At 71.5% G+C, this 56,244-nt stretch carries 52 protein-coding genes and 1 pseudogene (2 of these 53 running past the window's edge); 27 read left to right on the top strand and 26 right to left on the bottom strand.

Going from position 1 to position 56,244, the window contains the following annotated elements; genetic code table 11:
• On the bottom strand, positions 1-165 hold the beginning of the coding sequence (locus ABH941_RS10450) for a response regulator (protein ID WP_370128693.1). It extends 537 nt beyond the left edge of the window; 165 of the gene's 702 nt are visible here — the first part of the coding sequence; it begins with the start codon at positions 163-165; its stop codon lies beyond the left edge, outside the window.
• A 160-nt stretch (positions 166-325) separates the two neighbouring features.
• On the opposite strand from ABH941_RS10450, the gene ABH941_RS10445 reads away from it, so the two are divergent.
• Positions 326-1,066: a Clp protease N-terminal domain-containing protein gene (locus ABH941_RS10445; RefSeq protein ID WP_370128460.1), complete on the top strand. Its 741-nt coding sequence runs from the start codon at positions 326-328 to the stop codon at positions 1,064-1,066.
• Positions 1,067-1,074: 8 nt separating this feature from the next.
• Here ABH941_RS10445 and ABH941_RS10440 read toward each other — a convergent pair whose 3' ends face one another.
• From ABH941_RS10440 to ABH941_RS10420, 5 genes are all read right to left on the bottom strand, one after another.
• Complete coding sequence (locus ABH941_RS10440) at positions 1,075-1,860, bottom strand: GntR family transcriptional regulator (protein WP_370128458.1); 786 nt, start codon at positions 1,858-1,860, stop codon at positions 1,075-1,077.
• Positions 1,857-3,449, bottom strand: a complete 1,593-nt coding sequence (locus ABH941_RS10435) for a beta-N-acetylhexosaminidase (RefSeq protein ID WP_370128456.1) — start codon at positions 3,447-3,449, stop codon at positions 1,857-1,859. Before ABH941_RS10435 ends, ABH941_RS10440 begins: the two co-directional genes overlap by 4 nt.
• Positions 3,450-3,510: 61 nt before the next feature.
• Entirely contained in the window at positions 3,511-4,350 is an 840-nt protein-coding gene (locus ABH941_RS10430) for a carbohydrate ABC transporter permease (protein ID WP_370128454.1), read from the bottom strand.
• Positions 4,347-5,309, bottom strand: a complete 963-nt coding sequence (locus ABH941_RS10425; RefSeq protein ID WP_370128452.1) for a carbohydrate ABC transporter permease — start codon at positions 5,307-5,309, stop codon at positions 4,347-4,349. Before ABH941_RS10425 ends, ABH941_RS10430 begins: the two co-directional genes overlap by 4 nt.
• An 11-nt stretch (positions 5,310-5,320) precedes the next feature.
• The gene (locus tag ABH941_RS10420) at positions 5,321-6,658 is read right to left on the bottom strand and encodes an extracellular solute-binding protein (RefSeq protein WP_370128450.1); all 1,338 of its coding nucleotides are present in this window, start codon (positions 6,656-6,658) and stop codon (positions 5,321-5,323) included.
• A 355-nt stretch (positions 6,659-7,013) separates the two neighbouring features.
• Here ABH941_RS10420 and ABH941_RS10415 point away from each other — a divergent pair, with 355 nt between their 5' ends.
• From ABH941_RS10415 to ABH941_RS10405, 3 genes are all read left to right on the top strand, one after another.
• Positions 7,014-8,495, top strand: a complete 1,482-nt coding sequence (locus ABH941_RS10415) for a cellulose binding domain-containing protein (RefSeq protein WP_370128447.1) — start codon at positions 7,014-7,016, stop codon at positions 8,493-8,495.
• A 296-nt stretch (positions 8,496-8,791) separates the two neighbouring features.
• Positions 8,792-11,521 (top strand): alpha/beta fold hydrolase, encoded by a 2,730-nt coding sequence (locus tag ABH941_RS10410; protein WP_370128445.1) that lies wholly within the window; start codon positions 8,792-8,794, stop codon positions 11,519-11,521.
• Positions 11,518-12,384 carry an ABC transporter permease gene (locus ABH941_RS10405; RefSeq protein ID WP_370128443.1) on the top strand — a complete coding sequence of 289 codons (867 nt, stop codon included), beginning with the start codon at positions 11,518-11,520 and terminating at the stop codon, positions 12,382-12,384. Before ABH941_RS10410 ends, ABH941_RS10405 begins: the two co-directional genes overlap by 4 nt.
• Before the next feature lie 144 nt (positions 12,385-12,528).
• Here the strand turns inward: ABH941_RS10405 and ABH941_RS10400 are convergent, their stop codons facing one another.
• A complete protein-coding gene (locus ABH941_RS10400; RefSeq protein ID WP_370128441.1) occupies positions 12,529-13,023 on the bottom strand; it encodes a MarR family winged helix-turn-helix transcriptional regulator in 495 nt (164 codons plus the stop codon).
• A 98-nt stretch (positions 13,024-13,121) separates the two neighbouring features.
• On the opposite strand from ABH941_RS10400, the gene ABH941_RS10395 reads away from it, so the two are divergent.
• Positions 13,122-13,673: a YceI family protein gene (locus ABH941_RS10395; RefSeq protein ID WP_370128439.1), complete on the top strand. Its 552-nt coding sequence runs from the start codon at positions 13,122-13,124 to the stop codon at positions 13,671-13,673.
• 78 nt (positions 13,674-13,751) lie between these two features.
• Here the strand turns inward: ABH941_RS10395 and glnII are convergent, their stop codons facing one another.
• Entirely contained in the window at positions 13,752-14,774 is a 1,023-nt protein-coding gene (gene glnII, locus ABH941_RS10390; RefSeq protein ID WP_370128437.1) for a glutamine synthetase, read from the bottom strand.
• Between the two features lie 256 nt (positions 14,775-15,030).
• Complete coding sequence (locus ABH941_RS10385) at positions 15,031-16,266, bottom strand: serine hydrolase domain-containing protein (RefSeq protein WP_370128435.1); 1,236 nt, start codon at positions 16,264-16,266, stop codon at positions 15,031-15,033.
• Between the two features lie 145 nt (positions 16,267-16,411).
• On the opposite strand from ABH941_RS10385, the gene ABH941_RS10380 reads away from it, so the two are divergent.
• Positions 16,412-17,713 carry a sensor histidine kinase gene (locus ABH941_RS10380; RefSeq protein ID WP_370128433.1) on the top strand — a complete coding sequence of 434 codons (1,302 nt, stop codon included), beginning with the start codon at positions 16,412-16,414 and terminating at the stop codon, positions 17,711-17,713.
• Positions 17,710-18,369: a response regulator gene (locus ABH941_RS10375; protein ID WP_370128431.1), complete on the top strand. Its 660-nt coding sequence runs from the start codon at positions 17,710-17,712 to the stop codon at positions 18,367-18,369. Before ABH941_RS10380 ends, ABH941_RS10375 begins: the two co-directional genes overlap by 4 nt.
• Positions 18,370-18,375: 6 nt before the next feature.
• Here the strand turns inward: ABH941_RS10375 and ABH941_RS10370 are convergent, their stop codons facing one another.
• Positions 18,376-19,050, bottom strand: a complete 675-nt coding sequence (locus ABH941_RS10370; protein WP_370128429.1) for a YigZ family protein — start codon at positions 19,048-19,050, stop codon at positions 18,376-18,378.
• 135 nt (positions 19,051-19,185) lie between these two features.
• On the opposite strand from ABH941_RS10370, the pseudogene ABH941_RS10365 reads away from it, so the two are divergent.
• Positions 19,186-19,506: pseudogene (locus ABH941_RS10365) on the top strand (DUF5685 family protein); the annotation flags it as partial.
• 704 nt (positions 19,507-20,210) lie between these two features.
• Here ABH941_RS10365 and ABH941_RS10360 read toward each other — a convergent pair.
• Positions 20,211-21,509, bottom strand: a complete 1,299-nt coding sequence (locus ABH941_RS10360) for an MFS transporter (protein WP_370128427.1) — start codon at positions 21,507-21,509, stop codon at positions 20,211-20,213.
• Between the two features lie 58 nt (positions 21,510-21,567).
• Between ABH941_RS10360 and ABH941_RS10355 the strand changes: the two genes are divergently transcribed.
• On the top strand, positions 21,568-22,593 hold the full coding sequence (locus ABH941_RS10355) for an ArsR family transcriptional regulator (protein ID WP_370128425.1): 1,026 nt from the start codon (positions 21,568-21,570) through the stop codon (positions 22,591-22,593).
• 706 nt (positions 22,594-23,299) lie between these two features.
• Here ABH941_RS10355 and ABH941_RS10350 read toward each other — a convergent pair.
• Both ABH941_RS10350 and ABH941_RS10345 read right to left on the bottom strand, forming a co-directional pair.
• The gene (locus ABH941_RS10350; protein ID WP_370128423.1) at positions 23,300-24,610 is read right to left on the bottom strand and encodes an aldolase; all 1,311 of its coding nucleotides are present in this window, start codon (positions 24,608-24,610) and stop codon (positions 23,300-23,302) included.
• Positions 24,611-24,698: 88 nt separating this feature from the next.
• On the bottom strand, positions 24,699-25,445 hold the full coding sequence (locus tag ABH941_RS10345; RefSeq protein ID WP_370128421.1) for an NAD-dependent deacetylase: 747 nt from the start codon (positions 25,443-25,445) through the stop codon (positions 24,699-24,701).
• Between the two features lie 139 nt (positions 25,446-25,584).
• Between ABH941_RS10345 and ABH941_RS10340 the strand changes: the two genes are divergently transcribed.
• The 8 genes from ABH941_RS10340 (at position 25,585) to ABH941_RS10305 (ending at position 32,968) form a co-directional block, all read left to right on the top strand.
• Positions 25,585-26,667: a cation diffusion facilitator family transporter gene (locus tag ABH941_RS10340; RefSeq protein ID WP_370128419.1), complete on the top strand. Its 1,083-nt coding sequence runs from the start codon at positions 25,585-25,587 to the stop codon at positions 26,665-26,667.
• A 198-nt stretch (positions 26,668-26,865) separates the two neighbouring features.
• The gene (locus ABH941_RS10335) at positions 26,866-27,600 is read left to right on the top strand and encodes a hypothetical protein (protein ID WP_370128417.1); all 735 of its coding nucleotides are present in this window, start codon (positions 26,866-26,868) and stop codon (positions 27,598-27,600) included.
• Positions 27,601-27,691: 91 nt separating this feature from the next.
• Positions 27,692-28,312, top strand: a complete 621-nt coding sequence (locus ABH941_RS10330) for a copper chaperone PCu(A)C (protein WP_370128415.1) — start codon at positions 27,692-27,694, stop codon at positions 28,310-28,312.
• Positions 28,313-28,324: 12 nt separating this feature from the next.
• Positions 28,325-28,963: a LysE family translocator gene (locus tag ABH941_RS10325; RefSeq protein ID WP_370128413.1), complete on the top strand. Its 639-nt coding sequence runs from the start codon at positions 28,325-28,327 to the stop codon at positions 28,961-28,963.
• Between the two features lie 172 nt (positions 28,964-29,135).
• Positions 29,136-30,092, top strand: a complete 957-nt coding sequence (locus ABH941_RS10320; RefSeq protein WP_370128411.1) for a serine hydrolase — start codon at positions 29,136-29,138, stop codon at positions 30,090-30,092.
• Positions 30,093-30,241: 149 nt separating this feature from the next.
• Positions 30,242-31,177 (top strand): SIS domain-containing protein, encoded by a 936-nt coding sequence (locus ABH941_RS10315; protein WP_370128409.1) that lies wholly within the window; start codon positions 30,242-30,244, stop codon positions 31,175-31,177.
• The gene (locus ABH941_RS10310) at positions 31,177-32,073 is read left to right on the top strand and encodes a 1-phosphofructokinase family hexose kinase (protein WP_370128407.1); all 897 of its coding nucleotides are present in this window, start codon (positions 31,177-31,179) and stop codon (positions 32,071-32,073) included. Before ABH941_RS10315 ends, ABH941_RS10310 begins: the two co-directional genes overlap by 1 nt.
• Before the next feature lie 61 nt (positions 32,074-32,134).
• Positions 32,135-32,968: a ketose-bisphosphate aldolase gene (locus tag ABH941_RS10305; protein ID WP_370128405.1), complete on the top strand. Its 834-nt coding sequence runs from the start codon at positions 32,135-32,137 to the stop codon at positions 32,966-32,968.
• A gap of 19 nt (positions 32,969-32,987) precedes the next feature.
• Here ABH941_RS10305 and ABH941_RS10300 read toward each other — a convergent pair whose 3' ends face one another.
• Entirely contained in the window at positions 32,988-33,770 is a 783-nt protein-coding gene (locus ABH941_RS10300) for a GNAT family N-acetyltransferase (protein WP_370128691.1), read from the bottom strand.
• Between the two features lie 275 nt (positions 33,771-34,045).
• On the opposite strand from ABH941_RS10300, the gene ABH941_RS10295 reads away from it, so the two are divergent.
• From ABH941_RS10295 to ABH941_RS10270, 6 genes are all read left to right on the top strand, one after another.
• Positions 34,046-35,125, top strand: coding sequence for a nitric oxide synthase oxygenase (locus ABH941_RS10295; RefSeq protein WP_370128689.1), 1,080 nt, complete (start codon positions 34,046-34,048; stop codon positions 35,123-35,125).
• 382 nt (positions 35,126-35,507) lie between these two features.
• A complete protein-coding gene (locus ABH941_RS10290) occupies positions 35,508-36,851 on the top strand; it encodes an extracellular solute-binding protein (protein WP_370128403.1) in 1,344 nt (447 codons plus the stop codon).
• Entirely contained in the window at positions 36,848-37,852 is a 1,005-nt protein-coding gene (locus ABH941_RS10285) for a carbohydrate ABC transporter permease (RefSeq protein ID WP_133996263.1), read from the top strand. The genes ABH941_RS10290 and ABH941_RS10285 overlap by 4 nt, the downstream gene beginning before the upstream one ends.
• Positions 37,849-38,784, top strand: a complete 936-nt coding sequence (locus tag ABH941_RS10280) for a carbohydrate ABC transporter permease (protein WP_370128401.1) — start codon at positions 37,849-37,851, stop codon at positions 38,782-38,784. The genes ABH941_RS10285 and ABH941_RS10280 overlap by 4 nt, the downstream gene beginning before the upstream one ends.
• Positions 38,781-39,683: a DeoR/GlpR family DNA-binding transcription regulator gene (locus ABH941_RS10275; protein WP_370128400.1), complete on the top strand. Its 903-nt coding sequence runs from the start codon at positions 38,781-38,783 to the stop codon at positions 39,681-39,683. The genes ABH941_RS10280 and ABH941_RS10275 overlap by 4 nt, the downstream gene beginning before the upstream one ends.
• 61 nt (positions 39,684-39,744) lie before the next feature.
• Positions 39,745-40,677, top strand: a complete 933-nt coding sequence (locus tag ABH941_RS10270; protein WP_370128399.1) for an SDR family oxidoreductase — start codon at positions 39,745-39,747, stop codon at positions 40,675-40,677.
• Between the two features lie 959 nt (positions 40,678-41,636).
• On the opposite strand, the gene ABH941_RS10265 is transcribed toward ABH941_RS10270, so the two are convergent.
• Together ABH941_RS10265 and ABH941_RS10260 are read right to left on the bottom strand one after the other, a co-directional pair.
• Positions 41,637-42,290 carry a class I SAM-dependent methyltransferase gene (locus ABH941_RS10265; protein WP_370128398.1) on the bottom strand — a complete coding sequence of 218 codons (654 nt, stop codon included), beginning with the start codon at positions 42,288-42,290 and terminating at the stop codon, positions 41,637-41,639.
• Positions 42,291-42,387: 97 nt separating this feature from the next.
• A complete protein-coding gene (locus ABH941_RS10260; protein ID WP_370128397.1) occupies positions 42,388-43,038 on the bottom strand; it encodes a TetR/AcrR family transcriptional regulator in 651 nt (216 codons plus the stop codon).
• Between the two features lie 182 nt (positions 43,039-43,220).
• Between ABH941_RS10260 and ABH941_RS10255 the strand changes: the two genes are divergently transcribed.
• The 3 genes from ABH941_RS10255 to fabG all read left to right on the top strand — a co-directional run bounded on the left by ABH941_RS10255 (position 43,221) and on the right by fabG (position 46,480).
• Positions 43,221-44,414: an acyl-CoA dehydrogenase family protein gene (locus tag ABH941_RS10255; protein ID WP_370128396.1), complete on the top strand. Its 1,194-nt coding sequence runs from the start codon at positions 43,221-43,223 to the stop codon at positions 44,412-44,414.
• A gap of 29 nt (positions 44,415-44,443) precedes the next feature.
• Positions 44,444-45,631, top strand: a complete 1,188-nt coding sequence (locus tag ABH941_RS10250; protein ID WP_370128394.1) for an acetyl-CoA C-acyltransferase — start codon at positions 44,444-44,446, stop codon at positions 45,629-45,631.
• A 90-nt stretch (positions 45,632-45,721) separates the two neighbouring features.
• Complete coding sequence (fabG, locus tag ABH941_RS10245) at positions 45,722-46,480, top strand: 3-oxoacyl-ACP reductase FabG (protein WP_370128393.1); 759 nt, start codon at positions 45,722-45,724, stop codon at positions 46,478-46,480.
• A 9-nt stretch (positions 46,481-46,489) separates the two neighbouring features.
• Here the strand turns inward: fabG and ABH941_RS10240 are convergent, their stop codons facing one another.
• Together ABH941_RS10240 and ABH941_RS10235 are read right to left on the bottom strand one after the other, a co-directional pair.
• Positions 46,490-47,512, bottom strand: a complete 1,023-nt coding sequence (locus ABH941_RS10240) for an NAD-dependent epimerase/dehydratase family protein (RefSeq protein ID WP_370128392.1) — start codon at positions 47,510-47,512, stop codon at positions 46,490-46,492.
• Between the two features lie 102 nt (positions 47,513-47,614).
• Complete coding sequence (locus ABH941_RS10235) at positions 47,615-47,878, bottom strand: hypothetical protein (protein WP_370128391.1); 264 nt, start codon at positions 47,876-47,878, stop codon at positions 47,615-47,617.
• 144 nt (positions 47,879-48,022) lie between these two features.
• Between ABH941_RS10235 and ABH941_RS10230 the strand changes: the two genes are divergently transcribed.
• Complete coding sequence (locus ABH941_RS10230; protein WP_370128390.1) at positions 48,023-49,528, top strand: SDR family NAD(P)-dependent oxidoreductase; 1,506 nt, start codon at positions 48,023-48,025, stop codon at positions 49,526-49,528.
• A gap of 17 nt (positions 49,529-49,545) precedes the next feature.
• On the opposite strand, the gene ABH941_RS10225 is transcribed toward ABH941_RS10230, so the two are convergent.
• The 8 genes from ABH941_RS10225 to ABH941_RS10190 form a co-directional block, all read right to left on the bottom strand.
• On the bottom strand, positions 49,546-50,853 hold the full coding sequence (locus ABH941_RS10225) for a hypothetical protein (RefSeq protein WP_370128388.1): 1,308 nt from the start codon (positions 50,851-50,853) through the stop codon (positions 49,546-49,548).
• A gap of 75 nt (positions 50,854-50,928) precedes the next feature.
• Complete coding sequence (locus tag ABH941_RS10220; protein ID WP_370128387.1) at positions 50,929-53,736, bottom strand: LysM peptidoglycan-binding domain-containing protein; 2,808 nt, start codon at positions 53,734-53,736, stop codon at positions 50,929-50,931.
• A gap of 29 nt (positions 53,737-53,765) precedes the next feature.
• Positions 53,766-54,218 (bottom strand): TadE/TadG family type IV pilus assembly protein, encoded by a 453-nt coding sequence (locus tag ABH941_RS10215; RefSeq protein WP_370128386.1) that lies wholly within the window; start codon positions 54,216-54,218, stop codon positions 53,766-53,768.
• Positions 54,215-54,640, bottom strand: a complete 426-nt coding sequence (locus ABH941_RS10210) for a TadE/TadG family type IV pilus assembly protein (protein WP_370128385.1) — start codon at positions 54,638-54,640, stop codon at positions 54,215-54,217. The genes ABH941_RS10215 and ABH941_RS10210 overlap by 4 nt, the downstream gene beginning before the upstream one ends.
• A 17-nt stretch (positions 54,641-54,657) precedes the next feature.
• The gene (locus ABH941_RS10205) at positions 54,658-55,017 is read right to left on the bottom strand and encodes a TadE family protein (protein WP_370128384.1); all 360 of its coding nucleotides are present in this window, start codon (positions 55,015-55,017) and stop codon (positions 54,658-54,660) included.
• Positions 55,018-55,073: 56 nt separating this feature from the next.
• On the bottom strand, positions 55,074-55,328 hold the full coding sequence (locus ABH941_RS10200; RefSeq protein WP_370128383.1) for a hypothetical protein: 255 nt from the start codon (positions 55,326-55,328) through the stop codon (positions 55,074-55,076).
• Between the two features lie 2 nt (positions 55,329-55,330).
• Positions 55,331-56,209: a hypothetical protein gene (locus tag ABH941_RS10195; RefSeq protein WP_370128381.1), complete on the bottom strand. Its 879-nt coding sequence runs from the start codon at positions 56,207-56,209 to the stop codon at positions 55,331-55,333.
• Positions 56,209-56,244 carry the 3' portion of a type II secretion system F family protein gene (locus tag ABH941_RS10190; protein WP_370128379.1) on the bottom strand. The gene runs 897 nt beyond the window's last position, so only the last 36 of its 933 coding nucleotides appear in the window; the start codon falls outside the window, past its right edge — the gene reads right to left on this strand; its stop codon occupies positions 56,209-56,211. Before ABH941_RS10190 ends, ABH941_RS10195 begins: the two co-directional genes overlap by 1 nt.

Here is a 56,244-nt window from a genome sequence, read left to right as displayed (position 1 = left end):
GACGTCGAGCAGCAGCAGGTCGGGGCGCAGTTCGCGGACAGCGTCCAGGGCGGCGGCCACGGTCGCGGCCTGGCCGACCACCTCGAAGCCGGGCACCCTGCGGACGTAGGCCGCATGGATGCCGCTGACCCGGAAGTCGTCGTCCACCACCAGCGTGCGGATGATCGGTGTGCCGGTCATCGCAGCACCTCTCTTCTTCACCGCCGCGGCCGCGGGGCCGGCTCCGTCGCCTGCCCACGTCCCGGAGATTGTGCCTGAATTACAGCCCGATCGGAGTGACAACCACGGGTTGACACCTATCCTACTGTCAACCTACGGTTGTCACATGACGGAACCCGTAGCAATGACGAACCACGTCCGGCTCGACGACCTGATCGAGGCGATCAGGAAGGTCCACCCGGACGTCCTCGACCAGCTCTCCGACGCGGTCATCGCCGCCGACCACCTCGGCGAGATCGCCGACCACCTGATCGGCCACTTCGTGGACCAGGCCCGGCGCTCCGGCGCGTCCTGGACGGACATCGGCCGCAGCATGGGCGTCACCCGGCAGGCGGCCCAGAAGCGCTTCGTCCCCAAGGCCTCCGGCGAAGCCCTGGACCTGGACCTGAGCCAGGGCTTCAGCCGGTTCACGCCGCGGGCCAGGAACGTCGTGATGGCCTCCCAGAACGAGGCCCGCGCGGCCGGCAACGCCACCATCGGCACCGGCCATCTGGTGCTGGGGCTCCTGTGCGAGCCGGAGGGGCTGGCGGCCAAGGCGGTGCTCGCCCAGGGCGTGACGCTGGAAGCAATTCGCGAGACCGCCGCCGCGTCGCTGCCGGCCGCCGCCGGCCCGGTGCCCGAGCTCATCCCCTACGACGCCCAAGGCAAGAAGGCCCTGGAGCTGACCTTCCGCCAGGCCCTGCGCCTTGGCCACAACTACATCGGCACCGAGCACATCCTGCTGGCCCTGCTCGAACTGGAGGACGGCACCGGCGTACTCACCGGCCTCGGCATCGACAAGACCGCCACCGAGGCCTCCATCGCCGAGGCCCTGGCCGCCTACACCGCCGCCCCCGGCCAGGGCTGAGGCCCGCGTCAGCCCGAGGAGGCGTCGAAGCGGAGTTTGGAGGTGATTCGGTAGCGGTCGCCGCGGTAGACGGCGTGGACGAACTCGACGATTCGGCCGGTGGTGTCCCGGGTGGTGCGCTCGACCTGGAGGATCGGGGCGTAGACCGGGACGTCGAGGAGTTCGGCCTGTTCGGGGTTGGTGACGGCGGGTTCCAGGGTCTGCACCGCGTCGGAGACCACGACGTCGAAGCGTTCGCGGAGCAGCTGGTAGAAGTTGCCGCTCTCCATGTCCTCGGGTGCGAGTCCGGGGACGACGGCGGCCGGCAGTTCCAGCTGTTCGATCGACATCGGCTCGTTGTCGACGTCGCGGACCCGGGTGATCCGCAGCACCGGCTCCTCGGGGCCGATGCCCAGCCGGGCCGCGCGCGGCGGTCCGGCCGGGCCGACGGTGAAGCGGATCACCCTGCTGGTCCAGTCGCCCTCGGCGGGCGGCACGGCCAGGGCGTTGGTGGTGGTGCCGGACATCTCCTGGGTGACCTTGTGCGGGCTGGTGAAGGTGCCCTTCCCCTGCTGACGGACCAGCAGCCCGCTGCGGGTCAGCTCCTCGACGGCGGCCCTGACCGTGGGCCTGGACACTCCGAGCTGGGTCGCCAGGTCGCGCTCGGCGGCGAGACTGGTGCCGGGGCCCGAGCGCTCGATGACGTCGAGCAGATGCCGGCGGACCCGGTCGCGCTTGGCCGTGGGGAGCCTGCGGGCCGGATGGGCCGCGGGGTCGGCGGCGGCGCTGTCGGTGCTGCTGTCGGTACTGGTCACCCCTCCATCGTCCCAATCATCCGGGGAGTGTGCGTACCGCCCGCCGAGAGCAGTGCGGCGATCCTGCGCCGGTGCGTCGCGGCCCGCTCCAGCAGCGAGTCGCGGTCGTGCGGTCCGGGCCGCCAGGCGATCTCGGCGACGGCGCACAGCCGGGGGTAGAGCAGGTAGCGCGCGTGGGCGGGGGTGGCCACGTACTCCGTCCACAGCGAGCCCTGCACACCCAGTACGCCCGGGCGTTCGTCCTGCGCCGGGTCGGCGACCGGCAGTCCGCCCGGCTGAAGGTCTGCGGCCAGCGGGTCGAAGCGGAGGACGTCGTCGAAGCTGACGATCCCCCCGGGCTGGCCGGGCGGCTCGTGCGGGTGGTCCCGCTGCGGGTAGTCGAGGTAGGTGGAGCGGTGCGGTCCCATCACCACCTGGTGGCCGCGGCCGACTGCCAGCACCCCGTGGACCGGTTCGCGCCAGGCGCCGAGCACCATCCCTGCGGGGGGTTCGCCGGAGGCGTGGCCGGTCTCGTCCCAGCAGACGGTGCGGCGGCCGTGTCCGGCGAGGTGGTCTGCCATCCGGCCCAGGAACCAGCCGCGGAGCTGGGCGGGGTGCTCCAGACCCAGCTCCTGGGCGCGCTCCCGGGCCGCCTCGCTCTGCTCCCACTGGACGGTCGGGCACTCCTCGCCGCCGATGTGGACGTGCCGGGACGGAAAGACCTGCACCACGGTGTCGAGGATCTGTCGGCAGAAGTCCAGGGTCTTGTCGTCCACCGAGAGAATGGACTCGCTGATGCCCCGCTGGGTCCACACCGGCAGCGGGTGCTCCGGGTGGTTGCCGTACTCCGGGTAGGCGGCCAGCGCGGCGCGGACGTGTCCGGGCATCTCGATCTCGGGGACGACGGTGATCCCGCGCCGGGCCGCGAAGGCCACCAGCTCGCGCAGCTCGGCGCGGGTGTAGTAGCCGCCGTGCGGGGTGCCGTCGGCCAGGCCCGATCCTGGCGGGCCGACCTGGGTCTCGGCCCGCCAGGCGCCGACCTCGGTGAGCCGGGGCAGGCCGTCCACCTCGAAGCGCCAGCCCTGGTCGTCGGTGAGGTGCAGCTGCAGCACGTTGAACTTCAGCAGGGCCAGTTCGTCGACCAGTTCGAGCAGGTAGGACAGCGGGAAGAAGTGGCGGACCACGTCGAGCATGAAGCCGCGCCAGGGCAGTCGCGGGCTGTCCCGGATCTCCAGGCAGGGCCAGTAACTGCCGTCGACCGCGGGGCCGGCCGGGTCCAGCACCTCGGGGGGCAGCAGCTGACGCAGCGTCTGGATCCCGGAGAGCAGGCCGGCCTCGGCGGGTGCGCTGAGGGTCGCGCCCTCGGGGCGGATGTCCAGGAGGTAGCCCTGCGGACCGAGGGCGGAGTGCTCCGGGGCGGCGGGGTCCTCCGGGGTGAGCTCCAGCCGGAGCCGCAGTCCCTCCCAGGCGGGAGTGTCGGGGAGGCCGAGGTACTCGGCCAGCAGCCCGGCGGCCTGCTCGGCGCCCGGGCCTGCGGAGAGCCGGAGTTCGGGGCCGACGGGGAGGGTGCCCGGACGGGGGGTGAGCTCGCGGGGGCTGGGGATGATCACGGTGGCCCTTCATGATGCCGGACGTGCGGATGCGCGGGGTGGGGAGAGGGATGCGGCGGGGTCAGTCCTTGACGGCTCCGGCGGTCATGCCGGCCACCAGCCGGCGCTGGATGAGCATGAAGAACACCACCACCGGCAGCGCGAACAGGGTCGAGGCGGCGATCAGACCGCCGTAGTCGGTGCCGGCGCTGGTGCTGAAGGAGACCAGCCACACCGGCAGGGTGTAGTGGCTCTGGTCCTTCATCAGCACATAGGCGAACAGGTAGTCGTTCCAGGCGGTGATGAACGCGAAGACACTGGCGGCGATCACCCCGGGCAGCACCAGCGGCAGCAGGACGGTGCGGATGATCCGCATCCGGCCGGCGCCGTCGACCATCGCGGCCTCCTCCAGCTCGACCGGGATGCCCTGCAGAAAGCCGCGCAGCACCCAGATGGTAAAGGGCAGCACCAGCGCCAGATAGGTGAGGGTCAGCCCGAAGAGGCTGTTGAGCATGTGGGCGCTCTTGAGGCTGAGGAAGATCGGGATCAGCAGCGCCGGCTGCGGCACCATCTGCACGATCAACACCCCGACCAGGAAGCTGCGGCGGCCGAAGAAGCGGAACCGGGTCAGCGCGGTGGCCGCCAGGAACGCCACCACGATGGCCAGCAGCACCACCGAGCAGGTCACCACGGCGCTGTTGGCGAGGTCGGTGAGGAAGCCCGACTTGTGCACCGCGTCGCCGAAGTTGGCCAGGCTGAAGGGGAAGGGCCAGAAGCCCGGGGTGGGCTTGAGGATGTCGCCGTAGGGCTTGAAGGCGGTGTTGACCATCCAGTAGACCGGAAAGATCCACACCGCGCAGAACAGCACGGCTGCCGTGTTCAGCCCGATCCGGCGGGCCCGCACCGCGGCGGGGAGGCTCACAGGTCTTCTCCTGACCGCACCAGTCGGCGCACGTAGAGGGCGGTGGCGCCGAGCAGCAGCAGCACCGACAGGACCGCGATGGCGGCGCCCTGCCCGAAGGAGTTGCTGCTGAACGCCTTGGCGAAGGACCAGATCGGCAGCGTGGTGGTGCTCACGCCGGGGCCGCCCCTGGTGAGGATCCACAGCTGGTTGAAGACGTTGAAGTCCCAGATCACCGAGAGGATGGTGACCAGTCCGAGGATGGGCCGCAGGAACGGCAGGGTGATCACCCGGAACACCGTCACCGGCCCGGCGCCGTCCAGGGCTGCGGCCTCGTAGTAGGTGCGCGGGATCTGCGAGAGGCCGGCGTACAGGGTCAGCGCCACAAAGGGCACCGACTGCCACACCACCAGCAGCCAGACCAGCAGGAAGGCGCTGAGGGTGGAGCCGGACCAGTCGCGCTGGGTGAGGTCACCGAACAGCTGGGTCTGCGTCAGCAGCCAGTTGACGACCCCGTAGACGGGCTGGAACAGCCACTGCCAGACCAGGCTGGAGGCGACGTTGGGCATGGCCCAGGCGGCGATCAGGCAGAGCGTCACCGCGGTGCGCATCCGCCGTCCCAGCCGCTCCATCATCAGCGCGACGGCGAGCCCGATCAGCAGCGTTCCGGCCACCAGCGCGGCGCAGAACCCGACGGTGCGCAGCAGCACCGGGACGAGCTGGGGGTCGTCGAGGACGGTGGAGTAGTTGGCCCAGCCGGCCCAGGTGATCCGTCCGGTGAACAGCGCGCGCAGTCCGTAGTCCTGGAAGGAGATGACCACGACGCGGACCAGCGGATAGCCCAGGACCAGGCCGAGCACGGCGGCGGCGGGTATCAGCAGCAGGTAGGGCAGGGCGCGGCCGCGACGGCGCGGCCGGCGCCGGGGCGGGACCGCCGCCCCCTGGGGGGCGGCGGCGCGCTTCCTGGGTGCCTTGATCAAGGTCGTCATCGTCACTGGGAGGCGTTGAGGGCCTGGTCGAGGTGGGTGTCGAAGTCCTTGGCCGCCTGGGCGACGGTCTTGCGCCCGGTGGCGATGTCAGCGAAGAAGGTATTGATCGACTTGTCGCTCTCGATGGTGGCCCAGCCCGGGGTGGCCGGGGTGCCGACGCTGGTCTTGGCGGCCTCGAAGAAGGCCGCGGAGGTGTCCGGCAACGAGCTCTTGGTGGAGTCGATGAGCTGGGTGGACACCGGGGTCCAGGCGTCGATGCCGACGATGGCGCTGGTCTGCACAGCCGGGCTGGTGGCGGCCTTGAGGTAGGCCAGGGCCAGGTCCTGGTTGGGGCTCTTGGTCGCGATGGCCAGGTCGGAGCCGCCCAGGAAGACCGGCTGGGTCTTGCCGGCGGTGGCGCTGGGGAACGGGAAGGTGCCGATCTGCCCCTTGAGCGAGGGGTTGTCCTTGAGTTCGGTGTTGAGGCTGGTGTCCAGGATGGTGGCGGTCTTGCCACCGGCGAACAGCGCCCGCTCGTCCGGTGCGGTGGTGTCGACATTGCGCGAGGCCGCTGGGGAGTAGGTGTTCTGGAAGGCCTTCCAGGCCTGCAGCCCCTGCTGGGCGGCCGGCGACTCCAGGGCGCCGGTCCACTTGCCGCCACTCTGCGTGGCCAACTGGCCGCCGGCGTCCCAGACGAACTGCAGCGCGGCGTACCAGTACTCGCCGGGGAAGTAGATGGGGGAGAAGTCCGCGGCGTGGTTGGCCGCCTTGATCTTGTCCAGGTCCGCGGTGAACTGGGCCATGGTGGTGGGCGGCGCGGTCACGCCGGCCCTGGACCAGATGGTCTTGTTGTAGACCACGGCGCGGTTGCCGGCGAACAGCGGCGCGGCGTAGAGCTTTCCGTCCACGGTGGCGGGGTCGACCAGACCCGACAGCCAGGTCTGACCCGCCGACAGGTCCGCGCGGTGGGCGGTGATGTCGCTCAGCGCGCCGTTGGCCGCGAACAGCGGCACATCGGTGTTGCCGATCTCCAGCACGTCGGGCGGGTTGTCCTGTGCCAGCGCGGTGCTGATCTTGGTGTTGATGTTGTCCCACTCCTGGATCTGCACGTTCACCTTGGCGCCGGTGGCCTTCTCGAAGACGGCGTTGATGGCGTCGCTGTCCTTGGTGCTCAGATCGCCGTCCATCAGCCATACGGTGATCGACTTCCCGGCCGCCGAGGCAGCTCCCGAGGAGCTCGCGGAACCGGTGGCCCCGCCCCCGGCATTGCCGCCGCCGCTGCCGCAGGCGGTCACGGTCAGGGCCATCACAGCGCCGCAGGCAAACGCGGACAGGGCTCTCTTGTGCGCTCTCGTGTGCACGGAATCCTCCTCGGAAGGCATCGCCGCACCCCGGCCCGTCCGGGGACGGGCTCGGCTCGTCGGCTGGTGAGCGCAGACGCTCCCAGGTGACCATTGGTCATGTCAATACCCCCCAGAGAAATGCCCACCCCGACCTGCGAAGACCAGTATTTCCAAGGCCAGCAAGGTACCTGAGGCCTTGACAGTCGCAGAACAAGGCCCCACCTTGTACGTCAACCGGCAAGCAGTTAATGACCAGTGGTCAGTCCGACGGGGCTGCCCGGCTGCACCGGGCCGTACGGGATCCGCGCTTCCTGGCGCGCGGACTCCGTACGGCGTGCCGCGTTCGCACCTCCCCATCTCCCGAGGAGCACCGATGGAGCACGTCCACCCCCACCGCACGCCGCTCGACAGCACGCCGCTCGACCGCACACCGCTCAACCCGGGCCGCCGGACCCGCAGGGCGCTGCTGGCCGGCGCCGCCGCGCTGGTCTGCGCGGCCACCGCGCTGTACCCGACCGTGCGCCCGGCTCACGCCGACTCGCCCGCGCTGACGGTGCTGTACAAGACCACGACCGGGGCCAGCGCCGACGAGGCCGAGCCCTGGTTCCAGGTCGTCAACAACTCGACCAGCGCCGTTCCGCTCAGTCAGGTGACGCTGCGTTACTACTTCACCGCCGACGGCGCCCCCTCCTACACCTTCGCCTGCGCCTGGGCCGTGGTCAGCTGCGCCAACGTCACCGGCACGGTGGCCGCGCTCTCCACACCGAGCGCCACCGCCGACCACTACCTGCAGATCAGCTTCGGCAGCGGGGCCGGCTCGCTGGCGCCCGGCGCCAGCACCGGCGACCTGCAGCTGCGGCTCTACCGCAGCGACTGGCAGACCGTGAACCAGGCCGACGACTACTCCTTCAACGGAGCCGACACCTCCTACACCGCGTCCAGCACGGTGACCGCGTACCGCAGCGGCGCACTGGTCTGGGGCACCGAGCCGGCCGGCGGCGGCGGGCCGACCTCCAGCCCGACGCCCACCCCCACGCCGACCCCGACACCCACCGGCGGCTCCACCACCCCGCCGTCCGGCGCCGCGCTGTTCGACGACTTCCACTACAGCGGCTCCGGCGACCCCGCCCTGGCCGCGCACGACTGGACCGTGCGCACCGGCTCCGGCGGACCCGGCGTGCAGAACACCTGGTCCGCCAACGCCATCAGCTTCCCCAGCGATCCCACCGCCATCGGCGGCCGGGTCATGCAGCTGCAGGCCAGCACTGACGGCACCGCGGCCGGCACCACCCAGGCCGAGATCGACACCACCCAGCGCAAGTTCTTCGAGGGCACCTACGCGGCCCGGGTCTACTTCAACGACGCCCCGACCAGCGGGGCGAACGGCGACCACGTCAACGAGACCTTCTACACCATCACCCCGGACGACTCGCTCTACAGCGAGAACGACTTCGAGTACCTGCCCAACGGGGGCTGGGGCGGCCCGGCGAACTCGATGTACACCACCTCCTGGTACAGCTCGGACGCCTTCGACCGGGTCACCAACGACACCATCGGCAGCCTCCAGGGCTGGCACACCCTGGTCGCCACGGTCGCGGGCGGCACGGTCACCTACTACATCGACGGCAAGCAGGTCTTCTCGAGCACCGGCAAGTACTACCCGCGCGAGAAGATGACCATCGACTTCAACGAGTGGTTCATCGACCTGCCCTTCACCGGCGCCCGGACCTGGAACGAGAAGGTCAACTGGGTCTACTACAACGCCTCCGGCGCCCAGTCCCCCGCCGCCGTCCAGAGCGCCGTCAACGCCTACGAGGCCACCGGCACGCACTTCACCGACACCGTGCCGAACTGACCCCGAAGGGCAGAGGCGGTCTTGACACTGTTCGTGGTGCCACGCCACCTTGGACTCAGCCTGCCCAGGTGATCTGACCAGTGGTCATCAGGACGGCCTCACGGCCGGGGCGACCACCCCGTGCAGCCCCGCGCTTCCTGGCGCGCGTGGGCTGCACGGCGGTCCCGTCCGAATTCACCTCGTGGTTCTTCACTCCCGAGGGCACCAGCGCGTACCTGGGATCGTTCACCCAGCAGTGATCCACCGAGCACACGGATCCGCTGAGCTTCTGACGTCCCTTCGAAAGGCACCCCCGCATGGGTTCTCCTCCCCGACTGCTCCGCCCGCGGCGAGCACTTTTCGCGGGCGCCGCCGCCGCAGCCCTGCTGGTGGGAGCCGGCACCTGGACCGCCGTCGCCGCGCACGGACCCGCGTCCGTGCAACGGACCGACCAGGTGCTGGCTCTGCCCGCGTCGCCGGGCAGCAGCGGGACGGTGAGGATCGACACCTCCTACTTCACCTCCGGCAGCCCCGGCGTCCGCCGCCCCGCCGTCCTGCTGGCCCACGGCTTCGGCGGCAACAAGGACGACCTGACCGGCGAGGCGCAGACGATGGCCCGTCAGGGCTACGCCGTGATGACCTGGTCGGCCCGCGGCTTCGGCGCGTCCGGCGGCGCCATCGGGCTGAACGATCCACAGCGCGAGGTCGCCGACGTCAGCGGCCTGATCGACTGGCTGGCCAAGCAGCCCGACGTCCAGCTGGACGCCCCCGGCGACCCCCGGGTGGGCATCGCCGGGGCCTCCTACGGCGGGGCGGTGGCACTGCTGGCGGCCGGGTACGACAAGCGGGTGGACGCCATCGCCCCGGAGATCACCTACTGGAACCTCTCCGACGCGCTGTTCCCCGACGGCGTGTTCAAGAAGCTGTGGTCGGGGATCTTCTTCACCACCGGATCGACCGACCAGTCGACGCCGACCACGACCGGCCGGACAGGGTCGCGGATCACCGCGACCAACGACTCCACCTGCGGCCGCTTCTCGGCCGACCTGTGCGCGATGTACCAGCGGGTCGCCGTCTCCGGAAAGCCGGACGCCGCCGCCGAACAGCTGCTGGCGCAGCGCAGCCCCTCGGCGGTGGCGAAACAGATCAAGGTGCCGACGCTGCTGGTCCAGGGCCAGACCGACTCGCTGTTCCCGCTGGACCAGGCCGACCAGGCCGCCGCCGCGATCAGCGCCAACGGCGCCCCGGTCTCGGTGGACTGGATCGCGGGCGGACACGACGGCGGAAACATGGAGTCGGCGCGGATCGAACAGCGCACCTCGGCCTGGTTCGACCGCTACCTCAAGCGCGACACCGCCGTCGACACCGGCCCGGCCTTCCGGGTCAGCCGCAGCGGCGGCGTCGACAGCACCAGCGGCACCATCACCCTGCAGGGCGCGACTTCGACCTCGTACCCCGGTCTGGAGGACTCCCCGGTGGCGGTCGCGCTGTCCGGTCCGCCGCAGACCTTCGCCAACCCGCCGGGCGGCGCGCCGCCGGCCATCTCCGCCCTGCCCGGGATCGGCGCGCTCAGCCAGCTCTCCGGCCTGGGCGTGGGCCTGTCGCTGGACTTCCCCGGGCAGTCGGCGGAGTTCTTCTCACAACCGCTCACCAGATCCCTGCGGATCACCGGCTCCCCCACGGTGCGGATCCACGTCCGCGCCGACAGCGAGGACGCGGTGCTGTTCGCCAAGCTCTACGACGTCGCCCCGGGCACCGGCGGAACCAAGGTGCTGCCCTCGCAGCTGGTCACGCCGCTGCGGGTGACCGGCGCGAAGGCCGGAGCGGACGTACTCGTGCACCTGCCCGCCGTGGACCACCAGGTCCCGGCCGGGCACCGGCTGGAGCTGGTGCTGTCCGCCACCGACCTCGGCTACGCCTCCCCCGCCGCACCCGCCTCCTACACCGTGTCGCTGCTGGGCAACGACCTGAGCGTGCCCACCGACCCGGCGCTGAGCACCGCCGCCGCCCCGCTGCCCTGGTGGGTCTGGGGCCTGCCGGTGCTGGCGCTGGCCGTCGCGGCGGCGCTGCTGCTCACCGGCCGCCGCCGGCGGCGGGCGGGTCATCCCGCCGCCGAACCGGAACTGACCCTGGTGCCGCTGCGGATCGAGGGTCTGACGAAACGTTACGCGGGCTCGGCCGACCGCTACGCCGTCCGTGACCTGTCCTTCCAGGTGGAGCCGGGCCAGGTGCTGGGCCTGCTCGGGCCCAACGGCGCGGGCAAGACCACCACCCTGCGCATGCTGATGGGGCTGATCAGCCCGGACAGCGGCGAGATCCGGGTCTTCGGGCAGCTGATCCGCCCCGGCGCGCCGGTGCTCTCCCGGGTCGGCGCGTTCGTGGAGGGCCCCGGCTTCCTGCCGCACCTGTCGGGGCGGGCCAACCTGGAGCTCTACTGGCGGGCCACCGGACGCCCGGCCGAGGACGCCCACCTGGACGAGGCGCTGGCCATCGCCGGCCTCGGCAACGCCGTCGAACGCGCGGTACGGACCTACTCCCAGGGCATGCGGCAGCGGCTCGCCATCGCCCAGGCCATGCTGGGCCTGCCCGACCTGCTGATCCTGGACGAACCGCTGAACGGCCTGGACCCGCCGCAGATCCGGGAGATGCGCGACGTGATCGTCGGCTACGCCGCGGCCGGACGCACCGTCATCGTCTCCAGCCATCTGCTGGCCGAGGTCGAGCAGACCTGCACCCACCTGGTGGTGATGGACCACGGGCAGCTGGCCCAGGCCGGACCCGTCGCCGAGATCGTCGGCTCCGGCGACAGCCTGCTGGTCGGCACGGCGCAGCCGCTCGACGCCGACCTGGTCGGCAAGGTCGCGTCGCTGCCGGGAGTGGGCTCGGCCGAGCTGGTCGCCGAGGGACTGCTGGTCCGGCTGGACGGGGCCACCGCAGCCGAGCTGACGGTCGACCTGGTCCGGCTGGAGATCCCGGTGCAGAGCCTCGGCCCGCACCGCCGCCTGGAGGACGCGTTCCTCACCCTGATCGGAGGAGCAGCCCGATGAGCACCATCACCGACGCCCCGTCCGCCACCGCGCACGGCTTCAGCGCGCGCGGCACTCTGCCGCTGCGGGTCGAGGCCGTCCGCCAGCTCCGCCGGCGGCGCACCGCCGCGATGGCCGCGCTGGTGGTGCTGCTGCCGCTGATCATCCTGATCGCCTTCCAGGTCGGCGGCAGTCCCGGCGGCGACCGCAACCAGAACGGGCTGCTCACCGTGGCCACGGCCTCGGGAGCGAACTTCGCGGCGACCTGCCTGTTCCTCTCCTCAGGCTTCTTCCTGGTGGTTCCGGTCGCGCTGTTCTTCGGCGACACGGTGGCCTCGGAGGCCGGCTGGTCCTCGCTGCGCTATCTGCTGGCCGCGCCAGTGCCGCGGAGCCGGCTGCTGGTCAGCAAGCTGACCGTGGCACTGGCCTTCAGCACCGTCGCCACCCTGCTGGTCCCACTGGTCGCCCTGGCCGCCGGGACCGCCGCCTACGGCTGGAAGCCCCTGCAACTGCCGACCGGCGGCGAGCTGTCCACCGGCACGGCCGCGGTCCGGCTGCTGGTCGCGATCGGGTTCATCCTGCTCAGCCAGCTGGTCACGGCGGCGCTGGCGTTCTGGCTCTCCACGGTCACCGACGCACCGCTGGGCGCGGTCGGCGGCGCCCTCGGCCTCACCATCCTGGGCAACATCCTGGGCGCGATCACCGCCCTGGGCAGCGTCCGCGACTTCCTGCCGACCTACTGGGCCTACTCCTGGGTCGACCTGCTGCAGACCGATCCGCAGTGGAACGGGATGATCAAGGGCGTCTCGGTGTCGGTGAGCTACGCCCTGGTGCTGTTCGCCCTGGCCTTCCGGCACTTCCGCGCCAAGGACGTGGTGTCCTGAGCCGTGCTGCCTGAGAGCCGTGCTGTCTGAGAGCCGTGCTGTCCTGAAGCGATGAGTTTCCCCCGGCCCAGTCGTCCACCCTTTCGAGCACCAGCACAGGTCGCGGGCGGACGGGGCACGGGGGACTCCGTCCGCCTCGCGGCGTCAGTCGTCGCAGCCCGGCTCGGGGGTGTCGAGCTGCTTGAGGATCCGGTCGGAGACCGCTCCCAGCGCCGCGACCTGCTCGGGCGTGAGCGCGTCGAACACCAGCCTGCGCACCGTCTCCACATGGCGGGGGGCCGCCGCCTCGATCGCGGCCTGCCCCTCCGGGGTGATCGCGATGAAGGCCCCGCGCCCGTCGGCGGGGCACTCCTCTCGGGCTATCAGTCCGCGCTTGGCCATCCGGGCCAGATGGTGCGACATCCGGCTCTTCTCCCAGTCCAGCTCCCTGGCCAGCTCCAGGATCCGGAGCCGCCCGCCCTCCAGATCTGTCAGATGCACCAGCACGTCGTAGTCTGCGATGGAGAGGTCGGAGTCGGCCTGCAGTTCCCGGCTCAGCCGGGTGGTGAGCTGGGCCTGCATCCTCAGGAAACTGCGCCAGGCGTGCTGCTCCGTGTCGCTCAGCCAGCGCGGCTGAGCAGGGGCGTCGATGTCGTTCATGGAACCACCCTACCTCTCTTGGTTGACACATCATCCATACTGCGCCACTATCAAGGTGACACATCAACCACTGACGAACCACGATCGAGGAGCGCAACATGGCCGCCATCACCCCCGAGCTGTCCGGCACCTACACCATCGACCCGGCGCACACCCGCATCGGCTTCGTCGCCCGGCATGCGATGGTCACCAAGGTCCGCGGTTCCTTCAACGAGTTCACCGGCACCGTCGTGATCGACGCCGAGAAGCCCGAGCAGTCCACCGCCGAGCTCGCCATCAAGGTCGACAGCATCGACACCCGCAACGCCGACCGCGACGGCCACCTCCGCACCAACGACTTCCTGGACCTGGACAACTACCCGGAGATCACCTTCCGCTCCACCGGCGCCGAGCTGGTCGACGAGAACAACGCCAAGCTGTCCGGCGATCTGACCATCAAGGGCGTCAGCCACCCGATCACCATCGACTTCGAGTTCGAGGGCGCGGCGACCGACCCGTTCGGCAACAAGCGCCTGGGCTTCGAGGGCCAGCACACCATCAGCCGCAAGGACTTCGGCATCACCTGGAACGCCCCGCTGGAGACCGGCGGCGTCCTGGTCAGCGACAAGGTCGTGCTCGAGTTCGAGGTCTCCCTCGTCAAGAACGCCTGATCCACCGCGCACAGCAAGCAGCGCCCGCCGGGAATCCCTCCCGGCGGGCGCTGCTCTGTGTCGCGAAGTGCGTGCGGATCAGACCTGGTCGGCCTTCTCCAGCGCGGTGCAGCAGGTGTTGACCAGCAGGCGGGTCACCACGTACGGGTCGACGTTCGCGTTGGGGCGACGGTCCTCGATGTAGCCCTTCTGCTCGACCTCGACCTGCCACGGGATGCGGACCGAGGCGCCGCGGTCGGAGACGCCGTAGCTGTAGACGTCCCACGGGGCGGTCTCGTGCTTGCCGGTGAGACGGTCCTCGATGCCGTGGCCGTACTGCTTGACGTGCTCCAGGACCTTCTCCTGGTCGGCGCCCAGCGACTCACAGGCGGTGATGATGGCGGCGTAGCCCTCACGCATGGCCTTGGTGGAGAAGTTGGTGTGCGCGCCGGCGCCGTTCCAGTCGCCCTTCACCGGCTTGGCGTCGATCGTCACCGCGACGTCGAACTCCTCGGCGGTGCGGTAGAGCAGCCAGCGGGCGACCCACAGGTGGTCCGAGACGGTCAGCGCGTCGACCGGGCCGATCTGGAACTCCCACTGACCGGGCATGACCTCGGCGTTGATGCCGCAGATGGCCAGGCCGGCCTCCATGCAGCGGTCCAGGTGCAGCTCGACGATCTCGCGGCCGAAGACCTCGTCGGCGCCGACGCCGCAGTAGTAACCGCCCTGGGCGGCCGGGTAGCCGTTGACCGGGAAGCCGAAGGGACGGCCGTCCTTGAAGAAGTTGTACTCCTGCTCGATGCCGAAGATGACCTCCTGCGCCGTGAACTGCTCGGCGATGGGGCGCAGCAGAGCGCGGGTGTTGGTCTCGTGGGCGCTGCCGTCGATGTTGAAGACCTCGCACAGCACCAGCACGTTGTCGCCACCGCGGATCGGGTCCGGGCAGGAGAACACCGGCTTGAGCACTCGGTCGGACGCGTGGCCCTCGGCCTGGTTGGTGCTGGAGCCGTCGAAGCCCCAGGTGGGCAGCTCGGCGCCGTCAGCCAGGACCCGCGTCTTCGAACGAAGCTTGGCGGTCGGCTCGGTGCCGTCGATCCAGATGTACTCAGCCTTGAAGCTCACGGGCGGCATTCCTCGCGGTGGGGTGGGAACGATGCGGTGGCGCGTTGCGGTGCTCCGCGACGCTGAGGAGGTCCGCTGTTTTGCTGCGCACGAGACTCACAGGCCGCAATTTCCCAACTGTTGCCCATATGTGAACAGCAGGTTAACCGGGCTGGTTAGTGCCACACCTCACATGAACAGACCGTACGAACCCGGCAGAAACAGGCGGATCGTGCACGTCGTAGCAGCTCAGCGGTGCCGGCCGGGAGCGGTTGGGCTACGCCTGGGTGATGAGTTTCCGGGCCAGTGAGTCTATCGGCGCCGTCGTCCCCGCGTCGTAGTTGCTGAGGGTCACCGCCACCCAGTCGGAGTCCGGGTACCACTCCAGATCGGTGGAGATGCCGGGCGCGCCGCCGTTGTGCCCGACCGCCCACGCGTCGCCGACCAGGAACGCCGACGGCCCGTACGCCTCGAACGGGATCAGCCCGGGCAGGTCGGCCACCGGCGGCAACGGCGGTCGCGGCACCTTGGGTCCGACTGTGAGCTGGGTGTGCGGGCCGTCGAGCAGCTTGCCGCCCAGCAGTGCCTGGGTGAAGCGGACCAGGTCCTCGGTGTCCGAGAAGGAGTTGCCCGCGGGCGAACCGATGAAGATCTGCTGGTCGATGGCGTCGACCCTTGGTCCGGACGGCTGGGTGCGGTACGGGACGGCGATCCGCCGGTCCTCCCGCCACTGTGTCGTGGTGTAGAAGTCCGAGCTGGTCATTCCGGCCGGGCCGAAGATGTGCCGGCGGACGTAGTCGTAGTAGGACTGGCCGGAGACCTCCGCGACGATCGTGCCCAGGGTGTGGTACCCGGAGTTGCTGTAGAGGTGACCGGTGCCGGGGGCGAACGCCAGCGGTGCCTTGCGGACAAACTCCAGGGTGCCGTCCATGACCTGCTCGGCGCTGGTCCATCCGGCCGCCGCGGCCCAGAATCCGGCGCTCTGCATGTAGTCGCCCATGCCGGAGGTGTGGGTGAGGAGTTGGTGGAGCGTCACGGTATCGGCGACGTCGGCCGGGAATCCGTCGAGGTGGTTCCCCAGGGTCTCCTGGTACGCCAGCCTTCCCTGCTGGACGAGTTGGGCCACCGCGACGGCGGTGAGGAGCTTGGTGACCGAACCGAGCGCGAAGACGGTGTCGGGACCGTTGGGGATGCCCCGCTGCCGGTCGGCGGCTCCGTAGGACCGGGCCAGCACCCGGCGCCCCCGGTGCAGCAGCAGGACGGTGCCGGAGAACTTGTCCTCGGCGGCCAGCTGCGCGATCAGGCGGTCGAGCTCGCCGCCGGGCCGCAGCGTGGCCGGGATCCCCTCGGACCCTGACGAGTCGTCGGCAGCAGCGGCGTCCGCCGTCCCCGACGAGGCCAGGACGCCGCTCGCGGCCACGGCGCCCAGCAGCCCGAGCACGGAACGCCGGCCCGGCGCCCAGCCGGAGTGGTTCGGGTCGGGACTCAGGTCGGGACTCAGGTCGTGATTCATGCGACGATCCTGCGACCGCCTGCTCCCGTCCCGCGTCTGCCGCCGGGCACACTTCCGCATCCGTCGCGGGATGCAGTCGGGCCCAGGTGGCATCTGTCGCGCGACGGATGTGGCCGCCCCCGGCGCGAACGTAGACTCACGCCCCATGGCGGACCGGATGGCGGCCGCACTCCTCCGCTGGGTGCGCCGGCCCACGGTGCAGGACGCGGCACTGGCGTGCGGGCTGCTCCTGACGTGCGTCCTGCTGAACGACCCCGGTGCGATGGTGGATGCGGCCGGCGGCCGCACCGCCGCGTGGTCCTGGTGGGCCGCAACCGCGTTCCTCGCGGCCGGGGTCACCCTGCGCCGGAGGTGGCCGCTGCCGATGCTCGCGCTCTGCACGGTGTCCGCAGCGGTCCATCTGGCCCAGGGCGAGCCGCCCATGGTGATCGACGCCTGCGTCCTGGTCCTGCTCTGCACCGTGGCCGCGCGCCGCCGCCGGATCGCCTCCCGGAGCGCCCTGGCCGCCCTGCTGCTGCTCGTCACAGGGTGGAGCGTGTTCGACGCGCTGCAAGGTCGGCCGGCCCTGGGGTTGCCGTCGCTGGTCTTCCAGATCAGCCACCGCCTCGGCCCTTCCACCGGCGGCAGCCAAGCCACCGTCGCCGATCGCAGCGGCGGATCGAACCCCTGGAGCGGCCTGGTCGTGCTGGGGTCGATGCTGGTGGCCTCCTGGGCGGTGGGCAACGGCGTCCGCGACCGCCGCGCCTACCTCGGCCAACTCCACGCGCGCGCCCGGGACCTGGAACGCGAGCGGGACCAGCAGGCGGCCCTCGCGGTGGCCGCCGAGCGCGGGCGGATCAGCCGCGAGTTGCATGACGTGGTGGCGCACGGCCTGTCCGTCATCGTGATCCAGGCGCAGGGCGCCGACGCCGCCCTGGACAACCGACCGGCCGACACCCGGACCGCGCTGCAGGCGATCGTGCGGACCGGACGCGACTCCCTGGCCGACATGCGCAGGATGATCACCGCGCTCGGTGAGGTCGACGACGCCTGGCACCCGCAGCCGGGACTCGCCCAACTGCCCACCCTGCTCTCGCAGGTACGGCGGGCGGGCACCCCGGTGCGACTGCGCGTCGAGGGCGAACCGGCCGCGCTGGCGCAGCCGGTGGACCTGTCGGCCTACCGGATCGTCCAGGAGGCGCTCACCAACGCCATGAAGCATGCCGCCGGCGCGACGGCGCAGGTGCTGCTCTCGTACGGTGACGCGGAGGTCGGCATCGAGATCAGCGACGACGGGCGGGGCATGACCGGGATCGACGGCACCAGCGGCGACGGCACCGGCGGGAACGGGCTGCGGGGGATGCGGGAGCGGGTGGCCCTGCTCGGCGGCCGGCTCAGCGCGGGGCCTGGCTCGGACGGCGGGTTCGTGGTCCGGGCGACCCTCCCCTTCGAAGGGCGCGGCGCGTGATCCGGGTGCTGCTCGCCGACGACCAGGCCCTGGTCCGCACCGGTTTCCGGCTGATCCTGGAGAACGCCCCGGACATGCAGGTCACCGGTGAGGCGGCCGACGGGGCGGAGGCCGCCGAGCTGGCGCTCCGGCTGCAGCCGGACGTCGTGCTGATGGACGTCCGCATGCCCGGCGTCGACGGGGTCGAGGCGACCCGCCGGATCGTCGCCGGCGGCGTTCCCACCCGGATCCTCATGCTGACCACCTTCGACCTGGACGAGTACGTCTACGCCGCCTTCCGCGCCGGCGCCGGCGGCTTCCTGCTCAAGGACACCCTCGCCGCCGACCTGCTCTCCGCCGTCCGCGTCGTGGCCCGCGGCGACGCGGTGGTGGCGCCCAGCGTGACCCGTCGCCTGCTCGAACGCCATGTGGGCACCGGGCCGGAACCACCCGCCCCGGCCGCCGGCCTGGACCTCCTGACCGAGCGCGAGCGGGAAGTACTGGCGCTCATCGCCCGCGGACTGTCCAACACCGAGATCGCCGCCCGGCTCTACCTGACCGAAGGGACCGTCAAGACCCACGTCAGCCACGTCCTGTCCAAGCTCGGGCTGCGCGGGCGGGTGCAAGCCGTGGTCTTCGCCTACGAGTCCGGCCTGGTACGCGCCGGGTCCGGCTGACCGTCCTCACCGGGACCGGTGCACCCCGGCCCAGGGGACGTCGACACGCTCGGTGCCGATCGGCTCCAGGTCGGCCGCGCCCGCGCTCGCCGCAGCCAGCCAGGCGGCGAAGGACTGCTCCTCGCCGGCCGGTACGCCGACCTCGAAGCGGACGCCCGATCCGGTGTAGACGGCCTCGCGGACCAGGTGTCCGGCGGCGCGCAGATCGTTCTCCAGCCGTCCGGCGCTCTGGTGGTCGGCGCCCACGGCGAGCAGGGCGACCAGCCGCCGCTCCACGACCACGGCCCGGTCGAGTGCCGCCGAGACCGCGCCGCCGTAGGCGCGTACCAGGCCGCCCGCGCCCAGCAGCACCCCGCCGAAGTAGCGGGTCACCACCGCCACCGTGTCGGTCAGCCCGCGCCGCCGCAGCACCTCCAGCATCGGCGCCCCCGCCGTCCCGGCCGGTTCGGCGTCGTCGTTGGAGCGCTCACGGCGCGGCCGGTCGCCGATGACGAAGGCGGTGCAGTTGTGCCGCGCGTCCCAGTACTGCTTGCGCACGGAGGCGATGAACGCCTGCGCCTCGGCCTCGTCCTCCACCCGCAGCAGTGAGCAGAGGAAGCGCGACTTCTTGACCTCGGTCTCGTGCACGACCGGGCCGTCCGGCGTCGAGACGGTCAGGTAGGGGATCTGCTGCGCCGTCATCGGGCCAGCGTAACCGCCGGGTGAGGGTGCGGCAGATCAGCCGTCCCTCCCCCTCTCGAACATCGCTCGCACTAGGCTCCCCTGGTACGCCGTCAGGCGAAGTCCCGTACCTCTCGGAAAGGCCTCCACGCGCGGATGTTCGGAATCATCAGGCCCTGCCGCCACCGGCTCACCGAGGCGCTGCACCAGTCCTGGACCGCCCACCTCTGCGGGCTCTGCCTGGCCCTGCGCGACGACCACGGTCAGCTGGCCCGGACCGCCACCAACTACGACGGGCTGATCGTCTCGGTCCTGGTCGAGGCCCAGAGCCAGGATCCGGCCGGTGGGCGCCGCACCGCCGGTCCCTGTCCGCTGCGCGGGATGCGCACCGCCTCGGTCGCCCGCGGTGAGGGGGCCAGGCTGGCCGCCGCGGTGTCGCTGGCGCTGGCCTCGGCCAAGGTCCGCGACCATGTCGAGGACGGCGACGGCGCCTACGCCCGGCGCCCGGTGGCACTCGCGGCCGGCGGGGTCGCCGAGCGCTGGGGACGGCAGAGCCGCAGCGGCGGCAGCAGCCTCGGGTTCGACACCGGCCTGCTGTTCGACACCCTCGCGCGGCAGGGGACGCTGGAGCGGGCGGCGCTGCCCGGCAGCTCGGTGCTGCTGGTGACGGCGCCGACCGAGCACGCGACCTCACTGGCCCTGGAGCACACGGCCGTGCTCGCGGGCCGCCCCGGCAACCGCGCTCCGCTCGCCGAGATCGGCCGGCTCTTCGGTCGGCTGGCCCATCTGCTGGACGCCGTCGAGGACCTGGCGGAGGACCGGGCCACCGGCGCCTGGAACCCGCTGCTCGCCACCGGCACCGGCACGGACGAGGCCAGGCGGCTGTGCGACGACGCCGTCCACGGCATCCGGCTGGCGCTGCGGGACGTGGAGTTCACCGACGGCACGCTGGCCCACCGGCTGCTGGCGCACGAGACCGCAGCCGCGGTGCGCCGTACCTTCGCCCACGCGGGCGCGGGCGCCGCGAACTCCTTCGGCCCGCCCGCGCCCTACGGCCCGGCCGGCCCGCGCGGCCCCTTCGACGTCCCCCCGCCGCCCCCGCCGCGCCGCCGCAATCCCGTCGCCGGGTGCGCGATGTGGGCCCTGCTCTGCTGCACCTGCCAGGCCTGCTGCCGCGAGGACTACGAGGACCCCTGCAACGGCCGCCGCCGCCAGGGTCCGTGCAGTGATATGGACTGCTGCGACGGGGACTGCTGCGAGGCGCTGGAGTGCTGCGAATGCTGTGAGTGCTGCGACTGCGGCGGCTGCTGACCCCCCGTCCCGCCGCTGCCCCGCAGCCCCGGTGCCAGCCGCAGGGTGACGGCGATGGAGACCACCGCCATCAGCGCCATCGCCGTCGCGGGCGAGGTCCGGGCGGCGACGGCACCGGCCAGGGCCGCGCCCACGCCCTGCATGGCCAGCATTCCCGAGGAGTGCAGCCCCAGGGCGTGGCCGCTCAGCTCCTGCGGCACCAGCGACATCAGCCGCTCCTGCAGCAGCAGGCTCGCCGCATAGCCCACCGAGGCCAGCATGACCGCCGGCAACGCGAGCGGCAGGTCGGGATGGAGGGCGAACATCAGGTAGGGGGCCGCGAGCAGCATCCGCAGCGGCGCCCCCAGCCGTTCCCGCCACCGCGCCGGGACGAAGCGGCCGGTCAGCGTGTCCCCCGCCAGCATGCCGAGCGCGGCGAAGGCGAAGAGCAGGCCGGAGCGGCCCGGAGCATACGGCACGAAGAGCGATTCGGCGCCGACGATCAGGCCGTTCGGCACCCACAGGGCCAGGTACACGTAGCGGCGAGGTTTCGCGGACCATAGCCGGGCGTTGGTCCGCCAGGTCTCGGCGACCGAGGGCCGCCCGCCGGAGCGCGCCGGCCTCGCGCCGAGACCGAATCGCGCCAGCAGCGCCGCACCGGTGTGGAGGGCGGCGCCGACCAGCAGCGTCCCGCGTGGAGACAGCCCGGCGAGCAGCAGCCCGCCGGCGGCGTAGCCGCAGATCTGCATGGTGCCGGCGGCCATGTTGAGCAGCGAGCGGCCGAGCAGATAGCCCTCCTTGGCGACGATCTCGTTCAGCAGCCCGTAGCGGACCCCGCCGCCGAGGGAGGCCAGCAGCCCCTGCCCCGCCAGCAGGGCGAAGGCCGCCCACACCGGGAGGCCGGGGATCGCCTGCGCGGCGGTGCCCAGGGCGAACAGCAGCGCCAGCCCGCTCATCGCAGCCCGGGGCGGCAGCCGGTCGGCGGCCGACAGCAGGGTGGCCGCGCCCACGAGTTGGGCCAGCGAGGGTCCGAACATGGCGAGCGAGGAGAGCAGCGGCGAACCGGTGGAGCCGAAGACCAGCGTGCCCAGAGCCAGCCCGCTGACGGTCGAGGCGGCGACCTGTGCGGAGGAGGCCAGAAACAAGAGGGTGAACTCGGGCGTACGGAAAAGCTGCTGGCAGGTGCGCATGCCGCAGTCTCCGGTCGGGCCGCGCAGGGGCGTTAGAGTTTCGCCCGGAGGCGAAACCATGGGTTGGTGGCAGGTCAACGCGGACACCCTGGCGGGCAGCAGGTTCGTGCTCTCCCCGCTGGCCGAGGCCACCGCGGCGCTGAAGGCCCTGGAGCTGGGGACCGCCGCGCACTCCGGCGAGCGCGCCTGGCTGGACGCGCACCTGGCCGACTACCGGCGGCGGCAGGCCGCCGACCCGGTCACCGCGCTGCTGGTCCGGGCCGCCCTCGGCCGTACCTCGATCGCGGACTTCCTCACCCCCACGCCCGGAGCCGAGCGCGAACCCGCCTTCGAGCAGGAGCTGGTACGGGTGCGCGAGGCCTCCCCCGAGGTCGCACGGACCAATCTGACCGTCTCGCTGGGCGGCCCGCTCCCCCGCGAACTGGACCGCTCCGATCTTCCGCAGCGCACCGCCGAGCTGCTGGCCTGGGTGTGGACGGAGGCCGTCCTGCCGTACTGGCCGCAGCGCCGACGAGTGTTGGAGGCGGACATCGTCGCCCGCACCGCCGAACTCAGCCAGGGCGGCTGGGCCGGGGCCTTCGACGCCATGCGGCCGGGCATGCGCTGGCTCGGCGAGGGGCGACTGCAGATCAACGCCCATGACTATCCGCCGAGGGAGATCTCCGGGGCCCAGCTGCTGTTCGTCCCGGTGACGCCCCGTCAGGGGTGGGTCTCCTGGGACCCCAAGCCGGCCGCCGGCGTGGAGGGCGTCCCGCCGCTCCCGCTCCCGCACCACCGCTATGCGGTGGTGTACCCCTGCTCGGGCGTCCTGGCCGGGGCCGGCGGCCCGTCCGCGGCGCCGCGGGCGCTGGCCGCCCTGCTCGGCCCCGGACGGGCCGCCGTCCTGGTGCTGCTGGCGACGCCCAAGAGCACCACCCAGCTGGTCGCCCTGACCGGCCAGGGCCTCGGTTCCGTCGGCCGGCACCTCAGGGTGCTGCACGACGCGGGCCTGGTACGGCGCAGGCGGTCCGGTCGCTCGGTCCTCTACTACCGGTCTGCGGCCGGGGAGTCGCTGGTGTCGGCCTCGGCGGGCGGTGGGACCTGACGCCCTGGGCGAACTGGCTCCGCTTGGCTACTTAGGTTAGCCCGGCGCCATCGCCTCCCCGGCCTGATGCCCGACCCCGAGCACCGCCCCGGTCACGACGTCGCGCAACTCCCCCTTGGCGGCCCGGCCCAGCACTGCCCGCCCGGAAACACCTAGGGCGGCCCGCCGTTGCCGGGCGGCGGGGTGGTTGGTGGCGGGGGCGTGCAGAAACGGTCCTTCCCGTTGGCTTGGCCCGTTTGGGGTCACTGCCCATACGTTCGGGTCACTCGTCCGACGCATCCTGCCCGCTATGTCCGGTTTCAGCGTCGAGGGAGTGACCCGAATGTAGGGGCAGTGACCCGAAAAGCCCGCCCCACGGCAAACCGGGGTCACTTTTGGGACAAGGTGTCATTCGATCATGCCGCTTTGTCCGCTCCATACCGGTTCTGCCGTACCAAAAGTGCCCCAGCCTACCAAAAGTGACCCCGGTTCAGCCGAACACCACCCGCGGAACCGTTTCTCCTCTCCCCCACCCTCCGGACCCGGGCCCGGGAACGGCGCCTGGCCCCGACCCGGCTCCCCCGCTGCAGTTGGCCCGCGAGCGCAGCGAGCAACAGCAACAAGCACGGACGGCGGAGGGCGGCAACGGTGGCGCCATGTAAGCCACCTACAGCTTCCACCGGCCACGGTGACGGCCGGCCTCCCCCACGTGCCTCAGCGGCGCGCCTCACCGCCCCGCGAGCGCGTTCAGCTGCTGCCGGTCCAGGCCCGTGGCCTTCTCCACCTCGGTGGTGTCGACCGCGCCGCAGTCGAGGCCGCGGAGCAGGTAGCTGCTGAGGGCCTTGGCCGTGGCCGGCTCGTCCATCACGTCGCCGCCGGTGCGGGAGACGTAGGCGCTCAGGCGGGCGGCGGACTGGTCGAGGCCCTCGCGGTAGAAGGAGTAGACCGCGGCGTAACGCGTCGGCAGGTGACCGGGGTGCATGTCCCAGCCCTGGTAGTAGGCGCGCTCCAGCGAGCGGCGGACCAGGCGGTGGTGGAGCCGCCAGGCATCGCGGACCTGGGCCGCGTCGCCGGTGGGGATGACATTGGTGGAGCCGTCGGAGAGCCGGACGCCCGTTCCGGCGGCGGCCACCTGCATGACGGCCTTGGCGTGGTCCGCGACCGGGTGCTCCATGCTCTGGTAGGCCGCGCCCACCCCGCAGGAGGCGCTGTAGTCGAAGGTCCCGTAGTGGAGTCCGGTGGCCCGGCCCTCCGCCGCGTCGATCATGCGGGCCACCGTCGCCCGGCCGTCGGCGCCGAGGATCGACTGGGTGGTCTCGATCTGGATCTCGAAGCCGATGCGACCCTCCGGCAGCGCCGCCGCCCGCTCGAAGTCCTCGACCAACCGGACCATCGCGCTGACCTGCTGGGTGTAGGTCACCTTGGGCAGGGTGAGCAGCAACCCCTCCGGCAACCGGCCGCCGCCGCCCGCGGCGAGCAGCTCGGTCAGGAACAGGTCGAGGGTACGGATGCCCCGGTGCCGAACGGCCGCTTCCATGCACTTCATTCGGATGCCCACATAGGGCGGCGCCGACCCCTCGGCAACGGCTGCAGCCACCAGCCGGGCCGCGCGTACCGCGGCCGCGTCCTCCTCGGCGTCGGGGCGGGGTCCGTAGCCGTCCTCGAAGTCGATGCGCAGGTCCTCCACGGGTTCGCGTTCGAGCTTGGCGCGGACCCGGTCGTAGACCTCGTCGGCAAGGTGGTCCGCAGGGCGCCCGACGATGCCGGCCAGCGTGGCCGCGTCCGGAGCGTGCCGGTCGAGCAGCGCAAGGGCCTGTCGGCCCCAGTCCGCCACCAGTTCGCCCACCCCCGTCCCGGCGAGGGCGTCGGCCGGAACGTACACGGTGTGGACGGGCTGACGGGTGCTCGGCTCACCCGGGTAGCGGCGCGAGAGCTCAGCATCGGCCTCGGCAAGGGCGCCGTCGACCTGGTCCCGCACCGCACCGGAGAGAGTCGTCCCGTACCCCGCGCCGTCCGCCGAGTCGTCATGACGCGCCATCGCGTATTCCTCCACTCGTTCAACAGTTTGTTGATGCGAAGGTATCCGTGGCTCCCGGGGGCGTCAATGGGTCACCCCCGGCCTGGAGTCACCTCCCCGCCTCCCCGATCAGCCGTCGGACCAGGGCCGGGACGGCCGTGCCGATGGGGTCGCGGACGACCTCGGTGGCGCGGTCGTCGTAGGGGGTGGGCTCGGCGTTGACGACGGTGACCCTGGCGCCGGCCACGAGGGCGAGGTCGACGAGACCCGCCGCCGGGTGGACCCGCAGCGAGCTGCCGACTGCGAACAGCTGGTCGCAAGCTGCGGCGACGGCGCGGGCCTGGCCGAGCACCTCGGGGTCGAGGTGCTCGCCGAACATCACCGTGGCGGGCTTGAGCACCCCGCCGCCGCAGGCGCGGCAGTCGGGATCCGGTTCGCCCGCACGTACCCTGGCCAGGGCGTCGGACATGTCGCCGTAGGCGCGACAGCGCAGGCACTGGGTCCTGCGGGCGGTGCCGTGCAGCTCCAGGACCTTGCGTTCGCTCACGCCGCCCAGCTGGTGCAGGCCGTCGACGTTCTGGGTGAGCACCCGCAGCGGGATCCCGGCGTGCTCGAGTTCGGCGAGGGCGCGATGGGCGGCGCTGGGGCGGGCCGCGAGCATGCCGACCTCGATGCGCAGCAGCCAGGCCTTGCGGCGAACCTCCGGGTCGTCGCGGTAGTCACCGATGGTGACCAGCTTCTCCGCCTCCGGGTCGCGACGCCACAGACCCTTGGGGCCCCGGTAGTCCGGAATGCCGGAGTCGGTGGAGAAGCCGGCGCCGCTGAGAACCGCGACGAGCGGGCGAGTGGTGGCCATGGCCGAAACGTTAGGTCGGGCGCCCACCGGTCGCGAGCGGTTTTGGCTGCGACAACACTCCACCACACCGGCGCAACACATGAAGGAGCTTTCATATGTTCCGGTATCGTGGTGATCGAAGACAACGGAGGAGGAACCGGTGAGCCCCACCCGCGAGCAGGCGCACCAGGAGTCGGGCCACGGTCATGCCAGGGACGACGCTCACGAGCACGACACTCACGAGCACGACGAAAGCAACGCGCACGCCGGTCACAGTCACGGCGTCTCCGCGGACGCGGACCGGCGCTATCTGAAGGCCGCGCTCGCGCTGATCGCCGCCTTCATGCTCGGCGAGGTGGTCGTCGGCGTGCTGGCGAAGTCGCTGGCGCTGATCTCCGACGCCGGGCACATGCTCACCGACGCCGCCTCACTGGTGCTCGCCCTGGTGGCGATGAGCCTGGCCGCGCGGCCCGCCAAGGGGGCGCTCACCTTCGGTTTCAAGCGCGCGGAGATCCTCTCGGCGCAGGCCAACGGGATCACCCTGCTCGGCCTGGGCGCCGTCTTCAGCTACGAGGCCGTCCGGCGGCTGATCAGCCCGCCGTCCGTCGAGGGCGGGATCGTCCTGGTCACCGCCCTGGTCGGGATCGTCGTCAACGTCCTGGCCGCCTGGCTGATCTCCCGGGCCAACCGCAGCAGCCTCAATGTGGAAGGCGCATACCAGCACATCCTCAATGACGCCTGGGCCTTCATCGCCACCGCCCTGGCCGGCCTGGTCGTCCTGCTGACCGGTTTCAACCGGGCGGACTCGATCGCGACACTCGTGGTCGCCGGACTGATGTTCCACGCCGGATTCGGGCTGGTGCGCGAGTCCGGGCGGATCTTCCTGGAGGCCGCACCGGCCGGTCTCGACCCGGACGCGATCGGCGCGGAGCTGGCGGCGGTGCCGGGCGTGGTCGAGGTGCACGATCTGCACGTCTGGACGATCACCTCGGGCTACCCGGCCCTCTCCGCGCACGTCCTGGTCAGCAGCGACCGGGACTGCCACGCGGTGCGGCTGCGGCTGGAGCGGACCCTGCGCGAGCACCACCGGATCGAGCACAGCACCCTGCAGGTCGACCACGCCACCCCGGAACTGCTCCAACTCGGCGGCGGCCCCGGCGCACCTGGCACGCCCGGCGCCGACGGCCCTTCCACTAGCCACTGCGCCGACCCGCACGGGAGTTCACACCGTCCTGTCACCTGACCCGTCACCTGAGGCGACAGCGCGCCGCTGTTACCAAGCTGTAATTTTCTTATATGGGACATATCTCCATAAAATAAGATCATCGTCTCAGCATTGAGTTGCACACTTACGGGACGCTAAGCAGCGCACCTACTAACGTGACCGCCGCGGGGACCGTACACGCTGTTTCCAGGGCAAGCCGGAAGCTACTGAGGACCGATGACACAGAAGAAGCCGTCGAACGCCGACCGGCGCCGTATAGCCCAGGCGAAGATCGCCGAGCAGCGCCGCCTGGAGGCCCGTCGCCAGCGCAGGATCACGATCGCCTGGGTCGTGGCCGGAGTGGTCGTCCTCGCCGGTGCGGGAACCGCGGCCACCTTCGCCATCCAGAAGACCAACAGCGACAACGCCAAGGCCGCGGTCGCCAAGCAGGCCTCGGACCCGTCGATCGACAAGAGCAGCAACCTGCTCGCCACCACCGCCCAGCAGTCGACCGGCGGCGCCGTGGACGGTGTGGTCAAGAGCAACTCGATGGAGACCACCGCCTACCACATCCACGCCCACCTGCAGATCTACGTCAACGGCGTGCAGAAGAACATCCCCTACGGCATCGGCATCATGCCGCCGTACTCGCTCAGCGGCTCGGGTTCCTCGGCCTTCGTCAGCGGCGGCAGCAAGTTCTACTACCTGCACACGCACGACGAGACCGGCGTCGTCCACGTCGAGTCGCCGAACAAGCAGGAGTACACCCTCGGCAACTTCTTCGACCTGTGGAAGCAGCCGCTGAGCACCACCCAGGTCGGCCCCAACAAGGGCACCGTCACGGTCTTCGTCGACGGCAAGACGTACACCGGCGACCCGAACGCGATCAAGCTGACCGCGTACGAGAAGATCCAGCTCGACGTCGGCACCGTCACCCCGTACAAGGACTTCACCTGGCCGTCGGGCTACTAGGCGTACAGGCGTACAGGCGTACAGACGCAGCCGACAGCAGGTAAGCCCAGGCGGGCAGCCCAGCAGGACGACCGAGCGGGGAGCACTGCGCATGGACACCGACGAGGAGTTGGAGCTCGCCGCGCTGGAGCAGGAGGCCGCGCTGCTGGAGGCGCGCGGCCGCCGGCAGCGCGGCGGGGCGGCCCGGGTGCGGCGGCTGCTCCAGCTCCAGGCCCCGGTGCTGATCGCGTTGGCGGTGGTGCTGCTGATGTGGGGGCGCAGCGCACCCCAGCCCGCCACTGCGGCCACCGCCGCCGCCTCGCCCGCGCTCATCGGGATGAGCAGCGCGCATCTGGATCCTCCCGCGGCCGGGGCCACCACGCTCTCCGCCTATGTGACGATCCGCAACAACGGCGGGACGCCGGACCGGCTGGTGGGGGCGTCCAGCCCCTGGGCCGGGACGATTAATCTCGTGGACGCCTCCTCCCCCGCCTCGCTACCGTGGATCATCGTCCCCGCGCACGGGTCGGTGACACTGAAAGCCAGTGCGGACCACATGGTGCTGAGCGACCTGAAGCGGGTGCCCAAGGCCGGCGACACCATCCAGCTGAATCTGAACTTCGCCGATTCGGGCACGGTGTACGTGTTCGCGCCGGTCGGTCCCGCCGACAGCCTCACCGTCCTGGACGTGGTCAACGCGATGAAGTACATGGACAAGCTGCCCCCGCAGTAGGGAGTTCCTGTCGTGTCCGTCGACCGCCTGGCCGCTTTCGCGGCCGTGTCGCTGCTGCTGATCGTGATACCGGGCCCCAGCGTGCTGTTCGTGGTGGGCCGGGCCCTCGCGCACGGGCGCCGCACCGCCCTGCTGTCCGTCCTGGGCAACACCGTCGGCGCGTATGTGCTGGTGGTGGCGGTCTCCATGGGCGTCGGTCCGCTGGTGGAGCGCTCGCTGCTGCTGTTCACGGCGCTGAAGCTGGCCGGCGCCGCCTATCTGGTCTTCCTCGGGGTGAAGGCGATCCGGCACCGGGAGTCGCTGCGCGAGGCCTTCGCGGCCGACGCCCCGCCGCCGCGCGGCGGCCCGCGGACCGTCTGGGAGGGCTTCGTCGTGGGCGTGGCCAACCCCAAGACCATGGTGTTCTTCGCCGCCGTGCTGCCGCAGTTCACCGACCGCAGCACCGGCCGGGTGACGCTGCAACTCCTGCTGCTCGGGCTGGTGTTCACCGCCATCGCGCTGGTGTCGGACAGCCTGTGGGGGCTGCTGGCCGCCACCGCGCGCTCCTGGTTCGCCCGTTCACCGCGACGGCTCTCGCTGGTCGGCGGGACCGGGGGGCTGGCGATGATCGGCCTGGGGCTGACCGTCGCGGTCACCGGCCGCAAGGACTGACGCACCGACAGCAAGGCGCCGACCAAAGCGCCGATCAAGGCGCCAGCACCGGACTGCCCGTCAGCAGTCTGGATTCGGACACGATTTGGTCGAGTCTGCGCGGTCCTGGACCCCGTTGCCCGCAGACTGAACACCAGTTCTTCCCATCGGCTCCACAGAAGGGTCCCTGCCCGTGCCGTCACCCCGCTTGTCCCGCGCCCGGCGACTGCTCGCCACCGCGCTGGGAAGCACCGCCCTCGCCGCACTGCTGCCGCTCGCCACGGCCGGCTCCGCCGCGGCTGCCACGTCCATCTGCTCGGCTCCCGCGAAGCACGCCGCCCTGGCCGCCAAGCTCTCCCGTGACATCAGGTCCGCGCTGTCGGGGCGCGGTGACGAGGTCGCCGTCGCGGTGTACGACCAGAACACCGGCGTGTTCTGCACCTACAACGCCTACTCCCACTTCGACTCCGCGAGCGTGGTCAAGGCCGCGATCATGGGCACGGTGCTGCGCCGGGCCCAGGAGCAGCACCGCGGGCTGACGGCCTGGGAGACGTCCAACCTCAGGGCGATGATCACCCACTCGGACAACACCGCCGCGAGCAACCTCTGGGCCAGCGTCGGCCGTACCCGTTTCCAGGCCTTCCTCAACCTGGCCCAGATGCACAGCACGTATCCGGGCCCCGGCGGCTACTGGGGTCTGACCCAGATCACCGCCCGGGACGAGGTGCATCTGCTGGACGCGTTCACCGACCACCACGACGTGCTCAACACCACCTGGCGGGCCTACGCGCTGAAGCTGATGTCCGAGGTCACCCCGTCGCAGCGGTGGGGCGTCCCGTACGGCGCTCCGGGCGGGACGCTGGTGTCGAACAAGAACGGCTGGCTCCCCCGGGCCACCCACGGCTGGCGGGTGCACAGCATCGGCACGGTCACCGGCAACGGCCGCGACTACCGACTGGCCGTGCTGACCCAGAACAACAGCACCATGGGGTACGGCGAGATCAGCATCGAGCGGGTCGCCGTCGCGGTCCACCGCGACCTGGGCGGTTCCACGGCGCGCTACCCGGCTGCGGCCGCTACGCCGAGGTCGGCGGACGTGCCCGCACTGTCCGACGACTCTGCCCCGTTCGGACCGGTACTCGGTCAGTAACCGATCCCACCCCGCAGGAACACCCCGTCCGGCCCTGCCGGACGGGGTGTTCCTGTCTCCGGACTGCGCATGTATGCTCACTTCTGCTTGAAACAAGCAGTTAATGAGCAATATTAATCAGCTGTTCTCTCTGGGGAGGGCCCGTCCACATGTCCTGGACCGTGCAAGAGATCGCCGCGCAGCCCGACTGCTGGCAGCAGGCCGTGGACCGGCTGCCTGAGTTCGCACCGCTGCTGCCCCGGCACGGCGAGCGGGTCGCCGTGGTCGGCTGCGGCACCTCCTGGTTCCTGGCTCAGGCCTACGCCGCGCTGCGGGAGACCGCGGGCCACGGTGAGACCGACGCCTTCGCCGCCTCCGAGGCCCCGCTGGGCCCCGGCTTCGCCCGCCGGTACGACCGGGTGCTCGCGCTGACCCGCTCCGGGACCACCACCGAGGTGCTCGAACTGCTCGCCGGCCTGCGCGGTACGGTCGCCACTACCGCGATCACCGCCGACCCGGCCACCCCGGTCGTCGACCTCGCCGACGAGCTGGTGGTGCTGGACTTCGCCGACGAGCGCTCGGTGGTGCAGACCCGCTTCCCCACCACCCAGCTGCTGCTGCTCCGGGCCCACCTCGGCGAGCGGACCGACGCCGTGATCGCCGACGGCGCGACCGCGCTCACCGCGAGCATCGCCCCCGAACTGCTGGACGCCGAGCAGATCAGCTTCCTCGGCCGCGGCTGGAGCTACGGCCTGGCCCGCGAGGCGGCCCTGAAGGTCCGTGAGACCGCCGCCTGGTGGACCGAGTCCTACCCGGCGATGGAGTACCGGCACGGACCGATCAGCGTGGCCCGCCCCGGCCGCGCCGTCTGGAGCCTCGGCGAGCTGCCGCAGGGCCTCGCCGAGCAGATCGCGGCCACCGGCGCGCATCTGGAGCAGCCGACCCTCGACCCGGTCGCCGAGCTGGTCCGGGTGCAGCGGCTCGGCGTCGCGCTGGCCGGGAAGCTGGGTCGGGACGTCGACAACCCGCAGCACCTGACACGGTCGGTGGTGCTCGCCACCGATACAGCCGCGGGTACGGCAACGGGCCCGGCAGCCGGCGCCTGATGATCGTCACAGTCACCCTCAACGCCGCCCTGGACACCACCTACCGGCTCGACGCGCTCAGCGTCGGCGGCACCAACCGGGTCGCCTCGGTGGCCCAGCGGGCCGGCGGCAAGGGCGTCAACACGGCCAGGGTGCTGGCGGCGCGCGGCCGGTCGGTGCTGGTCACCGGCCTGGCCGGCGGTCCCGCCGGGCAGGCGCTGCGGGACGACCTGGACGCGGCCGGGCTGCCGCACCGGCTGACACCGGTCCGGGGAGCCACCCGGCGCACGGTCGCCGTGGTGGAGGAGGGCGGCGAGGTGACCGGGCTCTGGGAGCCCGGACCGGAGATCAGCGCCGCCGAATGGCACCGCTTCGCCGAGCACGACTTCCCCTCCGCGCTGGCGCAGGCCGAGGTGGTGGTGGTCTCCGGCAGCCTGCCGCCGGGGGTGCCGGTGGACGCCTATGCGCTGCTGCTGAGCCGCGCCGCGCAGCTGGGCGTCCCGGCGGTGCTGGACGCCGACGGGGAGGCCCTGCTGGCCGGCCTGGCCGGGCGGCCCGCGCTGGTGAAGCCCAACGCCGAGGAGGCCCGCCGGGCCACCGGCGCCGCCGACCCGGCCACCGCCGCCGACCGGCTGCGCGAGCTGGGCGCGGCGACGGCGGTGGTCACCGCCGGGGCCGCCGGGCTCTACGGCAGCGCCGAAGGGCTGCGCTGGCACACGCCGGCGCCGTGCCGGATACGGGGCAACCCGACCGGCGCGGGGGACGCGGCGACCGCCGCGCTCGCCATCGCCCTGGCCGACGGACTGCCCTGGCCCGAAGCCGCCGCGGACGCCGCCGCGCTCGCCGCCGCGGCCGTGGCCGCGCCGCTGGCGGGCGACTTCGACCCGGCGCTGTACCGCGAACTCCTCCGTTCCTGAACCGACCCGATCCTGAACCCGACCCGAACAGACCTGAACAGACAGCAGGGGGCTCAACCGTATGCCGCTCACACCGACCGCGCGGATACTCCGCAACGCCGAGCGCGACGGCTTCGCCGCGGGCGCGTTCAACGTGATCCAGCTGGAGCACGCCGAGGCCATCCTCGCCGGGGCGCAGCAGGCCGAGGCCCCGGTGATCCTCCAGATCAGCGAGAACGCGGTGCGCTACCACCGGGGACTCGCCCCCATCGCCGCGGCCGTGCGGGCGGCGGCCCGGGCCTGTCCGGTCCCGGCCGCCCTGCATCTGGACCACGCCACCGGGTTCGAGCTGATCCAGGAGGCCGCGGCCTGCGGATTCGGCTCGGTGATGTTCGACGGTTCGAAGCTCCCCTGGGACGAGAACGTCGCGGCGACCCGCGAGATCACCGAGTGGTGCCACGAGCGCGGTCTGCTGGTGGAGGCCGAGTTGGGCGAGATCGGCGGCAAGGACGGCGCACACACCCCGGGTGTGCGCACCGACCCGGCGGAGGCGGCCGCGTTCGTCGCCGCCACCGGCGTGGACGCGCTGGCCGTCGCCGTCGGCTCCTCGCACGCCATGACGGTCCGTTCGGCGGCGCTGGACCTGCCGCTGATCGAGGCCCTGCGCGCGGCGGTCCCGGTGCCGCTGGTGCTGCACGGCTCCTCGGGCGTGCCCGACGCGACCATGGCGGCAGCGGTGACGGCGGGGATGCGCAAGGTCAATATCTCCACCCACCTCAGCCGCCTCTACACCGAGGCGGTACGGGAGGTGCTGGCCGCCGATCCGGCCCTGGTCGACCCGCGCCGTTGGCTCGGTCCGGCCCGGGACGCGGTGGCCGCCGAGGTGGCCCGGCTGCTGGGCGTCCTGGCGCCGTGACACGGCATCAGGACGGGCGTCACGGCGTCAGCAGGTACGGCGTGGTGGTGCTCAGTACAGCGAAGCCCAGCCGCTCCAGGATCGGACGGCTCAGGTCGGAGGCGTCGACCTGCAGGTACTCATAGCCGGCAGCAGCCGCCTCACGGGCCCGGTGGGCGACCAGTGCGCGGTAGATGCCCTTGCCACGCCAGGCCGGCAGAGTCCCCCCGCCCCACAGCCCGGCGAAGCCGGTGCCCTGGCAGAACTCCATCCGCGCCGCGCACACCGGTTCCCCGTCCTCCGCCACGGCGACGACCATGCTGAGCGTGTCGGGGTCGTCGGCGAGCCGGGCCAGCAGCCGGCTGCGCATCCGGTCGGCGTCGGAGCCGAAGACCCTGGCGTGCACCTGCACCACCAGCTCCGCCCCGGCCGCGTCGACGACCTGCTGCAGCCGGACCCCGTCCGGCAGCGCGGCGTCCGTCATCAGCGCGGCGACCGGTGCGACCATCAGCGCCTCGGTCGGCTCCGGCGTGAACCCGGCGGCCAGCAGACGGTCGCCGAGATCGGCCGGGCCGTCATGCCGGTAGAGTTTCCATTCGAACTCGCGGCCGACCTCGGTGGCATCGGCGACCTGCTGGGCGATGGCGGCGTCGGCTGTCTGCTCGGTCAGGTCCGACCACAGCACCCCGGTCCAGGCGTCCGCCGCGCCGCCGGTCTGGCGCACCACGTCGCCGACCCGCTCGACGACCGCGCCGGGGCTGTCGGGGGCGGCCTCCCGGCGCATCCGACGGTCGAACAGGGCGAGCACGTCCTCGTGGTTCATCTGCGTCATGGCCCCATATGACCATCGATCCGGACCAGGGCCAACCGCTTTGTCGCAGGTCAGCGTGGGAGGGCAGGCGCCGCCGACCGATGCGGCAGGGGCGGACCGCAACGGACAGCACCCTAGCCGTTCGTACATCGTCCCGTCCGGACTATCGCATACTCTCCGCGTCCGCCCGCTCACCTGAGGTACCCATGAGGCGGGAGGGATGTTCCTTGCTGTTCAAACGCACCATTCCATCGCACCACGGGTCCGGCCGACGCCGCCCGCCCGCACTGGCCGCACGGATCCAGGCCGCCGAGGCCTTCATCGGGCAGTTCGCCGAGGAGAACCCCGAGGCGACGGGTGACCCCGAGCGCCGCCGGCGCGAGGTCCGCAGGGCGATCGAGTCCTACGGGACCTACGAGCACACCACCGAGGAACTGGTGTTCGGCGCCAGGGTCGCCTGGCGCAACGCCGCCCGCTGCATCGGGCGGCTGTACTGGCGCAGTCTGGTCGTTCGCGACCTGCGGCATCTCCGACATCCGGACGACATCGCCGAGCAGAGCTTCGAGCATCTGCGGCTCGCCACCAACGGCGGCCGGATCCGACCGGTGATCAGCGTCTTCGCACCCGACCGGCCGGGCCGACCCGCCGCCCGGCTGCTCAGCGAGCAACTGGTGCGCTACGCCGACGACCCCGCCAGCGCCGCACGCCTCGCCCTGGCCCGGAATCTGGGCTGGAAGGGCGGCAAGGAGGAGTTCGACCTGCTTCCGCTGCTGGTCCAGGCCGCGCCGGAGCGCACCCCCGAGTACTACGAGCTCCCCGGGGACGCGGTACTGGAGGTGCCGCTGCGCCACCCCGAGCACTCCGGCTTCGCCGGGCTCGGCCTGCGCTGGTACGCCGTCCCCGCGGTCTCCGACATGACCCTGGAGATCGGCGGGGTCGGCTATCCGGCGGCGCCCTTCAACGGCTGGTACATGGGCACCGAGATCGGCTCGCGCAACCTCGGCGACAGCGACCGCTACGACCTGCTCCCCTCCATCGCCGCGCTGTTCGACCTGAACACCGCCAGCGACCGGAGCCTGTGGCGCGACCGCGCCCTGGTCGAACTCAACCTGGCGGTACTGCACTCCTTCCAGGAGGCCGGCGTGACCATGGCCGACCACCACACCGAGTCCGCGCGCTTCCTCGCGCACATCGAGCGGGAGCGGCGCAGCGGACGCGCCGTCCCCGCCGACTGGAGCTGGATCGTCCCGCCGCTGTCGGGCTCGGCCACCCCGGTCTTCCACCGCACCTACGACCCTCCCGACGCGGGGCTGCGCCCCGCCCTGCTCCGCCGTCCGGCCACCGACCCCTGGGGGACCTCCAGTTGACCCGGCGCCAGCCGGGATGAGCCGCGAACGCGTTGGTGCATTGTGCGCCAACGCGTTTGATCTTGTTCATACCTTCATCCCCCTTTGACAGCGGGTTCATCCACTGGGCACATCACGGTCTCGCAACGCATCCGGAATGGGGCGTTGACGCCCCTGACCAACTGCCGTAGAACTACCCGTGCGGTCGAGACAAGTTTCATCCTGGTGACTTATGTTAGAAACCGATCGGCCTTAACAGGCTGATCGGTTCCGTCGATTCAGGCAGTCCTCCCCAACTCCCTCCACAGTCGTCGCCGGTAGACACAGGCGCTGTGCGTTTGTGTGCCTTTTCGCCTCTCCGCATGTCATCCAGCACTGCACTCCCACCACTCATGGAGGCACCATGTCGGACGCAGGGATGTCACCAAGCCGCCGAACCCTGCTCAGGGGACTGGCCGGCGCCGCCGGGATATCCGTCGCGGGCGGGCTGCTCTCTGCCTGCAGCTCCTCGGGTTCGGGCTCCGGGACGCCGAGCAGCGGAAGTTCGACCGGATCCTCGGGGACCGCCGGCGGGACCGTGAGCTTCGGGTCCAACTACTCGGACCCCGGCGTCAAGGCCGCCTTCGCCTCGCTGTGTACGGCGGCGACGGCGGCGACCGGGTCCCAGATCAAGATCAACACGGTCGACCACAACACCTTCCAGCAGGACATCACCGCCTACCTGCAGGGCACCCCGGACGACCTGTTCACCTGGTTCGCCGGCTACCGCATGCAGTACTTCGCCGCGCAGGGCCTGGCCCTGCCGATCGACGACGTCTGGGCGAAGATCGGCGGCAACTTCAACGCCGCGGCCAAGACACTCTCCACCGGCCTGGACGGACACCAGTACATGGTGCCGATCTACAACTACCCGTGGGTGGTCTTCTACAACAAGAGCGTGTTCGCGGCCAAGGGCTACACCGTCCCGACCACCTGGGACCAGCTCATCGCGCTCGCCAAGAAGATGAAGTCCGACGGGATCATCCCGTTCGCCTTCGCCGACAAGGACGGCTGGCCGGCGCTGGGGACCTTCGACATCCTCAACATGCGCATCAACGGCTACGACTACCACATCAAGCTGATGAAGCACGAGATCCCCTGGACCGACCCGGGGGTGACCCAGGTGTTCCAGCACTGGGCCGAGCTGATGCCCTACATGCAGACCGGGGCCAACGGCCGGATCTGGCAGGACGCGGCGAAGACTCTGGAGGCCAAGCAGGCCGGCATGCTCTACCAGGGCACCAACCAGGTCGCCCAGCAGTACGTCACCGACAAGGCGAACCTCGCCGACCTGGACTTCTTCGTCTACCCGGAGATCAACCCGAGCTACGCCCAGGACTACATGGACGCCCCCACCGACGGCTTCATGATCAGCAAGAAGGCCAAGAACGTGGACGCGGCCAAGGCGATCCTGGAGTACATCGGCACCGGCGCCGCCGAGGCCGACTTCCTCAAGACCGACCAGTGGGACGTCGGCCTGGCCCAGGGCCTGTCCGCGCCGACCTACGACGCCATTCAGAAGAAGTCGGTCGTCGAGATCGGCAAGTGCAAGGCGGTCGCCCAGTTCATGGACCGCGACTCCGACCCGGCGATGGCCACCGCGATGATCGCCATCATCCAGAAGTTCATCGACGACCCCAGCACCGGCAACATCGCCACGCTGCAGAAGAGCGCTGAGGCCCAGGCGAAGACGATCTACACCTCATGAGCTCTGCGACCGACACGCAGGTCCCGGCGGCGGCGCCCGCAAAGGCGCGCCGCCGCCGGGGCCTGCGCAGGCTCTCCGGCCGCGACCGCGTCGTGGTGGCACTGCTGCTCGGCATCCCGCTGCTGCTCGACCTGGCGTTCGTCTGGTTCCCGGCGCTGGCCACCGTGTTCCTGTCGTTCACCAAGTGGAACGGCGTCGGGGGCCTGCACACCAAGACCTGCCTGCCCAACGTCCCGTCCATCCTCAACAACGGCTGCCTGTACGGCATCCAGAACTACCACCAGGCCGTCACCATCTACCCGGAGTTCTGGCCCGCGGTCCGGCACAACCTGATCTGGCTGGCCGTCTTCGTCCTGTTCGCCACCCCGCTGGGGATGCTGTTCGCGGTGCTCATCGACCGCGGCATCAAGGGCAGCCGGATGTACCAGAGCATCCTGTTCCTGCCGGTGATGCTGTCGCTGGCGCTGATCGGGATCATCTGGGAGTTCATGTACTCGCAGAACCTGGGTCTGATCAACACCGTCATCGGACGCAACGGCAACAGCAACGCCATCGACTGGCTCGGCAATCCGCACCTCAACCTGTGGGCCGTGCTGGTGGAGGCCACCTGGCGGCAGGCCGGCTATGTGATGGTGCTCTACCTGGCCGGTCTCAAGGCCGTCGACCCGACCCTGCGCGAGGCCGCCGTCGTCGACGGCGCCAACGCCTGGCAGACGTTCTGGCGAGTGGTCTTCCCGGTGATGCGGCCGATCAACGTGGTCATCATGGTGGTCACCGTCATCGAGTCGCTGCGCGCCTTCGACCTGGTCTACATCACCAACAAGGGCATCAACGGCCTGGAACTGCTCTCGGTACTGGTCACCTCCAACATCGTCGGCGAGACCCAGCGGGTCGGCTTCGGCTCCGCCCTGGGCGTGGTGCTGCTGGTGATCTCCCTGGTGCCGATCTGTATCTTCCTGTTCCAGACGTTCCGCCGTGAGAGCCGTGAGGGGCCGTCATGACCACCGACTCCAGTCTTTCCGGGAGCCTTCCACGGGTTCAGGCCGCACTGCCCGCCGACAGCGGACGTCCCCGCAAACCCCGGGCCTGGGGGCAGATCGCCTCGCAGCTCTTCCTGATCAGCGCCTCGGTGCTGTGGCTGCTGCCGATCCTGTTCGCGCTCTACATCGCGCTGCGCCCGTACTCGGAGACCACCAAGTACGGCTATGTCTCGCTGCCGCACTCGCTGACCCTGAAGAACTTCAGCGACGCCTGGAGCACCTCCGGGATGCCGCACTTCTTCTGGAACTCGGTGCTGATCACGGTCCCGGCCGTGGTCATCGTGCTGGCCCTGGCCTCGGGCGTGGCCTTCGTGCTGACCCGGGTCGACGTCAAGGTCAACGTGGCCCTGCTGATCGTGTTCACGGCCGGCAACCTGCTGCCGCAGCAGGTCATCATCACCCCGCTGTACCGGCTGTACCTGCTCATCCCGCTGCCGTCCTTCCTCAGCGGCAGCGGCCTGATGTACAACTCGATCACCGGCCTGGTCGCCGTCAACGTCGCCTTCCAGCTGGGCTTCTGCGTCTTCGTGCTGAGCAACTACATGAAGTCGATCCCGGAGGAGATGTACGAGGCGGCCCTGGTCGACGGGGCCGGCCTGTGGACCCGCTTCTGGCGGCTGACGGTACCGCTGTGCCGTCCGGCGCTGGCGGCCCTGGCCACCCTGCTGACGACCTGGATCTACAACGACTTCTTCTGGGCCATCACCCTGATGTCGTCCGGTGACAAACGCCCGGTCACCTCGGCCCTGGCCAACCTCCAGGGCCAGTTCGTCAGCAACCAGAACCTGATCGCGGCGGCAGCCATGATCGCGGCCGTGCCCACCCTGGTGGTGTACATCCTGCTGCAGAAACAGTTCATCGCGGGCCTCTCGCTCGGTTCGAGCAAGGGTTGACCGCGGTTGCCGCAGCCCCTGTCGGCACCACTTCGGTCACCGCCGTTCCGGTCACCGCCGTTCCCGGTGACACCACCACCAATGCCGTTACCGAATGCGACGGGGGGCGGAAGGTGCTGCCCAGGCAACGTCAGGGAGCGATCCTGGACGAGCTCCGTGCCAGGGGGGAGGTGGACATCGCCGCGCTGGCCCTGCGGCTCGGCGTCTCGGAGGCCACGGTCCGACGGGACCTGGGCGTGCTGGCCCGGCAGGGGCACCCGGTGCCGCTCCGCCGCGCGGCGACCCCCGCCCCACGCACGGCCACCCCGCGCGGAACGGCCACCACCCGGCCCCAGGCCGAACAGGAGGCCATCGCCGCGGCGGCGGCCGGGCAGGCCCGCCCGGACATGACCATCGGCCTGTCGGGCGGGGCCGTCGTCCACAAGCTCGCCGCTCACCTGCGCGAGCTGCCCGGCCTGACCGTCGTCACCAACTCCCTGACCACAGCCACGATCCTGACCCGCTCCGGACGTGGACGGGCCCGTCCCACGGTGATCCTCACCGGCGGCTACCGCACCCCGGACAACGACCTGCTGCACGGTCCGGTGTCCGCCCTGGTCCTGCGCAGCATGCGGCTCGAACTGGCCTTCCTGGACTGCGCGGGCCTCGACGGCCCGAACGGCGCCAGCACCGACTCACTCGCCGACAGCGACACCCGGCGCGCCCTGGTCCAGGCCGCCGCCCACACCTGCGTACTCGCCACCGCCGCCCAGTGCGGCCGTACCGCCCTCAGCGTCTTCGCCGGCCCGGACGAGATCGACTTCATCGTCACCGCCGCAGCCGGCGCCCCCTCCCCCGCCCAGCGCTCGGTCCTCCGCCAGGCCGGCGGCGCGGTATGCGTGGACCTGGGCCCCGACTGACGTACCGTCAAGAACATACGGATCCAGGAGCGCTGGGAACGGCCCTGAACGAGGAGACATGGTGAGCGGTTCCGACACCTCGCATTCTCCACCCCTCGATGTGGTCACCGGAGCCTTCGGCTACTCCGGCGCGGCCATCGCCGCGCAGTTGCGCGAATCCGGCCGCCGCGTGCGCACGCTGACCGCCCACCCCGAACGGGCGCCGTCCCACACCGACATCGAGGTCCACCCGCTCGACTTCGACGACCGCCCCCGGCTCACCGAAGCCCTGCGCGGCGTGGAGACCCTCTACAACACCTACTGGATCCGCTTCCCACGCGGAAGCCTCGACCATGCGGCGGCCACGGCCCGCTCCCAGGTCCTCTTCCAGGCCGCCGCCGACGCCGGAGTGCAGCGCGTCGTCCACCTGTCGATCACCCACCCCGGCATGGACTCGCCGTACAGCTACTTCCGCGAGAAGGCACGCACCGAGGCGGCTCTCGTCGGCACCGGCGTGCCGCACACGATCCTGCGGCCGGCCATCCTCTTCGGCGGCTCCGGCGTCCTGCTGAACAACATCGCCTGGCTGCTGCGCCGCATCCCGGTGTTCGCCGTCGGCGGGGACGGCAGCTACCGCATTCGCGGCATCCACGTGGACGACCTGGCCCGACTATGCGTCACGGAAGGGACCCGGACCGGCAGCGCGGTCCTGGACGCCGTCGGACCGGAACGCCCGACCTTCGACGAGCTGGTCCGCACCATCGCCGAAGCCGTCGGCAGCCGCGCCCGCCTCGTCCATGTCCCCGGTGCTCTCGTCCCGCCCGTCGCCTCAGCGCTCGGCCTGTTCCTCCGCGACCGCCTCCTCACCGCCGACGAGTACCGCGCGATGGCCGACGGCCTGGCCGACACCGACGGCCCCGCCACCGGCACCACCGCCCTGAGCGACTGGCTCCGCCACGAGGGCCCCACCCTAGGCCGCCACTACGCCAACGAACTCACCCGCCACTACCGCTGACCCGCGCCACCGAGGCGCCTCGGATCCGTGCGCCCCGGGACAGAGAGCACCCGCGCACCACCACCCGGCCGGGGGCGGGGACGGGGCCGGCTCTGGCGCGGAGCGTTTCGCGGTGGGCGGGGGTGGCGCCCCACGCTTGCAACGGCAGCGTGCGGCGGGGCGAGTTGCCCGCCGTCTCCCGGGCTCCGCCCGAAAAGATGCGGCTTCGCCGCGCAACAAGGCCGGGGGCGGGACGCTCTGGCGCGGAGCGTTTGGCGGTGGGCGGGGGTGACGCTCCACGCTTGCAACGGCAGCGTGCAGTGGGGCGAGTTGGCCGCCGTTTCCCGGGCTCCGCCCGGAAGGAAGCGGCTCCGCCGCGCGACAAGGGCCGGGGGCGGGGGCGCTCTGGCGCGGAGCGTGCGGCGGGGCGCGGGGCTGGGGGCGGGGGCGGGGGCGGGGCGAGTTCACCGTTTTGGGGTCACTCGACCTACTTTGGGTCACTCTTTCGACGTCATATCGGACATAGCGGTCACAATTCGTCGGACGAGTGACCCCAAAGTAGGTCGAGTGACCCCAAAATCGGATGCCTCGGGCAAACCGGGGTCACTTTCGGGACAAGGTGTCACTTGATCATGCCGTTATGCCTGATTCATCCAGATATTCGTGTACCAAAAGTGACCCGATGTACGAAAAGTGACCCCGGTCCAGCCGAAGACACACAGCAGGAACGTTTCTGCAAACCCGGCACCGGCGCGCCACCCGGCAACGCACGCCCCACCACCCCCTCCCCTCCGCGCAGTTGGCCGCGAGCGACAGCGAGCCACCCCAGCCCGGGACCGACCGGCGTGCCCCACGGAGGCGACGGCGGGTCAGCGGGAGCAATCGCGCACGTCACAGACGGCGTCGGGACGGGGGCTCGGTCGCCCGGCGGGCCCGGAGCGGGCCACGGCGCCTGCCTATGGTGGCGCCTCCACCACCCGTCAGCCCGCCGCGGCCGACCGGCGGCGGAGCTTCAGGGTGTTGTCGGTGTGGGTGATCGTGATGCCGTCCGGGGCAGGGCGGGTGGCCTCGTAGTCCTCGCTGACCAGGGTCTCCCACTGGCCGGCGGGGAGGTCCAGGGCGGCGAGGACCTCGTCGGGGTTGGGGAGTTGCATCTCGGGGTGGTGGTTGTGCTCCCAGTGGGGGGTGCCCGAGTGGCCGACGATCAGCAGGACTCCGCCGGGGGCGACTGCGGCGGCAGCGGCGCGGAGGATCCGCTCGCGGGGCATGGTGTCGCCGCGGGAGTGCAGGAACTGCGCGGAGACGAGGTCGAAGCTCCCTGCGGGAAAGGACGCCCCGAGGTCGTGCCACTGCCAGTCGATCCGGTCCGCGACTCCGGCCGCCGCCGCCTGCTCGGCCGCGCGGTCGAGGGCGACCTGGGAGATGTCGGTGGCGGTGACCTCCCAGCCCTGCTGGGCGAGCCAGATGGCGTCGCCCCCTTCGCCGCTGCCCAGGTCCAGTGCCCGTCCCGGGGCCAGTCCGGCGGTCTCGCGCACCAAGGCCGCGTTGGGGTTTCCGCTCCAGATCCGGTGGCTCTCCCGGTAGCGGGCGTCCCAGAAGGCGGCGTCCGATTCGCTCGTCACATCGTCGGTCATGGGTGTGTCCTCCAGGGCTGGTGGTGTCGGGCGGCCTTCGTTCAGATGGTCCGCCCAGCCGGTCGCGAAGGACAAACTCTGTTGCCGAGTCGGCAAACTACGCGCCAGCGCCGGCGGCGTTACGTCCGTACTGCAGCGTCAGTCCTTCGATCAGCGCGCTGATCCCGGTCTCGAAGGCGCCCTCGTCGATGCTGCGCCGGTGCTCGGCCAGCAGGTGGGCCTGGTCGAGGTGGGGGTAGTCGGCGGCGTAGATCTGCCGGTCGTCCACGAAGCCGCCGGCGAAGGAGCCGAGCGCGGAGCCGAAGACCAGATAGCGCATCAGGGCGCCGATCCGGGTGGCGTCCCCGCGCGGCCAGCCCGCGTCGACCAGCCCGCCGAAGACCGCGTCGGCCAGCCGCAGCGCGTTGGCCCGCCGGCCGGGACCCTGGGCCAGGACCGGGACGAGGTTGGGGTGGGCGACCAGCGCGGCCCGGTAGCTGTGGGCCCAGCGGGCCAGGGCGTCGGCCCAGGTCTCCTTGTCGATCTGGACCCACATCGACAGATCGACCTCCCCCAACACCTCGTCCACCACCGCGTCGAGCAGCGCGTCCTTGGTGGCGAAGTGGTTGTAGAGCGACGGTCCGCTGACGCCGAGCACGGCGGCCAGGCGGCGGGTGGAGAGCGCGGCCAGACCCTCCGAGTCGACCAGGTCCAGTGCGGCCGCGACGATGCGGTCGCGGCTCAGCAGTGGGTTCCGCGGGCGGGCCACGGCGCACCTCCGATTCGTTGGCCGGTTCATGGGCCGATCCAGGGACAGCTGCCCACAGCTGCGGTCCGGGCACTTTCCAACAGGTGTACGGTCGGGTTAGAGTCCAAAAACTTGCAGCGCTAGTTTATTGCCAGAACCCGGCGCAGCACCAACCAAGTCCCACCCGTCGCCTGAGGACCACCGTGAACCTTGAGCTCAACGAGGAGCAGGCCGCCGTCCGCGAGCTCGCGGCCGACTTCGTCAACCGCGAGATCATCCCGCACGCCACCGCCTGGGACCGCGCCGAGCAGGTGGACCGGGGCATCGTGAAGAAGCTCGGAGCGCTCGGCTTCCTCGGGCTCACCATCCCGGAGGAGTACGGCGGCTCCGGCGGCGACTACCTCTCCTACGTCCTGGTCACCGAGGAACTCGGCCGCGGCGACTCCTCCGTGCGCGGGCTGATGTCGGTGTCGCTGGGCCTGGTCACCAAGTCGATCAATGCCTACGGCACCGACGAGCAGAAGCACCGGTGGCTGCCCCGGCTGTGCGCCGGCGAGGCGCTGGGCTGCTTCGCCCTCACCGAGCCCGGCACCGGGTCCGACGCCGGCAACCTCTCCACCCGGGCCGTGCGCGAGGGCGATGGCGACGGCGACGACAGCGGCGACGGCGACCACTGGGTCCTCAACGGCGCCAAGATGTTCATCACCAACGGCACCTGGGCCGAGGTCGCCCTGGTCTTCGCCCGCACCGGCGGCGACGACCCCGAGCAGGCCGGGCACCGGGGCGTCAGCGCCTTCCTGGTCCCCACCGACACCCCCGGGCTGACCCGCACCACCATCCACGGCAAGCTCGGCCTGCGCGGCCAGCCCACCGCCGAGCTGGCCTTCGAGGACGTCCGGGTCCCGCACAGCGCGATGCTGGGCGAGGAGGGCAAGGGCTTCCAGGTCGCCATGGCGGCCCTCGCCAAGGGCCGGATGTCGGTGGCGGCGGGCTGCGTCGGCATCATCCAGGCCTCGCTGGACGCGGCCGTCGCCTACTCCACCCAGCGCGAGCAGTTCGGCAAGCCGATCGCCGCGCACCAGCTGGTGCAGGAGATGCTGGCCGACATCAAGGTCGAACTGGACGCCGCCCGGCTGCTCACCTGGCGGGTCGCCGACCTCATCGAGCGCGGGCTGCCGTTCCGCGCCGAGGGGTCCATCGCCAAGCTCTACGCCTCCGAGGCCGCCGTGAAGGCCGCCAACACCGCGCTCCAGGTCTTCGGCGGCTACGGCTTCGTCGACGAGTACCCGGTCGGCAAGTACGTCCGCGACGCCCGGGTGATGACCCTGTACGAGGGCACCAGCCAGATCCAGAAGCTGCTCATCGGCCGGGAGCTGACCGGCATCAACGCGTTCTGACCCTCCCAACTGCCGCAAGGAGCCCCACCATGCGCCCCGTCTACTTCGCCGCAGCACGCCGTACCCCCATCGGCCGGCTGCGCGGCGCGCTGTCCACCGTCCGTCCCGACGATCTGGCCGCCGTCGCGGTACGCGCCGTGCTGGACAGCGTGCCCGGGCTGGACCCGGCCAGGATCGACGACGTCTACTGGGGCGCGGCCAACCAGTCCGGCGAGGACAACCGCAATGTCGCGCGGATGGCCGTGCTGCTGGCCGGACTGCCCGACTCGGTGCCGGGGGCGACCCTCAACCGGCTCTGCGCCTCCGGGCTGGAGGCCGTCACCACGGCGGCGCGAGCGATCGGCTCGGGCGAGGCGGACATCGTGCTGGCGGGCGGCTCGGAGTCGATGAGCCGCGCCCCCTTCGTCCTGCCGCGGGCCGAGGTCGCGCTGCCGCACAGCGCCGAGATCTTCGACACCAAGCTCGGGTGGCGGATGGTCAACCCGAAGATGCGTGAGCTGCACGGCGTGCTGTCGATGGGCGAGACCGCCGAGGAGGTCGCCGCGCGCTACGGCGTCAGCCGCGAGCAGCAGGACGCCTTCGCCCTGAGCAGCCATCTGAAGGCGGCGGCGGCAAGGAAGAACGGCCTGTTCGACGCGGAGATCGTGCCGGTGACACTGGCCGACGGCACGGTGGTGAGCGAGGACGAGTCGATCCGCGCCGACACGACGCTGGAGAAGCTGGCCTCGCTCAAGCCGGTGTTCCGTAAGAACGGCACCGTCACGGCCGGCAACGCCTCGCCGATGAACGACGGCGCGGCCGGGCTGCTGCTGGTCAGCGAGGAAGCGCTGGGCGAGCTGGGCCTGGAGCCGCTGGGACGCTATGTCGCCGGGGCGAGTGCCGGGGTGAACCCGGACATCATGGGCATCGGGCCGGTCCCCGCGGTGCGGCGGGTGCTGGCACGGACCGGACGGGACATCGGCGGGTTCGACACGGCCGAGTTCAACGAGGCGTTCGCGGCGCAGGCGCTGGCCTGCGTGAACGAGTTGGGTATCGACCCGGAGGTGGTCAACCCGCAGGGCGGGGCGATCGCGCTGGGGCATCCGCTGGGCGGTTCGGGGGCACGGATCCTGACGACGCTGCTGCACCGGATGGCGCGGACGGGGGCGGGGCGGGGGCTGGCGACGATGTGCGTGGGGGTCGGGCAGGGGTCTGCGGTGCTTGTTGATCGGGACTAGGACTCGGGTTGTGGGTGGCTGGGCGCGCACGCTTTGAATCAAGCACAGCCCCGCGCCCCTGGGTAGGTGCAACGTTCTCTGGAGTGGATCATGACTCGTTTTACCGGGCAGGTCGCCGTGGTTACCGGGGCGGCGCAGGGTATTGGGGCGGCTACCGCTCTGCGGTTGGCGTCGGAGGGGGCGGCGGTGGCTGTCGTCGACCTCTCCGTTGAGCGGGCCGCGGCGACAGTGGAGGCGATCACCGCCAAGGGCGGGACAGCGCGGGGGTACGGCTGCGACGTGGCCGACATCAACGCTGTGGAGGCGGTGTTCGCCCAGGTCGCCGCCGATCTGGGCGGGATCCACATCCTGGTCAACAACGCCGGGATCACCCGCGACAACCTGTTCTTCAAGATGCCGAAGGACGACTGGGACGCCGTCATCACGGTCAATCTCACCAGCGCCTACAACTGCTCGCAGATCGCCCAGCGGTACATGTGCAAGCAGAGGTACGGCAAGATCGTCTCGCTGAGTTCGCGCTCCGCCCTGGGCAACCGTGGCCAGGCCAACTACGCCGCTGCCAAGGCCGGCATCCAGGGCCTGACCGCGACCCTGGCCATCGAGCTGGGCCCCTTCAACATCAACGTCAACGCCGTCGCCCCCGGCTACATCGCCACCGGCATGACCGCCGCCACCGCCGAGCGGGTCGGCGCGACTCCCGAGCAGCACCAGGAGCTCGCCGCCGAGCGCACCCCGCTGCGCCGGGTGGGCCGCCCGGAGGATGTCGCCTCGGTGGTCGCCTTCCTGGTGTCCGAGGATTCGTCCTACGTCAGCGGCCAGACCCTGTACGTCAACGGCGGGGCCCGCTGAGGCGGTGGCTCAGGCGCGGGCGTCCCAGGCCGCGAGGAGTTGCCGTTCGCGGTCCGGGGTCATCAGGCGGTCGTCCCTCTGGCTGTGGTGGACGTCGAAGGCGTCGTCCATGCCGCCGGGGGCGAAGAGCCCGGCAGCTGTGTCCCGGATGGAGTCCGGGACCGGGCGGCAGTGCAGGCCGGCGGCGATGGCCTTGGCCGAGGAGGGCGACCAGACGGCGGCGAACTCCTCGTTCGCCGGGGCCCAGAGCGGGAGCTCGGTCCAGGGCTCGACGTTGTGCTCCTCAAGGAAGGCGTCGTCCAGCCAGACCAGCTCAGCCTTGCCGCCGGTGGCCTCCACACAGGTGCCCAGGTACTCGCCCCAGGTGGTGTTGGCCGGGGTGCCGCTGGTGAGGTAGGTGCCGCTGCTGCCGTCCTCGATCCGGTCCAGGCCGAAGATGGCGATGTCGCGGGCGTCGATGAGCTGCATCTCGCGGTCGGGGCTACCCGGGGCGATCATCCGGCCGCCCTGGGCGGCGCGGCGCAGCCAGACCGCCAGGCGGCGGGCGCGGTCGCCGGGGCCGAGGATCAGGCCGGGCTCGATCACCAGGGTGCGGCCGGGGAAGCCCTCGGTGACCGCGCGTTCGCAGCCGACCTTGAGCTTGCCGTAGTCGCCGTCGTCGGGGCCCGCGTCGGGCTCGCACTCGTGGCGGAGGGAGCTCTCGTCGACAGCCTTCTCGGGGAATTCCGGGTAGGCGTTGATCGTGGAGATCATCAGGTAGGTGTCGGCCGACTTGGCCAGGGCCGCGACGGAGGCGCCGACCACGCGGGGGACGTAGCCGCAGACGTCCACGACCGCGTCCCACGGGCCTGCGGCGGCCAGCCGCTCCAGGTCGGCGCTCTGCTCGCGGTCGCCCTGGACCGCGGTGACACCGGGCTCGTCCGTGCCGGACTGCCCGCGGTTGAAGGTCGTCACCTCCCAGCCGCGCGACAGCGCCTCCTGCACGAACGCCCGTCCGAGGAACACCGATCCACCGATCACAAGTAGCTTCATGTGAGCGAGTGTCAGCCGGGCGGACGGACAACCGAAAGAGCCTTCTGCCGTCAGCAGAGAATGTCAGCCAACGGCGGAAGGAGCGCGTGGGGGCTTGCCTGCTCAGCTCGCCTGTGCGCGCCAGGCGTCGACGCCGGCCTGGGAGGCGGCCTTGGAGACCGCCTTGGCCTGGCGCATGGCGCGGGTGGCCATCTCGGTCGGTGGGGTCTCGAGCTGCTGGACCCAGCCGCGGCCGGCCGTGACCAGGGCGGTGCCCGCGATCGCGGTGCCGAGGAGGGCGAGCATCGCGCCCGTGCCGGTGAGGACCGCACCGGCGGCCAGCATGCGTCGGTTGACCTGGAAGGTCATCATCTGGTTGTTCGCCATACCCCTACCCTGGGGGTGACCGGTGCTGCCTGCCTCGTGGGTGGGCCATCCGGGTTTGGTCTGCGGCCCGGCGTTGCGTAAGGTGTCGCAGTTGGCATCGCCACACCTCACCACCTCCCCGATCCACGGAACGGCAGCAGCGGCATGAGCGCAGGACCCGACGGCGGCACGACCCTCACCGAGGTCCCGGTCGAGACCGAGGTCCCGGTCGAGGATGTCCCCGGCATCGAGCCGGAGCGGCTGAAGCTGGCCCTCGCGGTCCTGGCCGAGCTGGACCGGCTGCCGATCGACCACCCCGACGCCATCGCCGTACGGCTGGCCACCGCCGGGCTGTACCGGACGGTCAAGCACCGCCGCCGGCAGGAGCGCCGGGCCGCCAAGACGGCCAACGACCGGGCCGTGACCGAGGCCACCGCGACCGGCGCCGCCGACAGGATCGACGACGAGACCCAGGGCCTGCAGCTCACCAGCGGGACCAGCGGTCCCATCGCGGGCGTGCTGGAGCGGCCGCGCTCCTGCTACATCTGCAAGACCCGCTATGTCGAGGTCGACGCCTTCTACCACCAGCTGTGCCAGCCCTGCGCCCACGAGAACCGGGCCCGCCGGGAGGCCCGCACCGATCTGAGCGGCAAGCGGGCGCTGCTCACCGGCGGGCGGGCCAAGATCGGCATGTACATCGCGCTGCGGCTGCTGCGCGACGGCGCCCACACCACCATCACCACCCGCTTCCCCAATGACGCGATCCGCCGCTTCACGGCCATGCCGGACAGCGCCGAGTGGCTGCACCGGCTGCGGATCGTCGGCATCGACCTGCGCGACCCCTCGCAGGTGATCGCGCTGGCGGACTCGGTGGCCGAGCAGGGCCCGCTGGACATCCTGATCAACAACGCCGCGCAGACGGTGCGCCGCTCCGCGCAGGCCTACGCCGAGCTGATCACCGCCGAGGACGCGCCGCTGCCCGCCGGGGAGCTGCCGGAGGCGGTCGTGCTGGGGCGCTTCGACCTCAGCCGCCAGCCGGCCCTGCCCAGCCAGTCCCGCGGCGAGCGCGGCGCGCTGAGCGCCCAGGCGCTCACGGCGCTCGCGCTGACCAGCGGCTCGGCCGCGCCCGCGCTGGTCGAGGCGGGGACGGCCATCGACGCCGGCGGGCTGGTCCCGGACCTGGACCCGGTGAACAGCTGGAGCCAGAAGATCGACGAGGTCGACCCGATCGAGCTGCTCGAAGTGCAGCTCTGCAATGTCACCGCGCCGTTCATCCTGGTCAGCAGGCTGCGCCCGGCGATGGCCGGCTCGGCCGCGCGGCGCAAGTACGTGGTGAACGTGTCCGCGATGGAGGGCCAGTTCAGCCGCGGCTACAAGGGCCCGGGCCACCCGCACACCAATATGGCCAAGGCCGCGCTGAACATGCTGACCCGCACCAGCGCCCAGGAGATGCTGGACCAGGACGGCATCCTGATGACCGCCGTGGACACCGGCTGGATCACCGACGAGCGTCCGCACCCGGACAAGATGCGGCTCGCCGACGAGGGCTTCCACGCCCCGCTGGACCTGGTGGACGGCGCGGCGCGGGTGTACGACCCGATCGTGCGCGGGGAGCAGGGCGAGGATCTGTTCGGGGTGTTCCTGAAGGACTACGCGCCCTCGCCCTGGTGAGGTGGACGCGATAGGTCTCAGCTGCTGGTGAGCGAGCCGGTCAGGCGGGCGAGGTGGCGTTCGACGGAGCCCGGACGGCTGGCGTCCGGGACGTCGCGGCGCAGGGCGAGCAGGTCCGGGCCCAGCCGGCGGGCCTCCTCGTCGTCCTCGATGGCGCGCCAGCAGGCCTCGGCGTTGGCCGCCGCCTGGGTGGTCTCGGGATCGTCCGAGCCCCGGGTCTCCAGCAGGCTGAGCGCGACCGCGCGGTAGAGCTCGGCGGCATCAGCCTGCTGTCCGGCCAGGCGGGCGACATGGGCGTGGACCTGGCGTACCCGCAGTGCGACCTCCGCGTGCGGGCCGTGCTCGGCGACTGCCTCGTCCTCCAGCTCCTGGGCGAAGGCGACGGCCCGGGTGTGCTCACCCGCGTCGGCGGCGGCCACGATGACGCTGATGGCCACCCGGTAGTCGTCCGGAGCGGGCTCCTCCTCGGCGACGGGGGCTTCCTCTTCAGCTTCAGCGGCGCTCTCGTCGAGGTCGAGGGTGCGCAGGTGGGCGGTCGGCGCGGTCGAGGGGAGCGGCGGGGTGTCGAACGGCGGCGGTACCAGGACCGGCTGCTGCGGGGCGGCTTCGAGGCGGCGGGCCGTGTTGCGGAAGATCTGCCGGCCGGGCGCGTGGGTGACCACCAGCAGTACCTCGGGACGCAGCACCGAGTGCACCTGCTGGTGCAGTTCCTCCGGTGTCAGTGTGCCGTTCGCACCCGGGCGTCCGCCGTGCAGGGCCTCGATCAGGGCCCTGGTGAAGGTGCCGACCTGCTGCGGGTCCGGGTTGACCGCCGCCCACAGCGGCAGCCCCGCGCCCAGCGGCGAGGGCACCACCCGCAGCGGGGGCAGCACCGCCTCCTCCGCACTGAGGTCGGCGACGACCAGGGTGGCGGCCTCGGCGGGACGCAACCGGATCTCCTCGGCGACCGACGCCCAGGGCAGCTGGGAGCCGCCGAGGTCGAGTTCGGCCCCGCCGGTGCGGCGGTCCCTGACCAGGTGTCCGCCGATGTGGATCAGCAGCGGTCCGGGATGCCGCACCGAGGCGCGCAGATGCGCGAGGACGCCAGGGGCGTCGGTGGCCGCGGTCAGATGGACGGTGTCCACGGCGTCGGCGGCGAGCAGCACCTGGGGGGCGATGGCGGCGATGATCGTGGAGAGCCCGGGGGCGGGACGGCCGACCCGCGGCGGGAAGCGCCGCGAACTCTGCCCGGCGCCGCCCTCGATCACCAGCACCCGGCCGCGCGGCCCGGACTGAGCCTGCCGACCAAGAGAACCATCGCCCGGCGCCAACGTCTCGCCCGTCACCACGCCACCCCGTCCCCGCAGTTCCGCTGCGATCGTCCAGAAGCGACACCCTACCGTCGGCGGACAGGAGGCTTCTCAGCCGGTGCCCCGAAGTTCGGCGATCAGGGCGTTGGTCTCCGGTTCCAGCGGCCGTCCGGTCCGCTTGGGGAGGCGTTCGAGGCGGGTCACGGCCTTGTTGAGCTGCTCGACGGCGCCGGCGTCGGCATAGACGCAGAGCAGGTCGCGGTGGAGCAGTTCGGTGTCGGGGGCGGGTTCGAGCCCGGCGAACGCGGCCGCCTCGGCGCCCTGGTGGTCGCCAGCCCGGAGCCGACGGAGGATCAGCTCATGGGCGGCCTCGACGGCCTCCGGGGAGTCGTCGGACTCGGGGTCGTAGCCGGCGGGGACGGCGCTGGGGTAGGCGGAGCGGCTGCGGACGGCCCAGGGGTCGAGCGGCGGGGCGAGTTCCGACCCCGGTTCGGGGAAGCGGCCCTGACCGGGCGGGGGGAAGGTCGGGGCGGGCTGAGGTTGGGTCTCGGGCGCTGCCTCCGCCTCGGACGGGGACGTTTCCTGCGGCCTGAACCAGGAGTTGAGGTCCGGGCCGGCCGCGTCCGGGTCGGTCTCCCGGAGCAGCGCGATCCACTGCGCGTACTGGTGGTCCGTCAGCCGCTGCAGTTCGATCCCCAGTCCGAGCCCCGGCAGCTCGGCGCGGCCGCGCGCGGGGAGCGTCCAGCGGGCCATCGGCCCGGCCCCCGGCGGGGGTGCGGCGGTGACCACGGCGACGCTGCCGCGGGGGCTGGCGTCCAGCAGCCTGCCCAGCGCCTCGGGGATGCTGCCGCTCGGCGCGGTCGGGCAGAGCACGATGTCGGGGGCCCATGCCTCGCTGACGATCCCCCGACCCCGGGCCTCCCTGGGGGTGGCCGCTCCTGCCTCCACCAGGGACTGACGCACGGCCAGGTCCCGGGCGACCACCGCCGCCACCGCGTCCTCCAAGGTGGCGTGCATGTGCAGCCGCCCCTCGGCGGCCGCCTCCAGTTCGTCGGCGACGCCGACCATATGGATGTTGACCCCATCGGCGAGCGGGGTGAAGGCGAGTTCCAGGGCGAGGGTGCGCAGCACGTCCGCGATGTCTCCCGGCGACCCCGAGAGGTGCACCAGGCGCACGGCCTCCAGGTCGACCAGGACGACGCTGCCGTCCTCCGTCGTGCCGAAGCTGACCAGGCCCGGGTAGGGCGCGGGGACGGTGTCCGCCTCGGCGGGCGGCAGCAGGCCTTCGGCGTCCGGGGTGCTCCACCAGACCGTGGATGCGTGGGCCGCCTGGAACGGTGCGAGCGGCACTGCCGGGGCGGAGAGGTAGAGCTCGACGGTGTGTGCCGGGGTGATGCGGGCCGCAAGCAGAGCCGGGAGGCGGCGGCCCTCGCTTACCGCGGTGGCGGCGAGGCTGCGCAGGGCGCGGTCGAGCAGGTCGAGCCCGGATGCGTCCTGACGTGCGGTCAGCGCGGCCTCGAAGGCGGAGGGCTCCGCGAGTCCGGCGATCGGGACGGCGGCGGCGAGTTCGGGGAGGGGGGACGGGACGGGGCTGAGGTCGGGGTCGGGGGTCGGGGTGGAAACGCCGGGAAGCGGGGCGAGCAGCGCGGGGGGAAGCGGTACGGGGTCGGGTCCGGGGCGCGGGCGGGCGGTGGAGCGGCCGACCGGACGGGGCGCGGGGCGTACGACACGGTTGCGTCGACGCAGGGCGACCGCGCCGACCAGGACGGCGGCGAGCACCGCGGTTCCGCTGAGGATTTCGCTCTCGGACACGCCGGAGCCGTGTTCGGCGGGCGGGGAGACGGGTGCGGCGGCGGTGTGACTTGGGGATGTGGAGGTGGGGGCGGAACGAGTGGGAGCAGCGGTCGGGGTCGGGGTCGGCGCGGCTGTCTTCGTCGGCGGGGTAGTGGTGGTGGGTGGGGTCGTCACGGGCGCCGTGGTGGTCGGCGGGGTCGTTCCCGTGGTGGGGGTGGGGACCGTCAGCACCATGCCCGGCTCGATGAGGTCCGGGTTCTCCAGGCGATCGCCGTCCGGCGCGCTGACGCCCTTGTTAGCGGCGAACAGTGCCGGCCACTCGTCGGCGTTGCCGAGTTCGCGTTGCGCGATGGCGGAGAGCGAGTCCCCGGCCGCGACCTTGACCTTGACCTCGGTACCGGCGCCGGACTTCGCGGTTGGCGGCGCCGAAACCACCGACACCGCGTCGGCCGGCATCAGCAGCACCCAGCCCGGCTGGATCGGCCGGTCCGCGTCGAAGCGGCGTCCGGCCGCGTCCATGGTGCGGCCCTGGTTGAGCCGGGCGATCTCGTGCCAGCGTGACCCCGAGCCGAGGTGGCTCTCGGCGATGCTCCAGAGGCTGTCGGCCGGGCGCTCGTTGCGCACCGTGTAGGTGGGCGGCTTGGGCTTGGCCGTCTCGGTCACGGTGGCGGCGGCGCCGCTGATGGCATGCGAGACCTGATCCGCCGTCGCCGCGACCGGCGCGTGCACACCCACCGTGGTGGTGACCGAGGCGGGGGTCGCCGCGAGCGCGGCTCCGGCCGTGGGGAGCAGCGCCAGCACTGCACCCACCAGCGTGCCCGCCATCCGCTGGCTCCAGCCGAGCGCCACGATCCGCCGGGCGCTGCGACCGCGCAGCTGGGCCGGGATCTCGACCACGACCGACAGGGCGAAGCACAACCAGGCCAGCCAGCCGATGACCACCAGTGCCCAGAGGAACAGGTTGCCCTGGTCGGGTTGGGTCAGCAGGTCGACGATGCCGGAGCGGGTCGGATCGCCCTGGCGGGTGACCGCCAGGGTGCCGAGAGCGAGGACCCCGGGCAGGCCGACGAGCAGCAGGGCGAGGGCGACGAGAGCGACGAGGCCTCGCAGCAGGAGACGGAGCATCAGGGCTACTCCACGATGGGGGCGGTAGGTCATGGACCGGTACTGGGGACTGCGTCGGGGCTGGTGACCCCGGGGACGAGGCGGGCGCTGCCGTGTCCGTTGACGGTGATGTCGCCGATGCCGAACAGGCCGAGCATGGTGGTGTGGTAAGGCATGGCCACGCTGACGGTGATGGTCTGGTCGGTCGCCACCGAGGTGCCGGTGACGTTGCTGGCGCCCAGGTAGGCGTTGGCCGCGTTCTGGGCCGCCTGCGGATCCAGGCGGATGCCCTTGTTCTGCAGCAGCGCGGCCCGGTCGATCTGCTGACCGCCGGCCCTGGCCGCCTCCTCCGCGACGGCGTCGGCGCGCTCGATGGCGCGCAGCCGGCCGCCGCCGTCGATGATCAGGCCCGACAGCATCAGCAGGGCCGTCGCACAGATCGCCACGAAGATGGACAGGGCACCGCGTTCGGACGCTTCGGGAGGTGGGGTCGGCGTGCTCATGAGGCCCGGTAGAGGTCGATGACGGAGGTGAAACTGCTGGTCATGGTCGTGCTGCCGGGCAGGCCGGGGACGGTGAGGTCCCCCAGTCCGACGACGCAGCTCACCGTGACCTGCACCGAGCCCGCCTGGTTCTGCGTGGCCGGTGCGAAGGCCACCTGGATCGACTGCTGGCCTCGGCAGGCGACCCCTTCCTGGTTGAGCGTCGCCGCCGCCGAGTCTCCGGCGGCCTGCGCGGCGGCGTTTTGGGTACGGGCCAGCGAGGCGCTGCGAGCGGCGTCCCGCGCCGCCGCGTCGACCACCCCCTTTGCGGTCTCCACCCGGCCGGCGGCGATGACCAGCAGGAGGAACAGCAGGATCGCCGGGACGAGGATGGCCGCCTCGATCGCGATGCTGCCCTGGTCCCGGTGCTGGTCGGGGTCCACCCCTGTCCCTCCTTTCCTCACTGTGCCGTGGCCGGTACGAAGCGCTCGACCGGAGCGGTGATCGTCTGGGTGATGGTGATCCCGGGCAGGAACGGCAGCAACGACTGCGCCTGCACGCTCACCGTGGCGGTGACCGTGGTGTTGGAGGCCGTCACGCTGACCCGCCGACCCGTCAGCCCGCCCGCCACCCGGTCGAGGAAGCTGTTCGCCTGGGTCTCCCCCGCCGCCGGGTCGGCCTGGAACAGCCGCTGCGCTTCGCTGCCCTCGCGGGCGGCGGTCAGGGCGATCTGGCGGTCGTACCACCAGAGGCCGCCCTGGACCGTGAGCAGGATCAGTAGCAGAACGGGCGGGAAGACCAGAGCGAGGCTGATGGACATGGTCCCGGCGTCCTTGTCCTTGCGGAACGCCGGTCCAGTCCTCAGTCGTCGCTGCATCAGGGGGCGACGATCTTGCCGGACTCCGAGGTGACCACCCTGGTGATGGCCGCCACGACCAACCCTGCGGCCACGATCAGCACAAGGACCAGCAGCGCCAGTTCGATGCTCAGCGCCCCCTTGTCCCGGTCCTCGTGTGCGGCGGACACCCGACTGATGCGGTACCGCAGATAGTGCACGCCTGATAGCAGGGGCAGCGGTGCCCTACGGCCGCCTTCCTCGATGCGGGTCCGAATGCGCTTGGCGATAAGCATGATCAACCTCCGTGGAGCATCTGGTAGAGAGCGGGAAATGCGATCAGAGCGGTCATCAGGGTGACGAGCGCGGAGCCGGGCGCGACCATGCGTTCGCTGTCGACATTCGCCTGGTCCAGGTCGTCCGTGAGCAGTTCGGCGCGCAGATTGCGGGCCCGGGCGCGCAGCGCGCGGTAGACGGCGGCTCCGTCGGTGCCGGAGATCCTCATGATGTCGGCGAGATCCTGAAGGGGCGTCAGTTCCAGTTCCGCCGAGAGGGTCTCCAGTCCGTCCCAGGGCGGCAAACGGTCCAGCGCGGCCCGGTCCAAAGTGTCGGAAAGTCGGAGGAAGACGGTGCCCCTGCCCACCCGGGCGGCCCTGTGCAGCGCCTCGGCGGGGCCGCAGTCGGCGGCCCGTTCCAGGGCGACGAGTTCCAGGTAGGCGGCGATCCCGTGCAGGTACTCGATCCGCGCTTCCTTGGCCTCGCTGCGCACGATAACGTCGGGGAGGAACCAGAACCCGGCCGCGAGCAGCAGTGAACCCAGCACCGGCACGGCGATCGGCAGCGTGCCGCCCATCGCGCCGTAGCCGAACTGCATCAGTGGCGGCAGCAACAGACCCAGCAGCGCGAACATCGCCTTGTGCCCCATGAAGCGGGCCGGGGTGCGCCCGATCAGCGACAGCTCCCGGGTCGGAATCCGCACGCCCGGCAGACCGAGCAGCCTGCGGCCGATGCGCTCACCCAGATCAGCATCGGCATCTTGGGCCCGGGGCCGGACCGGTTCGCGGTGCAGCCGTTCCAGGGCCGAGCTCAGGTCCGGTGGCGCCGGGCGCAGTTCGGACGCCAGGACGGCGATGCCGATGCCGAGGGCGGCTCCGGCGACGATGAGCCAGGTGAGCATCAGGGCACCTCGCTCGGGGCCAGGTCGGCGGGCAG

This window comes from Streptacidiphilus sp. EB103A, assembly GCF_041261405.1.
Classification (GTDB): Bacteria; Actinomycetota; Actinomycetes; order Streptomycetales; family Streptomycetaceae; genus Streptacidiphilus.
This window is presented reverse-complemented; position numbering and strand designations above follow the sequence as displayed.

What these genes read in the sequence shown, in the direction of transcription:
- ABH941_RS10280 (WP_370128401.1), top strand. Translation starts at nt 37,849, where the DNA reads ATGACCACCGACTCCAGTCTTTCCGGGAGCCTTCCACGGGTTCAGGCC.
- ABH941_RS10220 (WP_370128387.1), bottom strand. Translation starts at nt 53,736, where the DNA reads ATGCTCCGTCTCCTGCTGCGAGGCCTCGTCGCTCTCGTCGCCCTCGCC.
- ABH941_RS10290 (WP_370128403.1), top strand. Translation starts at nt 35,508, where the DNA reads ATGTCGGACGCAGGGATGTCACCAAGCCGCCGAACCCTGCTCAGGGGA.
- ABH941_RS10405 (WP_370128443.1), top strand. Translation starts at nt 11,518, where the DNA reads ATGAGCACCATCACCGACGCCCCGTCCGCCACCGCGCACGGCTTCAGC.
- ABH941_RS10215 (WP_370128386.1), bottom strand. Translation starts at nt 54,218, where the DNA reads ATGAGCACGCCGACCCCACCTCCCGAAGCGTCCGAACGCGGTGCCCTG.
- ABH941_RS10400 (WP_370128441.1), bottom strand. Translation starts at nt 13,023, where the DNA reads ATGAACGACATCGACGCCCCTGCTCAGCCGCGCTGGCTGAGCGACACG.
- ABH941_RS10310 (WP_370128407.1), top strand. Translation starts at nt 31,177, where the DNA reads ATGATCGTCACAGTCACCCTCAACGCCGCCCTGGACACCACCTACCGG.
- ABH941_RS10200 (WP_370128383.1), bottom strand. Translation starts at nt 55,328, where the DNA reads ATGCTTATCGCCAAGCGCATTCGGACCCGCATCGAGGAAGGCGGCCGT.
- ABH941_RS10355 (WP_370128425.1), top strand. Translation starts at nt 21,568, where the DNA reads ATGGGTTGGTGGCAGGTCAACGCGGACACCCTGGCGGGCAGCAGGTTC.
- ABH941_RS10240 (WP_370128392.1), bottom strand. Translation starts at nt 47,512, where the DNA reads ATGAAGCTACTTGTGATCGGTGGATCGGTGTTCCTCGGACGGGCGTTC.
- ABH941_RS10250 (WP_370128394.1), top strand. Translation starts at nt 44,444, where the DNA reads ATGCGCCCCGTCTACTTCGCCGCAGCACGCCGTACCCCCATCGGCCGG.
- ABH941_RS10445 (WP_370128460.1), top strand. Translation starts at nt 326, where the DNA reads ATGACGGAACCCGTAGCAATGACGAACCACGTCCGGCTCGACGACCTG.
- ABH941_RS10315 (WP_370128409.1), top strand. Translation starts at nt 30,242, where the DNA reads ATGTCCTGGACCGTGCAAGAGATCGCCGCGCAGCCCGACTGCTGGCAG.
- ABH941_RS10265 (WP_370128398.1), bottom strand. Translation starts at nt 42,290, where the DNA reads ATGACCGACGATGTGACGAGCGAATCGGACGCCGCCTTCTGGGACGCC.
- ABH941_RS10205 (WP_370128384.1), bottom strand. Translation starts at nt 55,017, where the DNA reads ATGTCCATCAGCCTCGCTCTGGTCTTCCCGCCCGTTCTGCTACTGATC.
- ABH941_RS10395 (WP_370128439.1), top strand. Translation starts at nt 13,122, where the DNA reads ATGGCCGCCATCACCCCCGAGCTGTCCGGCACCTACACCATCGACCCG.
- ABH941_RS10360 (WP_370128427.1), bottom strand. Translation starts at nt 21,509, where the DNA reads ATGCGCACCTGCCAGCAGCTTTTCCGTACGCCCGAGTTCACCCTCTTG.
- ABH941_RS10380 (WP_370128433.1), top strand. Translation starts at nt 16,412, where the DNA reads ATGGCGGACCGGATGGCGGCCGCACTCCTCCGCTGGGTGCGCCGGCCC.
- fabG (WP_370128393.1), top strand. Translation starts at nt 45,722, where the DNA reads ATGACTCGTTTTACCGGGCAGGTCGCCGTGGTTACCGGGGCGGCGCAG.
- ABH941_RS10350 (WP_370128423.1), bottom strand. Translation starts at nt 24,610, where the DNA reads ATGGCGCGTCATGACGACTCGGCGGACGGCGCGGGGTACGGGACGACT.
- ABH941_RS10410 (WP_370128445.1), top strand. Translation starts at nt 8,792, where the DNA reads ATGGGTTCTCCTCCCCGACTGCTCCGCCCGCGGCGAGCACTTTTCGCG.
- ABH941_RS10370 (WP_370128429.1), bottom strand. Translation starts at nt 19,050, where the DNA reads ATGACGGCGCAGCAGATCCCCTACCTGACCGTCTCGACGCCGGACGGC.
- ABH941_RS10195 (WP_370128381.1), bottom strand. Translation starts at nt 56,209, where the DNA reads ATGCTCACCTGGCTCATCGTCGCCGGAGCCGCCCTCGGCATCGGCATC.
- ABH941_RS10300 (WP_370128691.1), bottom strand. Translation starts at nt 33,770, where the DNA reads ATGAACCACGAGGACGTGCTCGCCCTGTTCGACCGTCGGATGCGCCGG.
- ABH941_RS10235 (WP_370128391.1), bottom strand. Translation starts at nt 47,878, where the DNA reads ATGGCGAACAACCAGATGATGACCTTCCAGGTCAACCGACGCATGCTG.
- ABH941_RS10335 (WP_370128417.1), top strand. Translation starts at nt 26,866, where the DNA reads ATGACACAGAAGAAGCCGTCGAACGCCGACCGGCGCCGTATAGCCCAG.
- ABH941_RS10330 (WP_370128415.1), top strand. Translation starts at nt 27,692, where the DNA reads ATGGACACCGACGAGGAGTTGGAGCTCGCCGCGCTGGAGCAGGAGGCC.
- ABH941_RS10305 (WP_370128405.1), top strand. Translation starts at nt 32,135, where the DNA reads ATGCCGCTCACACCGACCGCGCGGATACTCCGCAACGCCGAGCGCGAC.
- ABH941_RS10415 (WP_370128447.1), top strand. Translation starts at nt 7,014, where the DNA reads ATGGAGCACGTCCACCCCCACCGCACGCCGCTCGACAGCACGCCGCTC.
- ABH941_RS10285 (WP_133996263.1), top strand. Translation starts at nt 36,848, where the DNA reads ATGAGCTCTGCGACCGACACGCAGGTCCCGGCGGCGGCGCCCGCAAAG.
- ABH941_RS10230 (WP_370128390.1), top strand. Translation starts at nt 48,023, where the DNA reads ATGAGCGCAGGACCCGACGGCGGCACGACCCTCACCGAGGTCCCGGTC.
- ABH941_RS10345 (WP_370128421.1), bottom strand. Translation starts at nt 25,445, where the DNA reads ATGGCCACCACTCGCCCGCTCGTCGCGGTTCTCAGCGGCGCCGGCTTC.
- ABH941_RS10385 (WP_370128435.1), bottom strand. Translation starts at nt 16,266, where the DNA reads ATGAATCACGACCTGAGTCCCGACCTGAGTCCCGACCCGAACCACTCC.